Origin of the sequence: Bradyrhizobium sp. 159 (genome assembly GCF_023073795.1) — a bacterium.
Classification (GTDB): Bacteria; Pseudomonadota; Alphaproteobacteria; order Rhizobiales; family Xanthobacteraceae; genus Bradyrhizobium.
In genome coordinates this window covers 110,693-166,937 of the sequence record NZ_JADPKE010000041.1, presented here as the reverse complement: position 1 = coordinate 166,937, position 56,245 = coordinate 110,693, and the positions used below count along the sequence as shown (strand labels likewise).

51 protein-coding genes and 5 pseudogenes (2 of these 56 cut by a window edge) are annotated in these 56,245 nt (G+C 63.8%); 22 read left to right on the top strand and 34 right to left on the bottom strand.

What is annotated here, in order from left to right; genetic code table 11:
• The 3 genes from IVA96_RS09875 to IVA96_RS09865 all read left to right on the top strand — a co-directional run.
• Positions 1–626: the 3' portion of a ferredoxin--NADP reductase gene (locus IVA96_RS09875; RefSeq protein WP_247276363.1), read on the top strand. The gene continues 148 nt to the left of window position 1, outside the view; 626 of the gene's 774 nt are visible here — the last part of the coding sequence; its start codon lies off the left edge, out of view; the stop codon is at positions 624–626.
• Positions 627–1,030: 404 nt separating this feature from the next.
• Entirely contained in the window at positions 1,031–2,656 is a 1,626-nt protein-coding gene (locus tag IVA96_RS09870; protein WP_247276444.1) for an FMN-binding glutamate synthase family protein, read from the top strand.
• A gap of 100 nt (positions 2,657–2,756) precedes the next feature.
• Entirely contained in the window at positions 2,757–2,996 is a 240-nt protein-coding gene (locus tag IVA96_RS09865; RefSeq protein WP_247276445.1) for a PilZ domain-containing protein, read from the top strand.
• 72 nt (positions 2,997–3,068) lie between these two features.
• On the opposite strand, the gene IVA96_RS09860 is transcribed toward IVA96_RS09865, so the two are convergent.
• The 4 genes from IVA96_RS09860 to IVA96_RS09845 form a co-directional block, all read right to left on the bottom strand.
• The gene (locus IVA96_RS09860; RefSeq protein WP_247276364.1) at positions 3,069–4,364 is read right to left on the bottom strand and encodes a hemolysin family protein; all 1,296 of its coding nucleotides are present in this window, start codon (positions 4,362–4,364) and stop codon (positions 3,069–3,071) included.
• A 286-nt stretch (positions 4,365–4,650) separates the two neighbouring features.
• On the bottom strand, positions 4,651–6,621 hold the full coding sequence (locus IVA96_RS09855) for a carbohydrate porin (protein WP_247417063.1): 1,971 nt from the start codon (positions 6,619–6,621) through the stop codon (positions 4,651–4,653).
• A 396-nt stretch (positions 6,622–7,017) separates the two neighbouring features.
• A complete protein-coding gene (locus tag IVA96_RS09850; RefSeq protein ID WP_247416941.1) occupies positions 7,018–7,281 on the bottom strand; it encodes a hypothetical protein in 264 nt (87 codons plus the stop codon).
• Between the two features lie 140 nt (positions 7,282–7,421).
• A complete protein-coding gene (locus IVA96_RS09845) occupies positions 7,422–8,228 on the bottom strand; it encodes a creatininase family protein (protein ID WP_247416939.1) in 807 nt (268 codons plus the stop codon).
• A 165-nt stretch (positions 8,229–8,393) separates the two neighbouring features.
• On the opposite strand from IVA96_RS09845, the gene IVA96_RS09840 reads away from it, so the two are divergent.
• From IVA96_RS09840 to IVA96_RS09815, 6 genes are all read left to right on the top strand, one after another.
• Positions 8,394–9,416, top strand: coding sequence for an ABC transporter substrate-binding protein (locus IVA96_RS09840; protein WP_247416938.1), 1,023 nt, complete (start codon positions 8,394–8,396; stop codon positions 9,414–9,416).
• A 209-nt stretch (positions 9,417–9,625) separates the two neighbouring features.
• Positions 9,626–10,441 (top strand): ABC transporter ATP-binding protein, encoded by an 816-nt coding sequence (locus tag IVA96_RS09835; RefSeq protein ID WP_247276369.1) that lies wholly within the window; start codon positions 9,626–9,628, stop codon positions 10,439–10,441.
• Positions 10,438–11,256 carry an ABC transporter permease gene (locus IVA96_RS09830; RefSeq protein WP_247276370.1) on the top strand — a complete coding sequence of 273 codons (819 nt, stop codon included), beginning with the start codon at positions 10,438–10,440 and terminating at the stop codon, positions 11,254–11,256. The genes IVA96_RS09835 and IVA96_RS09830 overlap by 4 nt, the downstream gene beginning before the upstream one ends.
• Positions 11,256–12,245: a 2-hydroxyacid dehydrogenase gene (locus tag IVA96_RS09825; RefSeq protein ID WP_247276371.1), complete on the top strand. Its 990-nt coding sequence runs from the start codon at positions 11,256–11,258 to the stop codon at positions 12,243–12,245. Before IVA96_RS09830 ends, IVA96_RS09825 begins: the two co-directional genes overlap by 1 nt.
• Positions 12,245–12,937, top strand: a complete 693-nt coding sequence (locus tag IVA96_RS09820; protein WP_247276372.1) for an AprI/Inh family metalloprotease inhibitor — start codon at positions 12,245–12,247, stop codon at positions 12,935–12,937. Before IVA96_RS09825 ends, IVA96_RS09820 begins: the two co-directional genes overlap by 1 nt.
• A 94-nt stretch (positions 12,938–13,031) precedes the next feature.
• Positions 13,032–13,406 carry a hypothetical protein gene (locus IVA96_RS09815; RefSeq protein ID WP_247276373.1) on the top strand — a complete coding sequence of 125 codons (375 nt, stop codon included), beginning with the start codon at positions 13,032–13,034 and terminating at the stop codon, positions 13,404–13,406.
• 17 nt (positions 13,407–13,423) lie between these two features.
• Here IVA96_RS09815 and radC read toward each other — a convergent pair whose 3' ends face one another.
• From radC to IVA96_RS09800, 3 genes are all read right to left on the bottom strand, one after another.
• Positions 13,424–14,137, bottom strand: coding sequence for a DNA repair protein RadC (radC, locus tag IVA96_RS09810; RefSeq protein ID WP_247276374.1), 714 nt, complete (start codon positions 14,135–14,137; stop codon positions 13,424–13,426).
• Between the two features lie 89 nt (positions 14,138–14,226).
• Positions 14,227–15,045: a type I methionyl aminopeptidase gene (gene map / locus IVA96_RS09805; RefSeq protein ID WP_247276375.1), complete on the bottom strand. Its 819-nt coding sequence runs from the start codon at positions 15,043–15,045 to the stop codon at positions 14,227–14,229.
• Between the two features lie 118 nt (positions 15,046–15,163).
• A complete protein-coding gene (locus tag IVA96_RS09800) occupies positions 15,164–16,477 on the bottom strand; it encodes a mechanosensitive ion channel domain-containing protein (protein WP_247276376.1) in 1,314 nt (437 codons plus the stop codon).
• Between the two features lie 216 nt (positions 16,478–16,693).
• Between IVA96_RS09800 and IVA96_RS09795 the strand changes: the two genes are divergently transcribed.
• Both IVA96_RS09795 and IVA96_RS09790 read left to right on the top strand, forming a co-directional pair.
• Positions 16,694–18,487 (top strand): potassium/proton antiporter, encoded by a 1,794-nt coding sequence (locus IVA96_RS09795; RefSeq protein ID WP_247416934.1) that lies wholly within the window; start codon positions 16,694–16,696, stop codon positions 18,485–18,487.
• 166 nt (positions 18,488–18,653) lie between these two features.
• The gene (locus IVA96_RS09790; protein WP_247276378.1) at positions 18,654–18,914 is read left to right on the top strand and encodes a PepSY domain-containing protein; all 261 of its coding nucleotides are present in this window, start codon (positions 18,654–18,656) and stop codon (positions 18,912–18,914) included.
• A 43-nt stretch (positions 18,915–18,957) separates the two neighbouring features.
• On the opposite strand, the gene modC is transcribed toward IVA96_RS09790, so the two are convergent.
• The 7 genes from modC to IVA96_RS09755 form a co-directional block, all read right to left on the bottom strand.
• A complete protein-coding gene (modC, locus tag IVA96_RS09785) occupies positions 18,958–19,620 on the bottom strand; it encodes a molybdenum ABC transporter ATP-binding protein (protein WP_247276379.1) in 663 nt (220 codons plus the stop codon).
• A gap of 2 nt (positions 19,621–19,622) precedes the next feature.
• Positions 19,623–20,318 carry a molybdate ABC transporter permease subunit gene (gene modB, locus IVA96_RS09780; protein WP_247276380.1) on the bottom strand — a complete coding sequence of 232 codons (696 nt, stop codon included), beginning with the start codon at positions 20,316–20,318 and terminating at the stop codon, positions 19,623–19,625.
• A gap of 13 nt (positions 20,319–20,331) precedes the next feature.
• Positions 20,332–21,117: a molybdate ABC transporter substrate-binding protein gene (modA, locus tag IVA96_RS09775; protein ID WP_247276381.1), complete on the bottom strand. Its 786-nt coding sequence runs from the start codon at positions 21,115–21,117 to the stop codon at positions 20,332–20,334.
• A 191-nt stretch (positions 21,118–21,308) separates the two neighbouring features.
• Positions 21,309–21,812 (bottom strand): hypothetical protein, encoded by a 504-nt coding sequence (locus tag IVA96_RS09770; protein ID WP_247276382.1) that lies wholly within the window; start codon positions 21,810–21,812, stop codon positions 21,309–21,311.
• A 2-nt stretch (positions 21,813–21,814) separates the two neighbouring features.
• Positions 21,815–22,024: a TOBE domain-containing protein gene (locus tag IVA96_RS09765; protein WP_247276383.1), complete on the bottom strand. Its 210-nt coding sequence runs from the start codon at positions 22,022–22,024 to the stop codon at positions 21,815–21,817.
• Positions 22,025–22,198: 174 nt separating this feature from the next.
• Positions 22,199–23,143 (bottom strand): penicillin-insensitive murein endopeptidase, encoded by a 945-nt coding sequence (gene mepA / locus IVA96_RS09760; RefSeq protein ID WP_247276384.1) that lies wholly within the window; start codon positions 23,141–23,143, stop codon positions 22,199–22,201.
• Positions 23,144–23,251: 108 nt separating this feature from the next.
• The gene (locus IVA96_RS09755; RefSeq protein ID WP_247276385.1) at positions 23,252–23,956 is read right to left on the bottom strand and encodes a glutathione S-transferase family protein; all 705 of its coding nucleotides are present in this window, start codon (positions 23,954–23,956) and stop codon (positions 23,252–23,254) included.
• A 109-nt stretch (positions 23,957–24,065) separates the two neighbouring features.
• Here IVA96_RS09755 and IVA96_RS09750 point away from each other — a divergent pair, with 109 nt between their 5' ends.
• Together IVA96_RS09750 and IVA96_RS09745 are read left to right on the top strand one after the other, a co-directional pair.
• A complete protein-coding gene (locus IVA96_RS09750; protein WP_247276386.1) occupies positions 24,066–24,425 on the top strand; it encodes a helix-turn-helix domain-containing protein in 360 nt (119 codons plus the stop codon).
• Positions 24,426–24,454: 29 nt separating this feature from the next.
• A pseudogene (locus IVA96_RS09745) lies at positions 24,455–24,672 on the top strand (EAL domain-containing protein); the annotation flags it as partial.
• A 1-nt stretch (position 24,673) separates the two neighbouring features.
• Here IVA96_RS09745 and IVA96_RS09740 read toward each other — a convergent pair.
• Positions 24,674–25,821: pseudogene (locus IVA96_RS09740) on the bottom strand (acyl-CoA dehydrogenase family protein).
• 11 nt (positions 25,822–25,832) lie between these two features.
• Positions 25,833–27,053, bottom strand: coding sequence for an MFS transporter (locus IVA96_RS09735; protein ID WP_247276388.1), 1,221 nt, complete (start codon positions 27,051–27,053; stop codon positions 25,833–25,835).
• 240 nt (positions 27,054–27,293) lie between these two features.
• Between IVA96_RS09735 and IVA96_RS09730 the strand changes: the two genes are divergently transcribed.
• Positions 27,294–28,541 carry a serine hydrolase gene (locus IVA96_RS09730; protein WP_247416928.1) on the top strand — a complete coding sequence of 416 codons (1,248 nt, stop codon included), beginning with the start codon at positions 27,294–27,296 and terminating at the stop codon, positions 28,539–28,541.
• A 35-nt stretch (positions 28,542–28,576) separates the two neighbouring features.
• Positions 28,577–28,944, top strand: a pseudogene (locus IVA96_RS09725) (SRPBCC domain-containing protein); the annotation flags it as partial.
• Here IVA96_RS09725 and IVA96_RS09720 read toward each other — a convergent pair.
• The 7 genes and pseudogenes from IVA96_RS09720 to lepA form a co-directional block, all read right to left on the bottom strand.
• A pseudogene (locus tag IVA96_RS09720) lies at positions 28,889–29,101 on the bottom strand (acyl-CoA dehydrogenase); the annotation flags it as partial. The pseudogenes IVA96_RS09725 and IVA96_RS09720 sit on opposite strands and share 56 nt — an antisense overlap.
• A 148-nt stretch (positions 29,102–29,249) precedes the next feature.
• Positions 29,250–29,633: pseudogene (locus IVA96_RS09715) on the bottom strand (acyl-CoA dehydrogenase); the annotation flags it as partial.
• Between the two features lie 1,231 nt (positions 29,634–30,864).
• Positions 30,865–32,859: a protein-L-isoaspartate(D-aspartate) O-methyltransferase gene (locus IVA96_RS09710; RefSeq protein ID WP_247276391.1), complete on the bottom strand. Its 1,995-nt coding sequence runs from the start codon at positions 32,857–32,859 to the stop codon at positions 30,865–30,867.
• Between the two features lie 429 nt (positions 32,860–33,288).
• Complete coding sequence (locus IVA96_RS09705; protein WP_247276392.1) at positions 33,289–34,230, bottom strand: complex I NDUFA9 subunit family protein; 942 nt, start codon at positions 34,228–34,230, stop codon at positions 33,289–33,291.
• Positions 34,231–34,301: 71 nt separating this feature from the next.
• Complete coding sequence (locus IVA96_RS09700; RefSeq protein WP_247276393.1) at positions 34,302–34,535, bottom strand: hypothetical protein; 234 nt, start codon at positions 34,533–34,535, stop codon at positions 34,302–34,304.
• A gap of 10 nt (positions 34,536–34,545) precedes the next feature.
• Entirely contained in the window at positions 34,546–34,848 is a 303-nt protein-coding gene (locus IVA96_RS09695) for a plasmid stabilization protein (protein ID WP_247276446.1), read from the bottom strand.
• A 579-nt stretch (positions 34,849–35,427) separates the two neighbouring features.
• Positions 35,428–37,239 carry a translation elongation factor 4 gene (gene lepA / locus IVA96_RS09690; RefSeq protein WP_247276394.1) on the bottom strand — a complete coding sequence of 604 codons (1,812 nt, stop codon included), beginning with the start codon at positions 37,237–37,239 and terminating at the stop codon, positions 35,428–35,430.
• Between the two features lie 114 nt (positions 37,240–37,353).
• Between lepA and IVA96_RS09685 the strand changes: the two genes are divergently transcribed.
• Entirely contained in the window at positions 37,354–38,979 is a 1,626-nt protein-coding gene (locus IVA96_RS09685) for a glycosyltransferase family 39 protein (RefSeq protein WP_247276395.1), read from the top strand.
• Positions 38,980–39,096: 117 nt separating this feature from the next.
• Here IVA96_RS09685 and IVA96_RS09680 read toward each other — a convergent pair whose 3' ends face one another.
• The 5 genes from IVA96_RS09680 to IVA96_RS09660 form a co-directional block, all read right to left on the bottom strand.
• A complete protein-coding gene (locus IVA96_RS09680; protein ID WP_247276396.1) occupies positions 39,097–39,414 on the bottom strand; it encodes an HPr family phosphocarrier protein in 318 nt (105 codons plus the stop codon).
• Positions 39,411–39,812: a PTS sugar transporter subunit IIA gene (locus IVA96_RS09675; RefSeq protein ID WP_007597752.1), complete on the bottom strand. Its 402-nt coding sequence runs from the start codon at positions 39,810–39,812 to the stop codon at positions 39,411–39,413. Before IVA96_RS09675 ends, IVA96_RS09680 begins: the two co-directional genes overlap by 4 nt.
• A gap of 133 nt (positions 39,813–39,945) precedes the next feature.
• Positions 39,946–40,470, bottom strand: coding sequence for an HPr kinase/phosphatase C-terminal domain-containing protein (locus IVA96_RS09670; RefSeq protein WP_247276397.1), 525 nt, complete (start codon positions 40,468–40,470; stop codon positions 39,946–39,948).
• Positions 40,467–42,263 carry a sensor histidine kinase gene (locus IVA96_RS09665; protein ID WP_247276398.1) on the bottom strand — a complete coding sequence of 599 codons (1,797 nt, stop codon included), beginning with the start codon at positions 42,261–42,263 and terminating at the stop codon, positions 40,467–40,469. Before IVA96_RS09665 ends, IVA96_RS09670 begins: the two co-directional genes overlap by 4 nt.
• 116 nt (positions 42,264–42,379) lie before the next feature.
• Positions 42,380–43,081 carry a response regulator transcription factor gene (locus IVA96_RS09660; protein ID WP_008542552.1) on the bottom strand — a complete coding sequence of 234 codons (702 nt, stop codon included), beginning with the start codon at positions 43,079–43,081 and terminating at the stop codon, positions 42,380–42,382.
• A 241-nt stretch (positions 43,082–43,322) separates the two neighbouring features.
• Between IVA96_RS09660 and IVA96_RS09655 the strand changes: the two genes are divergently transcribed.
• The 3 genes from IVA96_RS09655 (at position 43,323) to IVA96_RS09640 (ending at position 46,888) form a co-directional block, all read left to right on the top strand.
• A complete protein-coding gene (locus IVA96_RS09655; RefSeq protein ID WP_247276399.1) occupies positions 43,323–44,072 on the top strand; it encodes a DUF2470 domain-containing protein in 750 nt (249 codons plus the stop codon).
• 71 nt (positions 44,073–44,143) lie between these two features.
• Entirely contained in the window at positions 44,144–44,422 is a 279-nt protein-coding gene (locus IVA96_RS09650) for a hypothetical protein (protein WP_247417067.1), read from the top strand.
• An 849-nt stretch (positions 44,423–45,271) separates the two neighbouring features.
• A complete protein-coding gene (locus IVA96_RS09640) occupies positions 45,272–46,888 on the top strand; it encodes a phosphoenolpyruvate carboxykinase (protein WP_247276400.1) in 1,617 nt (538 codons plus the stop codon).
• Between the two features lie 164 nt (positions 46,889–47,052).
• Here the strand turns inward: IVA96_RS09640 and IVA96_RS09635 are convergent, their stop codons facing one another.
• Together IVA96_RS09635 and IVA96_RS09630 are read right to left on the bottom strand one after the other, a co-directional pair.
• Positions 47,053–47,868, bottom strand: coding sequence for a thioesterase family protein (locus IVA96_RS09635; RefSeq protein ID WP_247276401.1), 816 nt, complete (start codon positions 47,866–47,868; stop codon positions 47,053–47,055).
• A 220-nt stretch (positions 47,869–48,088) separates the two neighbouring features.
• Complete coding sequence (locus tag IVA96_RS09630; protein ID WP_247276402.1) at positions 48,089–50,605, bottom strand: glycogen/starch/alpha-glucan phosphorylase; 2,517 nt, start codon at positions 50,603–50,605, stop codon at positions 48,089–48,091.
• Positions 50,606–50,817: 212 nt separating this feature from the next.
• Here IVA96_RS09630 and IVA96_RS09625 point away from each other — a divergent pair, with 212 nt between their 5' ends.
• Positions 50,818–51,042 carry a hypothetical protein gene (locus IVA96_RS09625; RefSeq protein WP_247276403.1) on the top strand — a complete coding sequence of 75 codons (225 nt, stop codon included), beginning with the start codon at positions 50,818–50,820 and terminating at the stop codon, positions 51,040–51,042.
• 194 nt (positions 51,043–51,236) lie between these two features.
• Positions 51,237–51,668: a hypothetical protein gene (locus IVA96_RS09620; protein WP_247276404.1), complete on the top strand. Its 432-nt coding sequence runs from the start codon at positions 51,237–51,239 to the stop codon at positions 51,666–51,668.
• Positions 51,669–51,690: 22 nt separating this feature from the next.
• Here IVA96_RS09620 and IVA96_RS09615 read toward each other — a convergent pair whose 3' ends face one another.
• Complete coding sequence (locus IVA96_RS09615; RefSeq protein ID WP_247276405.1) at positions 51,691–52,464, bottom strand: DUF2865 domain-containing protein; 774 nt, start codon at positions 52,462–52,464, stop codon at positions 51,691–51,693.
• A 249-nt stretch (positions 52,465–52,713) separates the two neighbouring features.
• A complete protein-coding gene (pyrE, locus tag IVA96_RS09610) occupies positions 52,714–53,277 on the bottom strand; it encodes an orotate phosphoribosyltransferase (RefSeq protein ID WP_027575142.1) in 564 nt (187 codons plus the stop codon).
• A gap of 174 nt (positions 53,278–53,451) precedes the next feature.
• Between pyrE and IVA96_RS09605 the strand changes: the two genes are divergently transcribed.
• A complete protein-coding gene (locus tag IVA96_RS09605) occupies positions 53,452–54,078 on the top strand; it encodes a glutathione S-transferase family protein (protein WP_247276406.1) in 627 nt (208 codons plus the stop codon).
• 174 nt (positions 54,079–54,252) lie between these two features.
• Here IVA96_RS09605 and IVA96_RS09600 read toward each other — a convergent pair whose 3' ends face one another.
• Entirely contained in the window at positions 54,253–54,888 is a 636-nt protein-coding gene (locus tag IVA96_RS09600; RefSeq protein ID WP_247276407.1) for a LysE family translocator, read from the bottom strand.
• Positions 54,889–55,243: 355 nt separating this feature from the next.
• Positions 55,244–56,245: the 3' portion of a DNA polymerase I gene (gene polA, locus IVA96_RS09595; RefSeq protein ID WP_247276408.1), read on the bottom strand. 2,079 nt of this gene lie beyond the right edge of the window; only the last 1,002 of its 3,081 coding nucleotides appear in the window; its start codon lies off the right edge, out of view — the gene reads right to left on this strand; its stop codon occupies positions 55,244–55,246.

Below are 56,245 nucleotides of genomic sequence, written 5' to 3'. Positions count from 1 at the left end.
TGCGCGCCTACAGCATGGCGAGCGCCAATCACGAGGAACAGCTCGAGTTTTTCTCGATCAAGGTTCAGGACGGTCCGCTGACCTCGCGCCTTCAAAAGATCAAGGAAGGCGACACCATTCTGGTCGGTCGCAAGGCGACCGGGACGCTGATCACCGACAATCTGCTTCCCGGCAAGCGGCTGATGCTGTTGTCGACCGGAACCGGCCTTGCGCCGTTCGCGAGCCTGATCAAGGATCCCGAGGTTTATGACCAGTTCGAGTCGATCGTGCTGGTCCATGGCTGCCGCCAGGTCTCCGAGCTCGCCTATGGCGAGAAGCTGGTCGCGAATTTGCGCGAGGACGAGGTGTTCGGCGAACTGCTCGCGGACAAGCTCGTCTACTACCCGACCGTGACCCGCGAGCCGTTCCGCAACCGCGGCCGCATCACCGACCTCATCAACTCCGAGCAGATCTTCAACGACATCGGTCAAAGCCCGCTCGACATCGCAACCGACCGCATCATGATGTGCGGCAGCCCGGCGATGCTCGAAGAGCTGAAGCTGATGTTCGAAGGCCGCGACTTCGTCGAAGGCTCCGGCAACAAGCCTGGCCATTTCGTGATCGAAAAGGCGTTCGTCGAGCGCTAAGCCCTCGCTCTGTGTCGTCTCGGTGTCGTTCTGGCGAAGGCCAAGACCGGTACCCACCGTGAAGTTTGGCGAAGGCTGGTCGTTGCCAGTCTTCGCAACAACCCCCGCTTAGGGGTGTTGCTGGCTTTGCCCTGGCTTTCGCCAGGAGGACAGCGGCGGGTGAGGCGCCTTTGCCCGCTTAGCCGCGTCCCTTTCCCCTTCTGCTGCACTGCAAAAGCCCGCCCATCGGGCTGATTGATTTGTCTCAGCCGAATTCGCTAGCCTGAAACAAGGGCCGCGTCATATCCGTATGACAGGCACAGGCGTATCGTATCGCCTCATGCTGGCGAGAGGATCGGATCGTGGCCGAGGACAACAAGACGCACGAAGCTCCCAAACGCCTGCCCCTGGCGGAAGAGGGGGTCATGGAAACCCTGCTGCTTCCGTTCTCCCCGCGCTTCATCGTGCTGACGATCTGCGCGGTCGTCACCGCGCTGCTGATCGCCATCGGTATCGTCGACCGCAAGATCTTCGACATCCTGCTGGTCCCGATCCTGATCTTCGGCGCGCTGACCCTGCTCGGCGTCCGCGATCTCTTGCAGAAGAGTCACGCGGTGCTGCGCAACTATCCGATCTCCGCGCACATCCGCTTCCTCCTGGAAGAAATCCGCCCCGAGATGCGGCAATATTTCTTCGAGAGCGAGAAGGACGGCATGCCGTTCTCGCGCGATACCCGCGCGGTGGTCTATCAGCGCGCCAAGATGGAGCTCGACAAGCGTCCGTTCGGCACCCAGGAGGACGTCTATCGCGAGGGTTACGAGTGGATGCATCACTCGGTCTCGCCGAAGGCGCATGCCGAGGAAAAATTCCGGGTCGTCATTGGCGGACCGGATTGCGCAAAACCCTATTCGGCCTCGGTGTTCAATATCTCGGCGATGAGCTTCGGCGCGCTCAGCCCGAACGCGGTGCGTGCGCTCAATGCCGGCGCGAAGAAGGGCGGTTTCGCGCATGACACCGGCGAGGGCGGCGTCAGCCCCTATCACCGCGAGATGGGCGGCGACATCATCTGGGAGATCGGCTCCGGCTATTTCGGCTGCCGTCATCTCGACGGCAGCTTCGACCCTGAGGCGTTCGCGCGCGTCGCCGGCGAGGACCAGATCAAGATGGTTGAGCTCAAGATCAGCCAGGGCGCCAAGCCCGGCCATGGCGGCGTGCTGCCGGCCGCAAAGGTCTCGGAAGAGATTTCCAAGATCCGCGGTGTCGCGATGGGCGAGGATTGCATTTCGCCGGCCTCGCACCGCGCCTTCTCCACGCCGGTTGGCATGATGCAGTTCATCGCCGAGATGCGCCGCCTGTCCGGCGGCAAACCGGCCGGCTTCAAGCTGTGCATCGGCCATCCCTGGGAGTTCCTGGCGATCTGCAAGGCGATGATAGAGACCGGCATCTATCCTGATTTCATCGTCGTCGACGGCAATGAGGGCGGCACCGGCGCGGCGCCGCTGGAATTCATGGATCACCTGGGTATGCCGATGCGCGAGGGCGTCAATTTCGTCCACAATGCGCTGGTCGGCATCAATGCGCGCGACCGTATCAAGATCGGCGCGTCCGGCAAGATCGCCACCGCCTTCGACATGGCGCGCGCCATGGCGATTGGCGCCGACTGGTGCAATTCGGCGCGCGGCTTCATGTTCTCGCTGGGCTGCATCCAGTCGCTGAGCTGCCACACCGACCGCTGCCCGACCGGCGTCGCGACGCAGGACCCGACGCGCGCGCGCGCGCTCTACGTGCCGCTCAAGATCGACCGCGTGCACAATTACCACCATGCGACGCTGCACTCGCTGACCGAGCTGATCGCCGCTGCCGGCCTCGAACATCCGCAGCAGCTGCGTCCGATCCACTTCAGCCAGCGGACGGCGACAACCCAGGTGCAATCCTTCGCACAGCTCTATCCGGCGCTGCGCCCGGGCGAGCTGCTCGAAGGCACGGAAGATCCTCGGTTTCGCGACGCCTGGCGGATGGCGCGCTCCGAGACGTTCCAGCCCGCGCAGTGAGCGTCGCGCCGCCCCGCAAGGACGCCGGTCCCGGCGCGTAAAATCATCGCGAGCTGGACCGCGTTTAACTCTTGGTTCAACTTTGGTGTAAATTGTGCCCATGGACGAACGGCGCGACAAGGCGAGACATCGCGTGCTGAAGGCCGGGACGATCGAGTTCGGCGGCGGCGCGATCGACTGCACCATCCGCAATCTGTCCGATACCGGCGCAGCCCTCGACGTCACCAGCCCGGTCGGCATCCCCGAACATTTCACCCTGTTCGTCCAGTCCGACGGGACGCATCGATCGTGCGCCGTGGTCTGGCGCAAGGAAAAGCGGATCGGGGTGAGGTTCGGGTGAAGGTTTTGCGTTTGGCCTGCGCCGGGACGAGTGGGTGCGGCGTCCCGCGCTGGTGCATGCAATGGCGCACCCTCACGCCGCCGCCTGTTCGCCCCTCCGGCTCGCCAGAATTTTGTCGATCCGTCGCCCGTCGAGATCGACCACCTCCATGTGCCAGCCGGCGAAATCGAAGGCGTCTCCGACGTTGGGCAGCATGCTGAACTGTTGCAGCACGAGGCCCGCCACCGTGTTGTAGCGATGCGGCGGCAGCTCGATGCCGAGCAGTTCGCCGAACTCGTCAACCGGCATCCAGCCGGAGATCAGGAGCGAGTCGTCGTCGCGCCTGATAAAGGCCGGCTCGGGCGGTCCTTCCTCGGAATGGAAGGCGCCGACGATCGACTCGAGGATATCGGCGGCTGTCACCATGCCTTCGAAGGCGCCGTATTCGTCGTAGACGAAACCGACGTGAACCGGCGCAGCTTTCAGGATGGTCAGCACGTCGCGGGCATCGGCCGAGGCCGGAATGCCCGGCGCCTCACGCACCAGCGCGCGCAGATCCGGCGTGCGCTCGTTCATATAAGCGATCAGCAGGTCCTTGGCCTGGAGCACCCCGATCGGCTTGTCGCGATCGCCGTCCGAAACGGGGAAACGCGAATGCGGGCTCTTCGCGATGATCTCGTGAATGGTCTTCACATCGTCGTTCAGGTCGATCTCGTCCACCTCGGTGCGCGGCGTCATGACCGCGCCGACTGGCCGATCGCCGAGCCGCATCACGCCGGCGATCATCTCCTTCTCGCCGGGCTCGAGCACGCCGGCGCTTTCGGCCTCGCTGACGAGGTGATGGATTTCGTCCTCCGAGACCTTTTCCTCGGCTCTGCCGCCGCGACCGAGCAGCGCGAGGATCACCTTGCCCGAGACATCGAGCAGGAAGACGAGCGGCAGCGAGATCCGCGCCAGCAGGTGCATCGCGGGCGCGACCCTGACGGCGATGCTTTCGGGGTCGCGCAGTGCCACCTGCTTCGGCACCAGTTCGCCGACGATCAGGGTGGCGTAGGTGATGAGCGTGACGACGATGCCGACGCCGACGATGTCGGCAATGCCTGGGGACATGCCGAGCTCAAGCAGCCATTGCGTCAGCCGCTGCCCGAGCGTCGCGCCGGAGAATGCGCCGGAAAGCACGCCGACCAGCGTGATGCCGATCTGCACCGTCGAGAGGAATTTGCCAGGATCGGCCGAAAGCGTCAGCGCCCGCTCGGCGCCGCGCACGCCCTTGGCGGCGAGCAACGACAGCCGCGCCGGGCGGGACGACACTACGGCGAGCTCGGACATGGACAGCAGGCCGTTGATGACGATCAGGACGACGACGATGACGAGTTCGATCGAGAGCATTGATGTTCCGAGGTAAGCGAGTGTGCTGGGCGCCCAGGCCTTGATATAGGTATTCAGCGAGACACAATCCCGCCGCATCTGGCGCCGCGGGAACCGCATGATCGATGGTTCCTGCGTGCTGGACGCGCGCAATGCGCGCTCCTCACAGGATGAGGACTGAGTGCGCGGTCGCAATTCGACAAGCACCGGCGTAGCTTAGCCTCATCCTGAGGAGCCCGCGCAGCGGGCGTCTCGAAGGACGAGGCGCGCATTCTGTCGCCAAGAAGCCTTGCGGTTGGCTCGCTACTCAGAACTCCCCGTGCAGCCGTCCCGAAAACACCGACACCGGTCCGCGGTCGGCGTTGTAGGCGGGATTGACGATGAGCTGGTAGTCGGCTGTGACGGTGAGGTTCTTGTTCAGCGCGTAGGCGTAATACGTCTCGAGGATGCGCTCCTTGCGGTAGTTGAGCGCGCCGTCGCCGATGAGCACGCCGAGGCCACCGGCGGCCAGGAAGTCACGATAATCCTGCGAGATCGCATTGACGGCGCCGCCGATGCCGATCACGTCGTCGGGCCGGCCCCATCTCGTGCCCTTGATCGAAAGGCCGGCGGACAGGCTGCGGTTGATGTCGGTGAAGGCAATCGTCTCGAACTTGCCGTCGTTCCAGCTCCAGCGGCCGAACAGTCCGAGGTCGTCGGTGATCGCCTGCTCGAGATTGACGACGTAGCCGACCTTGATGCGGCCGCGCCGGGTCTGCGCGATGTCGAGATTGAGCGCGGGATTGTCCAGCGTCTCGCGGAAGCTGCCCATGTTGGCGCTGTCGAGCCAGCCCATGGTCCTGAGCTTGCCGGGGTGGCCGAACAGCGAGAAGCGCGTCTCGAGCTCGACCACGTACTGGCCGCGCTCTCCGACCTTGGTGTCGAAATGATTCGAATTGGGCTCTGCGACCATCAGGAAATAGCCGCCGCGCAACGCCCATTGCTTCTGGTTGAGCTCGGCGGTGACGCCATAGGTGAGGCCGACCTTGTCGGCGGAATAGTCGAAGGCGCCCGGCGCCCATAGCGACCAGTTCATGAAGTCCTTGCGGGTGTCCTTGGCGTAGGCATTGCCGTCGAACACGTCGACCACCGCGAACTTGCCGGCCTGCAAGGTGAGGCGGGACACGTCGACCTTCTGCCCGAGCTGCAACTGGCCGCTCGCGAGCTCCTCTTGCTCGCCGCCGAAGCCGAAGGTCTGGCGCACGAATAGGCGCGAGGTATTGTAATGCGGATAGGGGAAGTTCGACTTCTGCGCTTCGCCGTTGGGGAAGCCGGCGGCGCCAACGGTGTCGTTCAGTCCAAACCCCTGGAGCAGCTCGGGATTGTAATAGACCTCGCCGCCGTCCCAGAGCCGTGCGTTCAGGAACAGGCTGTTGCTCCAGGTCGCTTTGGCCTGCGCCGACGGGGAGAGCGAATTCGGCCCCGTGTAGAGGGCGGGGAACGACGGATAGCCTTGCGGCAGATAGGTGCTCTGGCCGTGAATCTCCCAGCGATCCGATTCCGTGTCGGTCAGGGAGCTCTTCGGGACGTAGCTCGGCAGGCCCTCCCAATCGACCTTGCGGTTGAGGCCGAGCCTGATCTGCTGGAACTCCAGCGACGATGAGCTGTATTGGGCCCCCGTCGAGAAGGCGACGTTGGCGCCATCGAAGCGGCTGTAGAGATATTCGAGCCGCGCACTCCAATGGGGCGCGAAGCCGTATTCGATGCCGGCGCCTGCGACCCAGCCGGGCCGCGTGTTCAGGATTTTTGGGATTTCGGCACTGGAAGCCGGCGCGTCGAAATAGCGCTCGCCCATCCAGGCAAAGCCGCCGGTGACGTAGAGCAGCCACGGACCGCTGGTGTAGCCGACGCGGCCACGCAAGCTCGCGGTGTAGTCCCATTGCTGCGTGACGGTGTTGGCGGGGGTCGAAAGGAAGGAGACGATCGAGTTCGAGGTGATGTAATTGGGAAACGAAAAATCGCCTTCGATACCAACCAGCCACCCGGAATTGAGCCGGTAATTGTAGCCGGCCTGCACGCCGCCCATCATGCCGCTGAAGACGCCGCTGTCGCTGATTGCAGCCCCGTCGTTCAGCGCAAAGTGCGACGAACCTCGGCCATAGCCGGCATGCGCGCCGATATAGAGCCCCGTCCAGTCATAGACCGCTCTCAGCGCCGGGGCCTTCAGCGGCAGATCGGCCGCGGTGCCTGTGGCGGGAAAAGCCAGCACGCCCGTCGCAATCGCCGCGGCCGTCCGCAAGTACCGGTAACGGTGACCTCTCAACGTCAAAACGCACGCCCCCAAACGCGAATGTGTCCCGATGCTGCGGCATCCCTGCCGATTCGTGGCGACCCTGTCATCAGGTCTTGGTTGGCATGCGATCGGGCGAGATGATCTCGATTCGACGCGATTCCGTCCCAAGCACCTGTGCCTGTTGCGAACTTTATTGCGAGTAATTCTCAATAGCAACTGGTGTCAATTGCCGCAGGTGTTGGTTCGCACCCTCATGTGACGGGCCTGCAACAGGGTCGCGGCCCGAAAACAGATGACCCCGCCCGGGGGGACAGCCGGGCGGGGTCGGGGGCACGACACGGGGTGGATGAGGCGCCCGTGTCGGACGCAGGATCCACGTGAGATCGGCCTCAGGTACTCAAGTCAGTAGCAGGTACGAACGCGGCCGACGTACTGGCCGAAAGCGTTGTACTGGGCGACCCAGCCGCAGCGGTGATAGCCGTAGTAATAGGGATCGTTGCTGGCGGCGATTGCGGAGCCGACGACGGCGGCAGTGGCGGTGCCGGCGCCCACACCCCAGCCCCAGCCAAGCGGCTTGGCTTCGGCCTGCGAGGCGGTGGACACGATGCCGCCTGTCACGGCGAGGGCAGCGAGAGCGACAGCGGCAATCCTGGTCTTGATCGACATGTGAAACTCCATCCGGGGTTGAGGCGGTCCGTTGTGGCCCGCGTGCCCAATTGGACGGAGGCTGCGCGCGTCCGGTTCGAAGCCGGCAGATGCGGTCGCGGAGCCCTGTGCTTTCCTGAACAATTCCAGGAGCATGGGATCTAGCCGAGGGGCCCCTTGGCGAGCCTGTTCACGTCGAAGTTATCGACTTCAATCAGCAGCTTGCAAAAGGCCGTCGCGCCCTGATCGATCAGGCGTTCGCCCTTTTCTGCAACGGCCAAAGTCGCATTGCCGACTGCGCCACTGGCGTTGAGATCCTGCGCCTGCCAGGCGAACGGCGCGGGGCGCTGCGTCGACAGCCAGCGATATTGCTGCTCGATCGCGATGCTGCTCGCGGGAAAATCCGCGATCGCATCTTTGCGCACCTGATCGGGGTAGCGCGCCAGCATGATCGAGGTCTCGATCGCACCGCCATGAATGCCGTGGCGAACTTCGTCCGCCGAGAACAGTTTGTCGGCGCCCGACAGCCGCGACCACGACGTCGTCACCACGAACAGTTTCTGGTGCGCGCGAAGATCCTGCGCCACCAGCATCATCGCCGGGCTGTTGCCGCCATGGCTGGTGATGATGACGAGCTTCCTTAACCCGCGTCGGGCGACGTCTTCGCCGATGCCTGTCCATCGCTTCAGCGCAACGTCGGTCGGCAGCGTCTGCGTGCCCGGATAGTCGATATGCTCGGTGGAGATGCCGACTGGTTCAACGGGCAGGAAACTGGCCGGAACAGTTTCGGGCAGCAGCTCGCGCACGCGCGCGAGATAGGCATCCGCAATCAGCACGTCGGTTTCGAGCGGCAGATGCGGGCCATGCTGCTCGGTCGCCGCCAGCGGCAGCACCGCAATCCAACGCGAGGCCTCGGCCGGGGCAACATCGGCCCAGCGGATCTCGGTCCAGTCGCGGGACGGCATCATTGAACTTTCCTTGGAGGTTTCTTTGCCCGAATTTGTCACGTAATTTGGGGTATGAGGGGACGCGGGCCCGGACGGCTCGCGTCCCCGAACTTCATGCGGTTTTATCGCGTTGCGTTCACATGAGCCAGACGCGATTGGGCCAGCAACGATCGACGGAGTCCCTTCATGAGCCCTTCTCATCTGCGGCGAGCGTTAACGGCGGGCTTGATGGCCGCTTTGATCGGAAGCGTCCCGGTGGGGGCCGAAACGCTCGACAAGGTCACCTTCGGCACCAATTGGGTCGCCGAGGCCGAGCATGGCGGCTTCTTCCAGGCGGTCGCCGACGGCACCTACAAGCGTTACGGGCTCGACGTCACCATCGTCCCCGGCGGGCCCAACGAGAACAATCGGATGCTGCTGATCGCCGGCAAGATCGATTTCTTCATGGCCGCGAACACGCTGATGTCGTTCGATGCGGTCGCCAACGACGTTCCCGTCATCACCATCGCCGCGATCTTCCAGAAAGATCCGCAGGTGATGCTGACGCAGCCCGATGCCAAGGTCGCCAAGATTGAGGATCTCAAGCCGCTGACGCTGTTCGTCTCCAAGGAGGGCATGACCAGCTACTTCCAGTGGCTGAAGTCCGAATATGGATTCAGCGAGAAGAACGTCCGCCCCTATAATTTCAATCCTCAGCCCTTCATCGCCAACCCCAAGAGCGCCATGCAGGGCTACGTGACATCCGAGCCCTTCGCAGTCGAGAAGGCGGCCGGCTTCAAGCCCAACGTACTGCTGCTCGCCGATTACGGCTTCAATACCTATTCGACCCTGATCGAAACCCGCCGCGACGTGGTCGAGAAGAAGCCGGATCTGGTGCAGCGCTTCATCGATGCCTCCATGATCGGCTGGTACAATTACATCTACCGCGACAATTCCGCTGGAAATGCCATGATCAAGAAGCTCAATCCCGAGATGACCGATGATCTGCTCGCCTACTCCGTCGCCAAGATGAAAGAGCACGGCATCGTCGATTCCGGCGACAGCCTGAAGAACGGCATCGGCGCCATGAGCGACGAGCGCTACGCTTCCTTCTTCAACAAGATGGTGAAGGCGGGCGTGGTGAAGCCCGATCTCGACTTCCGCAAATCCTATACGCTGCGCTTCGTCAACAAGGGCGTCGGCGTCGAGCTGCGCCCGAGCAAGCCGTAACGCATGTTGAGATCTGGCGCAGGCGGCTCGGTGTCCTACACCTCTCCCGAAGGGAGAGGTCGCATCGCATCGTCAGATGCGATGCGGGTGAGGGGTTACGCTCCCTGGTGTGACCTGAGCCCCCTCACCCGGCGCTGCGCGCCGACCTCTCCCCGATGGGGAGAGGTGAAGGACGCGGCCCGACCGCGTCTCACAACAGCCTGCGGCCAATGCTAGAGAGCTCAACCTCGCCCGCCGTCGAGGCCAGCCTGACGGCGCTCGCCGTCAGCCTCCGCGGCGTGACGAAAGCCTATGACAACGGCGTCATGGCCCTCGGCCCGCTCGACCTCGCCGTGCGCAAGGGCGAGTTCATCTCGCTGCTGGGTCCGTCGGGTTGCGGCAAGTCGACGGCGCTGCGGCTGATCGCGGGGCTCAGCACGCCCTCGTCCGGAATCGTGCGGGTGGCGCGCCGCGAAGGCGTGCCGCAGCCGGGCCACGGCATCGGCTTCGTGTTCCAGGAGCCGACCCTGATGCCCTGGACCAGCGTGCGCGAGAACGTGCGGCTACCCCTGAGGCTTGGTCGCGTTCCGAAGGCCGAGGCGTGCGCGCGTGCCGAGGCGGCGCTCGCCAGCGTCGGGCTTGCCGATTTTGCCGAGGCCTTTCCGCGCGAGCTCTCCGGCGGCATGAAGATGCGGGTGTCGCTGGCGCGCGCGCTCGTCACCGATCCCGATATCCTGCTGATGGACGAGCCGTTCGCGGCGCTCGACGAGATCACGCGCTTCCGCCTCAACAATGATTTGCTCGCGCTGTGGCGCAGCCTCGGCAAGACGGTCATCTTCGTCACCCATTCGGTGTTCGAATCCGTTTACCTGTCGCAGCGCGTGGTGGTGATGACGGCGCGGCCCGGCCGCATCCAGGCCGACCTCCGCATCGAGACGGTCGAGCCGCGGGGCGAGGAGTTTCGTACTTCAGTCGCCTATTCCGATTATTGCCGCAGGGTGTCGGCGGCCTTGGCGCCGTCCTATGCGGGGCAATCGACGCTATGAACGTGCAAGCTGCGGTCACCGCAAAGCCGTCCGGCGCGCAACGTGCAATGCGCCTCGTGCCGCCCGTCCTCGTGTTCGCGGCCGGCCTTCTCGCCTGGGAACTGGTGGTCCGTATCAAGGAGATTCCGCCCTACGTGCTGCCGGCGCCCTCCGTCATCTTTCTGACGCTGATCAAGGATTGGGCGGTGCTGTCGCAGTCGCTCGCCACCACGCTTCTGACCACGCTAGAAGGTTTTGTGGCAGCGAGCATCGGCGGCATCGGGCTGGCGCTCTTGTTCAACCAGTCGAAATGGGTGGAATATTCGCTGTTCCCCTATGCCATCGTGCTCCAGGTGACGCCGGTCATCGCGATTGCGCCGCTCTTGCTGATCTATCTGGAGCAGCAGACCGCGGTGGTGGTCTGCGCCTTCATCGTCGCCTTTTTCCCGGTGCTGTCCAACACCACGCTCGGGCTGAATTCGGTCGACCGCAATCTCGCCGGCCTGTTCCAGCTCTATGGCGCATCAAAGCCGCAGACGCTGCGCTTTCTCAAGCTGCCCGCGGCGCTGCCCCACATCCTCGGCGGCTTGCGCATCGCCGGCGGCCTGTCGCTGATCGGCGCGGTCGTGGCCGAGATTGCAGCGGGAACGGCCGGTGCCGGCTCCGGGCTCGCCTACAGGATCGCCGAGTCAGGCTATCGATTGAACATACCCCGCATGTTCGCTGCGCTGCTTTTGCTGTCGCTCGCCGGGATTGTCATCTATGGGGTGCTGGCGCTAGTTTCGCACCTCGTTTTACGGCGCTGGCATGAGAGCGCGCTTGGAAAGGAAAACTGATGACCGCCGGTTCGATTTCGTCCGAAAAGATCGATCTTTTGATTTATGGACCGGTGCGGCCGATCCTCGAGAACGGGTTTTCCGACCATTTCGTCGTGCACAAGGCCGAGACGCGCGGTGACCTCGAGCGGCTGACGGCGGCGGTCCGCGACAGGATCCGCGGCGTCGCCGTGACGTATCACACCGTGCGCGCCGACAAGGATTCACTGTCGCAGCTGCCGAAGCTGGAAATGGTGGCGAGCTTCGGCGTCGGCTATGATCACATCGACGCCAAATACGCGGCCGAGCACAATATCATCGTCACCAACACGCCCGATGTCCTCACCGAGGAGGTCGCCGATGTCGCGATGGGCCTTCTGATCTCCACGCTGCGCGAGTTCATCAAGGCCGATCGCTACGTCCGCTCCGGACTGTGGCAGACGCAGAACTATCCGCTCAGCGTCGGCTCGCTGCGTGACCGCAAGGTCGGCATCGTCGGCATGGGACGGATCGGCCAGGCCATCGCGCGCCGGCTCGATGCCTCGCTGGTGCCTGTGGTCTACCATTCCCGTAACCCATCCAAGGATGTCTCCTACAAGCACTACCCTGATTTGATCGAGATGGCGAAGGCGGTGGACACGCTGATGGTGATCGTGCCCGGCGGCGCCAGCACCGACAAGATGATCAACGCCGAGGTGCTCAAGGCGCTCGGCCCGCGCGGCGTGCTCATCAACGTCGCGCGCGGCTCGGTGGTCGACGAGCCGGCGCTGGTCCAGGCACTGAAATCAGGCACCATCCTCGCCGCCGGCCTCGACGTGTTCGCGGCGGAGCCGAACGTGCCGGACGAGCTCAAGACCATGCAGAACGTGGTGCTGCTGCCGCATATCGGCTCGGCCTCGGTGGTGACGCGCAACGCGATGGACCAACTCGTCGTCGACAATCTCAAGGCCTGGTTCGCCGGCAAGGCGCCGCTGACACCGGTTGCGGAAACGCCGTTTAGGGGGCGCTGATGAGAGCTCTTCGGGGCGTTGCATTGATGATCGCGGCATGTGCTGCCGCGATCGATCCTGCGCACGCGCAGGATGCGGCGACCCTGAAGAAGCAGATGCCCGGGCAGTGGGAGCTCTCGACAACCGAGCGCAACAAGACCTGCGTCGTCACCCTCAAGGGCGACGCCAAGGGCCAGGGTTTTAAGCTGGAGCTGGAGCCGGCCTGCAAGACCGCGCTGCCCTTCACCAAGGACATCGTCGCCTGGAACGTCCGGGGCCTCGACATCGTCCGCTTGCAGGACGCCACCGGTGAAGCCGTGATCGACTTTACCGAGGTCGAGGCCGGCATCTTCGAGGGCCTGCGCCAGGGCGAGGGTGTCTACATCCTGCAGGATCTCGCCGCGGCGCGATCGATGGCCAAATCGATGGACCAGATGATCGGCGACTGGTCGATGGTGCGCGGCAACGGCCAGCCGGTGTGCGGGCTGACGCTGACCAACACCGAGGCGGGCGCGGACAATTTCCAGGTCTTCCTCAAGCCGAAATGCGACGCGGCGATCGCGCAATTCAACCCGACGCAATGGCGGCTCGAGCGCGGCCAGATCCTCCTGATGTCGAAATCAGGCGAAGCCTGGCAGTTCGAGGCCGACGACAACGCGCAGTGGCGGCGCGTCCCCGATACCGCCGATCCCTTGATCATGCTGCGTCAATAGGCAAGCCTTCCGCGCTGCCGAACGACGGGTGTGAACGCGGAACCCGCTGCAGGGCAGCCCGTTGACGAAAGAGCGATTTCGTTGGGAGATCCGCATGGCCAAGCGCATCCTCGCGATCGGCATCGAGCCCGGCAATGCGGATTATAGCGCATTCCCGCAGCTCACGCCCGAACATGTCCGCAGCTACATCGAGGCCCAGCTCCTGCGGCTGCGCGGTCTCGGCTTCGAGGTCACGAGCTGTCTGATCGATCTCGATGCGACTGCGGAGGCTGCCGTGACGGCGGCGCTGCGCGACGAGCGCTTCGACTGCATCGTGATCGGCGCCGGGCTCCGCGAGCCGAAGGAACGGCTGCTGCTGTTCGAGAAGGTGCTCAACCTCGTCCACCGCCTGGCGCCGGAAGCCGCGATCTGCTTCAACACGACGCCGGCCGACACAGTCGAAGCGGTGCAGCGCTGGGTCGAGCCATGAATTGACGTCCCGGCCTGCTAGATCAAGCGCATCCCGCGCAGGCTGGCGTGGCCGCTTCTGCCGACGATGATGTGGTCGTGCACGGAAATCCCGAGCGGCTTTGCGATGTCGATGATCGCTTTCGTCATCTGGATATCGGCTTGCGAGGGCGAGGGATCGCCCGAGGGATGGTTGTGCACCAGGATCAGCGCGGTCGCGGAGAGTTCGAGCGCGCGCTTGATCACCTCGCGGGGATAAACCGGGGTGTGGTCGATGGTGCCGGTCTGCTGCACCTCGTCGGCGATGAGCTGGTTGCGCTTGTCGAGGAAGAGCAGGCGGAATTGCTCCTTGTCGGCGAAGGCCATGCTGGTGCGGCAATAGTCGATCACCTCGTTCCAGGACGAGAGCGCGTTGCGGCTGTTGACGTCGCCTTTGGCGACGCGGTGCGCCGCTGCTGCGATCAGCTTGAGCTGGTTGATCGCGGATTCGCCGATGCCCTCGACCTCGCGCAGGCGCGCCACCGGCGCATGCACGACCTCGGCGAACGAGCCGAAAGTCTTTATCAAGGTCTTTGCGAGTGGCTTGGTGTCGCGCCGCGGCAGCGCGGCAAACAGCGCCATCTCCAGCAGCTCGTAGTCGCTGAGCGCATCCGCGCCGGCGCTGTAGAAGCGCTCGCGCAGCCGCTCGCGATGGCCGTGATAATGCGGCGCGTCCTCAGGTTTGCTCTTGTCGTGGTCGGATTTGGCGGGCATCGGCCGCCAGCATTGCCGCGGAACCGCAGCTTTGCAACCGTCAATTGCGATAGCAAGCGCCGTTCATTGTAGGCCGGCGGCCCAAAGCCTCACCCGATCTGCTTCTCGCCATGCCGCTCCGACAGCGTGAAGATCTCGACGCCCGTCGCCGTCACGCCGACCGAGTGCTCGAACTGCGCCGACAGCGAGCGGTCGCGGGTCACCGCGGTCCAGCCGTCGGAGAGGATTTTGACATGCGGCTTGCCGAGATTGATCATCGGCTCGATGGTGAAGAACATGCCGGGCTTGAGCTGGACGCCCTCGCCGGGCCGGCCGATATGGATGATGTTCGGCTCGTCGTGGAACATGCGCCCGAGGCCGTGCCCGCAGAAATCGCGCACCACGCTCATGCCCTGCGGCTCGACGAAACTCTGGATGGCGTGGCCAATGTCGCCGGTGGTGGCGCCGGGCTTCACCGCGGCGATGCCGCGCATCATCGCTTCATAGGTGACTTCGATCAGCCGCTCGGCTTTGCGCGCGATCGGGCCGACCGCATACATCCGGCTGGAATCGCCGTACCAGCCGTCGACGATGAAGGTGACGTCGATGTTGACGATGTCGCCTTCCTTCAGCGGGCGGTCGCCGGGCATGCCATGGCAGACCACGTGGTTGAGCGAGGTGCAGGTCGAGTAACGGTAGCCGCGGTACATCAGCGTCGCCGGATAGGCGTTGTGGCTGAAGGCGAAGTCGCGGACGAATTCGTCGATGCGCGAGGTCGGCACGCCGGGGCCGACGATATCGGTGAGGTCGTCGAGGCACTTGGCCACCAGCGCCCCCGCCTTGCGCATGCCGGCAAAGGCGCTCGGCCCATGCAGCTTGATCTGTCCGGTCTTGCGCAGGGAGGTCTCGGTGGCTTCGACGTAACTCATGCGGGCGCGATCTTCCAAAGGGGCTCAATGTCGGCGGAAAGGCTTGATTTCAGGCTCCAATCTAATGATTGCGGGCCTTCATGCAAGCCAAGCGTGATGTTTGCACCCGAAAGCGGGCCTAATTCGGGACTTCTACGGCCGTTTCGACCGGCAGGGCGCCGCGCACGCGGATTTCGCGGACGGGGTAGGGAACCCGGATGCCCTCGCGCTTGAAGGCGTCCCACAGCGCCAGCATCACGTCGCTCTTGACGTTATCCATACCGTCGGGGTCCGCGATCCAGAACGTCAGCGAGAACTTCATGCCGGCCTCGGCGAACTCGGTCAAAATGCTGTTCGGCGGCTTGCCCTTCTGCGCGCGCGGATGGGCGGCGGCGGTCTCGGCGGCGAGCTTGCAGACGAGGCGCGGGTCGGCGTCGTAATTGGTGCCGAAGGCGATCTTCACCAGCGTGTTCTTGTCGGTATAGGTCCAGTTCACGACTTTCTGCGTCACCAGATCCTCGTTCGGCACCAGGAATTCGCGCCCGTCGCCGGCCGCGACGGAAATATAGCGCGTCTTCATCGCGCTGATCCGCCCGGTATTGTCGCCGATGGTGACGAGGTCGCCGGGCTTCACCGACTTGTCGGCGAGCAGGATGATGCCGGAAATGAAATTGGCCACGATCTTCTGCAGGCCGATACCGATGCCGACACCGACCGCGCCGGAGAATACCGCGAGCGCCGACAGATCGATCCCGACCGCCCCGAGCGCGATCACGATCGCGACCGCAAGCAGCCCGATGCGGATGATCTTGACCAGCAGCACCTGCACCGACGGCGTCAAATCGGTGGTCGCATTGATCCGGCTCTCGGCGAAATTGCTCGCGATGTTGGTCAGCCAGAGCGCGATCAGCAGCAGCGCGCCGGCCTTGAGCGCCAAGAGCGGGGTCAGGCGCAGGCCGCCGAGCACGATCGCGAAGGAATCGAGCAGCTCGACCGTCGCATCGAGCTGGCCGAGGATGGAGAGCGCGGCGATGAACCACGCCGTGATCGACACTAGCTTGACGATGAAGGCGTTGCGCAGCACCGAAGTGAGGAGCCGGATCACCAGCCAGGCCAGTCCGAGCTTGGCCGCGACCATCAACAGATAGCTGCGGCTCGGCCAGGTCGCGTGGTACATCACCACGCGCGAAATGATCACGAGCAGGGTGAAAACCGCCGTCGAGGCGCTCGCGACCATCACCCGGACGAAGTGCCGGAGCGGCAGCGGCCAGCGCATTGCCAGCGACGTCATGTCGAGGCGGCTGCGAATGGCGGCCTCCGCGGCATAGGCCATGCCGGCGGCGGCCAGGATGAGACCGAATTGCAGGTAGAACCAGGGTGAGGAGATTTCCGCCCCGACGCTGCGCGCGGTCGTCTGCACGAACTCCATGAAGTCCTTGAGGTCCATGTCCATCGGGTCGGTCTCGTCGGGAAGCGGGCGGGAGGATTTTGATTCGAGGGCGCCGCAGAATCCCACAAAGGGCACGGCCGGACCATCGATACACCGCGAAGTGATGCGCGTTAAGGCCGCAAAATGCGGGCAGATTGCCGCGAGCGGGAGAAAATAGGTTGGCGCGCGAGTCCGCCGACGATAAGGATGCAAATCCAGCGATTTTTACCCGGAAGGTGGATGGCCTCCCTCGACTCCGTCAGCCTCGCCATATTGCTCGGCGCTGTTCTCGTCATGGCCGGCATCCTCTCGAGCCTGCTTGCGCTGCGCTTTGGCGCGCCATTGCTGCTTGTCTTCCTTGCGATCGGCATGCTCGCCGGCGATTCGGGGCCCGGGCAGCTCCAGTTCGACGACGTCCGCACCACCTATCTGGTCGGCTCGGTGGCGCTCGCCCTGATCCTGTTCGACGGCGGCCTGCGGACGCGCTTTGCCAGCATCCGCACCGTGCTCGCGCCCTCCGTGGTGCTGGCGACCATCGGCGTGCTGCTGACGGCGCTGATCACCGCGCCATTCGCGAAATACGCGCTCGATCTCAACTGGTCGGAATCGTTGCTGGTCGGCGCTGTGGTCGCCTCGACCGACGCCGCCGCGGTTTTTCTGCTGGTGCACACCCAGGGCCTGCGCCTGCGCCCGCGCGTCGGTGCGACACTGGAGGCGGAATCCGGCACCAACGATCCGTTTGCGATCTTCCTCACGCTCATGCTGGTCGAGTACATCTCGCTCGGCTCGAGCTCGCCCGGCCATGTGCTGATGGAGTTCGTCCAGGAGGCGGTGCTGGGTGCCGTCGTCGGCGTGATCGGTGGACGCCTGGTCGTCATCGCGCTCAACCAGGTGGCGCTGCCGCAGGGCCTGCATGCGCCGTTCGTGACGACCGGCGCGCTCGTCATCTTCGGCGGCTCGCAGATCATGCACGCTTCCGGTTTTCTTGCAGTCTATCTCGCCGGAATCATTATCGGCAACCGGCCGACGCGCGCGCATAATTCGGTGGTGGCCTTCCTGGACGCCGCGACCTGGCTGGCGCAGATCGTGATGTTCGTGCTGCTCGGCCTCTTGGTCTCGCCGAGCCGGCTTGGCGCCAGCGTGCTGCCGGCCGTCGGCGTCGCGCTCGTCTTGATGCTGGTCGCGCGGCCGCTTGCCGTGTTCGTGTGCCTTGCGCCGTTCCGCTTCAACTGGCGCGAGAAAGTCTTCATCGCCTGGACCGGCCTGCGCGGCGCGGTCGCGATCTTCCTGGCCTCGATCCCGATGCTGGTCGGCCTGTCCAAGGCCTATCTCTATTTCGACGTCGCTTTCGTCGTCGTCATCATCTCGCTGCTGCTGCAAGGCTGGACGCTGGCGCCCGCCGCGCGCAAGCTGCACGTGGCGCTGCCGCGCGCCGAGCGCGGCCCGCGCCGCGTCGAACTCGATCTGCCGGGCCAGCTCGAACAGCAGCTGGTCGGCTATCCGGTGCGGCCGAAGAGCTTGTATTTTCGCCGCGGACTGATTCCATCCTGGTCCAAGCCGACGCTCGTCATCCGCAACGAGAACATCCTGACGCCGGTGGAGGCCGATCCAATCGCGCCCGGCGATTACATCTACCTGCTGGCGCCGCCGGAAAAGGCGGAGGCACTCGACCGCTTCTTCGTCGACATGCAGCCGAGCTCGGCGCCCGATCCGCATCTGCTCGGCGACTTCATGGTCTCGGGCGAGCACACGCTCGCCGAGCTCGCCGAGATCTACGGCGTGAAGGTCGACAAGGAGGAAAGTAAGCTGACGCTGGCTGATTATTTCGACGTTCATCTCGATCACGCGCCAAAAGAGGGCGCCGAGCTTGCGCTGGATACGATTGTGCTGGTCGCGCGCTCGATCTCCGGCGGCCGCGTCAACGTCGTTGGCCTGCGCCTGCCGGAAGAGGACGAGACCCCGACGCCGCTGACGCGTGCGCAGGCGCTACGGCGCAAGCTCGCCGACGTCTGGGCGTCGGTGGCGGGGGTCTGATTTGGGTGTCGTCCTGGCTTTTGCCAGGACAATCACGATGAGGAACCGCCACCAAATCGCCGCAACCGCCGAAGATTTGCGCGGTTTCGTGACGTCGAAACCCGGAACACTCTGCCATGCCGCTCGTTCTAAGCCGCGTAACAGCTTGGACCGCAGGAGTATGCCAATGCGAAAGTTCATCCTTCCGATCGCAACAGCCCTCGCGCTCGGCGCTGCCGCACCGGCGATGGCCTACGATACCGGCGATCAGATCTCGATGCAGGTCGCGCTCGACGTCGCGACAGATCTTGGCGTCGTGACGGTCTCCCACACCAACTTCCTCGGCGACGAATGGGAGGTTGATGGGCGGGATCGTGCAGGCCGCTGGATGGAAGTCTACGTTGACGCGAGGACGGGTGAGGTGCGCAACGTCGAGCGAGGCTGGTAGCTCTGAATGATATGGCCGCGCAGCCGGATTTCCGGCTGCGTCTTTATGTCAGCACCTTCACCCCGCCGAACGACGTCACGCGGCCCTGCTTCAGCATCACGATCTGCGTGGCGAGCTGGCGCAGCTCGGCGGCGTCGTGGCTGACATAGACCATCGGCACGTTGGCTTCATCGCGGAGCCGCATCAGATAAGGCAGGATCTCGAGCTTGCGGCCTTCGTCGAGCGCGCCGAGCGGCTCGTCAAGCAGCAGGAGGCGTGGCTTCGACAGCAGCGCGCGGCCGAGCGCGACGCGCTGGCGCTCGCCGCCGGAGAGCTTCCCGGGGCGGCGGCCGAGCAGGGTGCCGATATCAAGCAGGTCGACGATGCGCTTGTGCTGGGCCGGATCGGGTGCGAGGCGGTTCATCTGCCGTCCATAGTCGAGATTCTGCGCGACATTGAGATGCGGAAACAGCCGCGCATCCTGGAAGACGTAGCCGACGCGGCGGCGCCAGGTCGGCACATGGATGCCGGCCGCGGTGTCGTCGACGGTTTCGCCGTCGATCACGATGCTGCCGCGGTCGGGCCGCAACAGGCCTGCAATCATGTTGACCAGCGATGTCTTGCCGGCGCCCGAGGCGCCGAACAGCCCGATGACGCGTCCCTCGCCGGTGAAGGACGCGTGCAGCGAGAATTCGCCGAGCTGTTTTTCGACATCCACACGCAGCATGGTCAATTCCCGTGCAGCCGCGCGGTGGCGCGGCGGGCGAACCACTCGGCCGCGATCAGAGCGCCGAGCGCGAGCACGATCGAGACGATGACGAGTCGTCCCGCCGCGGCGTCGCCGTCGGGGGTCTGGATCAGCGAATAGATCGCAGACGAGATCGTCTGGGTCTCACCGGGAATGTTGGAGACGAAGGTGATGGTGGCACCGAACTCGCCGATCGCCTTGGCGAAGCCGAGCACCATGCCGGCGAGCACGCCGGGCAGCGCGAGCGGCAGCGTCACCGTGAAGAACACCTTCCACGGCGCCGCGCCAAGCGTCTCGGCGGCCTGCTCGAGCCGGCGGTCGATCGCCTCGATCGACAGCCGCATCGGCCGCACGAGAAGCGGAAACGACATCACGCCGCAGGCGAGCGCAGCGCCGGTCCAGCGGAAAGCGAAGACGATGCCGAGATTGTCGGCGAGGAAACCGCCGAGGAGGCCGCGGCGGCCGAAGCTAAGCAGCAGCAGATAGCCGGTGACCACGGGCGGCAGCACCAGCGGCAGATGCACGAGTGCGTCGAGCAGCGACTTGCCCCAGAAATCGCGCCGCGCGAGCAGCCATGCCAGCGCGATGCCGAACGGCGTCGCCACCAGCGTTGCGATGACGGCGACCTTGAGCGAAAGCAGGATCGCCGTCCATTCCGCGGGTGAAATCTCGGACATCAAGCCGGAGATATCATGTGGTGGGGCTGATAAGGAACTTGAAGCCGTATTTCTCCAGAATGGTCTTGGCGACCGTCGAGCGCAGGAAGGCAAGATAGTCGCTGGTCTCGCCCTTCGCGGTCGTGGTCGCGGCGACGGGATAGATGATCGCGGGATGCGAATCGGCCGGGAAGGTGCCGACGATCTTCACGTCCGGCTCGACCTTGGCGTCGGTCGCATAGACGATGCCGAGCACGGCCTCGCCGCGCGCCACCAGCGTCAGCGCGGCGCGCACGCTCTCGGCCATGGCGAATTTCGGCTCGGCGGCCCGCCAGGCGCCCAGCTTCTCGAGCGCAGCCTTGGCGTATTTGCCGACCGGCACGGATTTCACGTCACCGGTCGCGATCCTGCCGTCGCCGGCGAGCTTGGCGAGGTCGAGGCCTTGCGCGATCGTGACGTTATCGACCTTTGAGTCCTTCGGCGCGATCAGCACGATGCTGTTGCCGAGCAGGTTGACCCGGGTGGATTCGTTGACGGCTTTCTTGGCGATGGCGTAATCCATCCAGTCGGTGTCAGCGGAGACGAACACGTCGGCCGGCGCGCCCTGCTCGATCTGCCTCGCGAGCACCGAGCTCGCAGCATAGCTGACGCTGAACTTGACGCCGGTCTTGGCGGTGTAGGTCGCGTCGATCTCGTCGAGTGCGTTCTTCATCGAGGCGGCCGCGAACACGGTGATGGTCTTGTCCTCGGCACTAGCGGGCGACAGGCTCGCGCCCGCGAGGATGCCGAAGGCGGTGACAAGTGCGGCAATACGAAACATGGATAGCGCTCCGTGCGAGCTCGCGCGCGGTGACGCGCGCAAATTTGGCGTTGGGTGGGTCTGATGCGACGGGCGGACGCGCTGTTCCACGGAGCCCCACGGCGGCTTACGGCCGGCAGGGATATCGCTGCTCAAAGATAGCAGGCACACGTCTTAGGTCAAAGGCGACCGTTTGTCTAACCAGGGGGCGCCTATTGCGCCGGCAGGATCGCGATCGAGACCGAATTGTCCTTGGCGCCGCTGACCTGGAGCACGAAGGGCTGTGCCGACAGCTGATATTTCATGCTCTTGCGGATGCCGTCGCAATCGGTCGCGCCGCTAAAGGCAACGGGCTTGAGGACATGCCCGTCCTGGACCACGTCAACCCAAGCCCCGGCCGAGAGGCTGATCGAGTAGAGCCCGGCCTTCGGCGCCTTGACGCTGGTGAAGCCCGCGAAGGTGCCGTCCTTGGGCGCGCGCTCAGGCGGCGTCGGCAATTTTGCGTCCGCGGGCGGGACCAGCCCCAGCGTGATGGCGGATGACGGCACTGCCGCCTGTTCGCTGCCCGATGCGAATTTCGCACGGTCCGGCGCGGTGAGCGCCGTGCGGTCGCGCTCGATCGGCCATTTGAACTTGTCGCAGCCGCTGGGCTCCTCAGCGACAAGAACGGGGGCCGTGCCAAGCAGCAGCAGGGCCACGAGGAAAGACGATTTCATGGTCAATCTACGGCAATCATGACATCGGAGGCCTTGATCACAACGGTGACCTTGCCGCCTGCCCTTATGCCGAGGTCGTCGACGGCTTCGTTGGTGATCGAGGACGTCACGATCGTGCCGTCGCCGATGTCGACGCGGATGTGCGAGGTCGTGGCGCCCTTTGTGACCTCGACGACATTGCCTTTGATCTGATTGCGTGCACTGATGCGCATGGAGTTCTCGCGGTGGCTGGTGCTCGGCGATAGCGCCGCGCATGCGGACGGGATGGGCTGGAGCGGGATGCGCGTCCCGGCGGGTGTCGCACGCTTACGGCAGCGCAACGCTGCACCATAGCGCATTCGTGAGGTCATGGATCAGCCGCTGACGGAGTTTTTACCGCGCGCCTGTCACGGCTTCGCATCTGGCGCGTGCAGCACCGCCTTGCATGCGGCCGGCATCTCGGCCAGCGTCATCGGCGGCTTCGGTTTCGGTGGCTCCGGCGGCGGCTTTGGGTGCAGCACCGCATCCGAGAACCAGTAAGCAAGATCGGAAGGCTTGCAGCCTTCGTCCTCGGCTTGCGACGGCTGGCCCTCGCAGTCGCCAGCGCCCGCCGGGCAGTGCATGCGGATGTGGAAGTGATAGTCGTGGCCCCACCAGGGGCGGATCTTCGACAGCCAGGCGCGGTCGCCCTTGGCCTCGCGGCACAACGCCTTCTTGATCGCGGCGTTGACGAAGATGCGCTGCACCGCCGGCTCCCGCGCCGCGTCGCGCAGCACCAGCACATGGCCAGGTGTGAACACTTTCGGATCGATATCGAGTCGGTCGGGACGCACCATCATCACCGCCGACATCTCCTCGCGTTCCTCGCGCGAGAGCCGGCGGTCCGGCATCGGCGTCAACCAGATGTCGGCATCGAGACCGATCTGGTGGCTGGCATGGCCCGACAGCGCCGGCCCGCCACGCGGCTGGGCAATGTCGCCGACCAAAATGCCAGGCCAGCCGGCGTCCTTGTGCGCCTTGGCCGCGAGCCGCTTGATCAGGGCGATCATATCGGGATGGCCGTAGTTGCGGTTGCGCGACAGCCGCATCACCTGCCAATTGTCGCCGTTGAGCGGCATCTGCATGGCGCCACCGATGCAGCCCTTGGTGTAGGAGCCGAAGACATGCGCCAATCCTTTCGACGGCAGCAGCTTGCGCGCGAACAGCTCCTTGGCAGCGAGCGTGGGATCGTTCGGATTGCCGAGCGGCGGCAGCGGCTTCGGGGTGACGCTGCCCTTGTCCTGGGCCAGCGCGGTGCCGGCGATCAGAAGCGCAGCCAGAAGCAGGAGGAGGGTGAGACGGCGGGGACTCATGCTGGGGCTTTTATAGCCCAACGCCGTCTCAAGGGCCAAGAATTAGACTTTCAGCCCGCCGTAACCTGTATCTTCGGATGCCGCCGCGACGACCTTCGGCGCGGCATTCTATCTTCCGAACCGCTCGATGACCTTCGCGAGTTCAACGTCGCCCGCGCGCGCCCCGTTTCCACGGTTGGTCCCCCCTTTCTCCAGATCGGACGCATAAATGACGGCGGGATCGGCTTCCAGCCGCTGGCGCAGAGTCGCCATCTTCGGCCACCGTTCCTTGTCGGCAACTTTATGAAATTCGAGCCAGCGGGCTACGCCGATGAACGCGGCATCGGCCAAGGTCGGGCGGTCGCCGACCAGGAAGGTGCTTCCCTCAATCATCTGCTCGAGCTTGTCGTGGCGCTCAATCACTCGCTCGCGACCCCAGGTCCGCAACGCCGACTGCACCGCCGGGTCGGGCGACTTCATTTCCATCGCAAACCACAACGGGCTGAATGCGGCCGTGAAGCCGGTATTTAGGAATGCCATCAACTGGTGCATCCGGTCGGCCTCACGCGAGAGCGGGTCGAAGCTGATGCGCCGCTCCGGGTCTCGGGCCTCGAGCCAGGCGGCGATCGCCATGCTCTCCGTCAGCACGTGTCCCTCCGCGGTGATCAATACCGGCGTCTCGTGTCGGGCGTTTATGCGGGCGTAGGAAGGCTCGCGCATCTCGCCGAGCATATCGACGCGACACAGCCGGTAGGGTTTCCCCAGCCATTTGAGCGCGGCGACGAGCCCAATAGAGCTTCCCAACGGGAAGCCGTACAATAAGATCGGTTCCATGGCCTTTGTTCTCCGTGACTTCTGATGATCACGCTGCGCAGCGCAGTCAGACCCTACTCGGCCGTGCCGCCGAGTAAATTACGCACTTTTTGGTAACCACGAGCCCTCAATGAAAGATCTCGTTTCCCGCTGTCCCATCGAGGAAGTGATGCAGGTGCTCAGCGGCCGCTGGCCCACGCTTCTGATTTACTATCTGAAGGAGGGCACTAAGCGATTCAGCGATCTGCGCCGGGACAACCCTACCATTTCGCACAAGATGCTGGCCCTGGAGCTTCGCAAGCTTGAGGACGCCGGCATTGTCCAGCGCGCGGAATTCGAGGGATATCCGTTGCGCGTCGAATATGATCTGACCCCATCCGGCCACGCACTCGTGCCGCTGATAGATGCGCTGGGTGAGTGGTGGGCAGCGACCGACAGCGCTCGCGCGGAATTGGCGGATCGCAGCGAGATGGCGGATCGTCACGATTAGAGGAAGCCAGCTTAGGGATTGGACAGTACGAAGCGCCAGCGATCATCCGCTCCATGGTCAGCCTCGGCAAGGTCTCGGGGTCGCCATCACCGCCGAAGGCGTCGAGACCGAAGCCGAGCTCTGCTGTCTCCGCACCGAGGGCTGCGATGAGGGTCAGGGCTTTCTGTTCAGCAAGGCAAGGCCGAATGCGGAGATCATCAGCCTCCTCGCCGCACAGCGCGGCATTGATGCGGACGACGAGGACGCTATCAATGCCCCGCCAGAATCGCCTTTCCGACATCCTCATAATGCGTATCGCGCGCCTGGATCTGCTGCGCGATGGCATGCATGTCGCGAAACCGTCGCTCAAACGGATTGCTGCGGAACACAGCCGTCGCACCGGCCATGTGATAGGCGGCGTCGACCACCTTCGCCGATTGGTGGATGGTCCAGGTCGCGGCGAGGCGAACCGCGCTGCGATGCGTCGGACTGAATTCGCCGGTCGCGCTGAGATCGCGCCACATCGCGTGCGCGGTGGCGTAGAGATAGGCGCGGGCGGCGCGAAGATCGCCCTCGGTGCGGCCGATCAGTCCCTGGACCGCCCCGTTATCGCGCATGGCGCTGACCGCGAGTGACTGGTGTTTTCCACGCGCCAACGCGATGGCCGCATCCAGCGTGGCGCGCGCCACGCCGAGCGAGACTGCCGCAAAGCCGAGGCTGAAGGTCGAGCCGGTGCCGATTCTGTAGAGAGGACCCTGTTCGCGCAGCGCGGACGGCACGTCGCGGAACGCCGTGAAACGCTCGGGGATGAAGAGATCGGTGACCTCGTAGGAGTCGGTGCCGGTGCCGGCGAGCCCGATCGCCTGCCAGACGTCGTGCAGCACGGCGCTCGCGACCGGAAACAGAATGGTGCGCACCTCCGGCGAGCTATCGGCATTTTTCCGCGGCGTGCCGTCGGCATTAACGATACGGACATGCGCCCCCAGCCAGCTCGCCTGCCGCGAGCCGGAGGCAAAGTCCCAGCGCGCCGTGACGCGATAGCCGCCGTCCACGATGCGCGCCTCATGCCCGATCGCGCCCCAGGCAAGGATGCCGGGCGGCGTATTGAAGATCTCCTGCGCAGTATCATGATCGAGCCAGGCGGCGATCATCGCGCAGACGCCGCACTGGCCGAGACACCAGGCGGTCGAGGCGTCCGCCGTCGCGATCTCCTCCAGCATTTGCATGAAGATATCAATCGGGGCTTCAGTGCCGCCGAGGCTTTGCGCAGCGCGCGGTAGAGCCCGTTCTCGATCAGTGCGGCGACCACGGCAGGCGTCAGCCGCCGCGACTGCTCGATCTCGTCGGCTTCACGCGCGATGAGCGGCGCGATCGCCCGGGCACGTTCGACGAGATCGAAGGCCTGCGATCTGTTCATGCGCGACCTCGTCAGGCCGCAGCGCGGCCAAAGTCGAGCGATGGCCGGCGTCTGGTCGGAAAGCTCAGTGCCACCGCGACCGCTGCGAGCCCGATCGTGAACGAGCCGGCGTGCAGCCACGTGTAGCGCTGGAAATTGTCGAACACGAGCCCGCCGGCCCATGGCCCCAGTGCCATGCCGAGGCTGGCAAAGGCCGACACCGCGCCGAACACCGTGCCCATGATGCGTGCGCCAAAGAATTCGCGGACCAGCACCGCATAGAGCGGCATCACGCCGCCATAGGCGAGGCCGAACACGACCGAGAGCGCGTAGAACTCGCCGAGCTGCGCCACCGCGAGATAGGTCGCGATGCACATGGCTTGCACGAGCAGCCCGCCGACCAGCACGGGCTTTGCGCCGCTGCGATCGGCCAGCGCGCCCAGCAGCAGGCGGCCGCCGAGGCCTGAGACGCCGGCCACGCTGTAGACCGTCACGGCCGTCAGCGGGGCGATACCGCAGACCATCGCATAGGACACCATGTGGAAGATCGGACCGGAATGCGCGGCGCAACAGGCGAAATGGGCAGCGGCGAGCGCGACGAACTGCGGGGTGCGCAGCGCCTGCGCCGCGGTCAGCTCGACCTCCGGCGCCGCGTCCGCCGTTGCAGGGGCCGCCACTGCGGGTGCCGGACGCACCAGGAAGCAGGCGGGGATCAGCAGCGCCCAGGCGGCGATGCCGATCACCAGCATCGCGGTGCGCCAGTCATAGGCCGCGATCAGCCAGCTCGCGGTCGGCGCGATTGTCACTGGCGAGACGCCCATGCCGGCTGAGACCAGCGCCACCGCGAGGCTGCGGTTCTTCTCGATCCAGGCGCTCGCGAGCGCCATCATCGGCGCGTAGAAGCTGCCGGCGGCAATGCCGATCAGTACGCCGAAGCAAAGCTGGAATTGCCACAGGCTTGCTGCCTGACTCGCGCTCACGAGGCCGAGCCCCAGCAGCAGGCTTCCGGCAAGCACCACGATGCGGGTGCCGAACCGGTCCGACAGCGTGCCCCAGAGGAACGCGGCCACCCCCATGCAGAGAAAATCCAGCGTCGCGGCCGCCGACACGCCGGCGCGCGACCAGCCCATCGCTTGCGAGATCGGCTGCAAAAACACCGCCAGCGACAGCATCGTGCCGAATCCGACACAGGTCATCAGCGCACCCGCGGCGACAACGACCCAGCCATAGTCGAAGCTTGACGGCTTGCTCATGCGTTTCCTTAGCGCTTTTGATTTTGTTGATGGTGCGCGCAGGGGATGGTGGCCTATCTGCCGGGCGAGAGCAAGGCGGGTTGCCACCGCGGGCGACACGGCCCGTCCGCAATGATATCATATCTCACGTCACCGGCCTGCGATGTTGTTCTCACAAGCGCACACACATCAACGTGCGAGGAGGCAAATCCAATGAAATGGGGAGCGCTGTGCAGGCCGCGTGGGCGCCGCAGGCTTGCCTTGCCCGTCATTTTCGCCGCCGCAGTCTGGGCACCTTCAGCATGCGCAGAGGACATCCGAAGCGCCGAGCCGGGGCCGGTCTTTTCAGACAGCGGTCCCGATGCCGATCTTTACGGCGCGGCTGACGGCTATCCGGTCGGCACGCGGGGAGGCGTCCCTCAGCTCGACAAGCTCGTCGGGGTCTACAGCCATTTCGGCGAGATCTATCCCTCGCGCGCGGTCGTTCGCGCCACGGCGCCCTGGCAATTCAAACGCGCGCCGGAGCCGTCGATCGCCTACAGTTTTGGCACCGAACGTCTGAGCATCGCGGACTACCTCAAGCGCAACCCGGTGACGGGACTCCTGATCGCCAGGGACGACACCATCCTGTACGAGCACTATCAATATGCGCGGACCGACCACGACCGCTTTGTCTCGCAGTCCATGGCCAAGACGCTGGTGGCTATGCTGGTCGGGATCGCGGTCTCGGAGGGACGAATCAAATCGATCGACGACCTCGTCTCGACCTACGTTCCCGGCCTTGCAGGCACGGAATATGGAAACACATCGATACGCGCCTTGTTGACCATGTCTTCGGGCGTCCAGTTCTCGGAAATCTATGATGGGAACGACGACGTCGCCCGGCTTGGACGGGCCCTGTTCGTCGATGAGCCGAAAGATCCCGCGGCCATCGTTGCGCAATTCAACACCCGAACCGCACCGCCGGGCACCAGATGGCACTATGCCAGCGTAGAAACCGAAATCCTCGGCCTAGTCCTGCGCTCGGCCACGGCCATGCCGGTTGCCGACTATCTCCACGACCGGATCTGGGACTCCATCGGCGCCGAAGCGGATGCGTCGTGGGCGATCGACGGGAGCGGACAGGAGATTGCCTTTTGCTGCTTCAACGCAACCTTGCGCGACTATGCGCGGCTGGCGCGGTTGCTCGCACATGACGGCGCCTGGGAAGGTCGCCAATTGATCCCCCGGCAGTGGCTGCTGGATGCCACGACCGTCAGACCAGCCGATGGCCATCTCGCGCCCCGCGTGGCCACACCTTATTTCGGCTACGGCTACCAGGTGTGGCTGCTCCCTGGCGAGCAGCGCAGATTTGCCCTGCTCGGCATCCGCGGTCAGGTCATCCTGGTCGACCCGGCCTCCAAGCTCGTCATGGTGCACACGGCCGTTCGCCAAAGGCCATCCGAGCCGGCAGCCCTCAGGGAGCCGCTCGCATTGTGGTCCGCCGTGCTTCAGCAGCTCGGGCAATGATGATCCGACAGCTTTGAAACCCCATGAGGGCGCGTTTGCTCGCCTTCAGCGCTGCAGCGTCCGACGACTGGCATACGACCAAGGCGACGGTGACCTGCGGGAAGGCGGCGCCTTCTCGTCCCGGATGGAAGCCAAGGACGGCGGCATGGGCTTCGACTTCGCCGGCACCTACACCAAGATCGTCGAGCACAAGCGGATCGAACACGCGTTCGGCGATCGAACAGCCGAGGTCGAGTTCGTGCCCGGCCCAAATGGCACTGTCGTCCGCGTCGTCTTCGATAGCGAAGCGACTCACTCGGTCGAGCAGCAGCAAGGCGGCTGGCAGGCGATCCTCAATAATTTCGCGCGCTACCCGAGCTGCTCGCCTGCCACGAGCCCGAGGCAAGATCCCAGCGTGCCGTGACGCGATAACTGCCCTCGACCGCGCGCGCCTCATGCGCGATCGCGCCCCAGGCTAGGATGCCGGGCGGCGTATTGAAGATCTCCTGCGCAATGTCGTGATCGAGCGAGGCCGCGATCATCGCGCAGACGCTGCACTGGCCGAGACACCAGGCGCTCGTCCCGCTGTAGGGACGTCAGTAAATTTGGTCGACTGGGAGCCCAAGAGCCATTGCACCCGTATATCGCTTGGGCGCCGGGCTGCAGGGGATGATAGCGTGCGGCCTGTATGTCGCGGAAGCGCCGTTCTAGACCGGCCGCGCGATAGAACCCCGCGCCGCCAGCGAGCTCCATTGCTAACTCCACCGCTGCAATTGCATGCCGCGCTACGAGATGGCGGCCGATCACCACCTGGTTCACTGTTTCGGCCGACGGCTTATTCAGGCGCACAGCTGCAAGCATGGTTTGCCGTGCCATCCGTGCGCCAGCAAGCTCGGTATCCATGCGGCCAGCCAGCTGTATAACGTTATGATCGAGCTCTTTGCGCCGCGCGAGCAAGAGAGCAATATCCCGTGCGCTCTCGGCAACGCCCACATAGACCGAGTAAATCAGTGGCAGTGCGATGGTTGCGATCGTCTGGAATAAGGGATCCCACTCACCAGCCTTGCGACGCGCCGATACGGCACTTTCAGGCACTACGTAGCCATCAATCATCACGTCATTCGAACCGGTCGAGCGCATACCCAAAACTCGCCAAGTGTCCAAGATCTTCACCTGGGGTGAGCTCATCGGCACACCAAAGTGAAGCACCATTGGCGGCTCACACTCCTGTTGCAGCACCGCGCCCGTCATCATGAGAGTCCCGGCTGGCGAGCCCGAGGAGAAAACCTTTCGAGCGGTGATCTTATAGCCGCCGTCCACCTTCTCGGCTTTGCCGGAGCCGCCGACCCAATCCGAACCGCCGCTTGAGAGTAGGAAAATGCGTTCCTGGGCGATACGTGTCAGTAGGTTCTCCACCGCCGTCACTTTCTGATGCCGCCAGCGCCAAGCGGTGATGGCGACCTGGTGGGTGTGCATGGAGAATGCAAGCGCTGTGGATCCGCAGTGATACGCCAGGACACGGAGCATCTCGGCCAGCTCATCGACCTCCGCCCCACGGCCCCCGAGCTCGGTGGGACGCCGGCTTCGACCAATCCCGACGATTTCAAGTCCTCATAGTTTTCGGCTACAAAGCAATCTTCGTCCGTCGCCTGCTCGGCCCGTCGTTGAAACACGGGCCCGAGTTCCCGCGCAACGTCGATCGAACTGCGCGGGCTCGCTGATTGGATATCGTGACCTTGATTGAGGCTCATGGCGGTCCTCCTCCGAGAAGATAGGAGAACCGTAATCCTCTAGGGCCGGACCTTTCCAGTTCAAAATCCGTACTAGCGGTAGCCCAGCTGGGACGGGCTCGATGCCTTCACGTCGGCCTGAGCCCCTTCGCAGAAGTCGAACGACACGTGCGGTGACGCGGCGGAGGGAGCTGTTCTTATGCCGCTAATTGACTCGTGGCGGATGATTATGCGTCAACACAGCTTTCCTGATGCATGAGCCGATACCCGCTATTCAGCAGGCGTCGCCATTTTGCGCGAATGCGAGTTCGCGACATGCTCCGCAACAGTCCGCTTTCTCGCGGCAATCCGAAATCGCAACCAACCGCCCCCATCGGCGCATTTGACCCTGAGCGGAAATGGAACCGCCCCTGTATCGTCATCTCTCCCTGCCACAAGCGGTGAGCATCGTGGCCCGGCCTGCACGAAGATCTTGGCGACATTCAATGACAAGAATGCGTTCATCACTTATCGCCTCACGACCAGCCTTCCATGAAGGCTGCATGGCAGTAGTGGACGCCGGTGTAAGCTTCACATCAGATTCACCTAACGTTCTTGGCCTGGCCACGCTGCAATCAGAGTCCGAACGGATAGGTGTCTGGGACAGCGCTGCGACGATGCTCAGGACCCAAATGTGTCACCGCATGTGTCTCGTCAAACCACACCAGCGCGTTAAACTGTTGAGGCAGTGAGGCCTCGGCATAATGGCTTTGCAGCTCGGTGTCCGGTCGATAGATCACGCCGATAAAGCGTTCCAGGCGCGGTTCGAGCAAGCGACGACGAAGGGCCTCCTCGCGGCGGAATTCGATCAAGCCGCGCGTCGCACCGGCATCGTGAAACAGCCGCTCATAGCTGTCTGGTCGAGACGGCCGAACCTGCATCACTTCCATTTCGGCGTCCCAATCTGAGGCCGCTGCCACCGTGCCGGTATGCGTGCTTAATCCGATCAGCGACGCCGCTTCATCGAATTTCTCCCGACAGAGCTGACCAATGTTGAGCTCGTTGCGGACCGCGCCCATGCTGGTAAAACGCGCATTTCCGATATGGGAATTGTGCGCCCAGACCACGGCCTTGGATTGGGGACCATGTGCGTCAAGTACATGGCTTAGCGTCTCGAACATATGCGTATCCCGTAGATTCCAGGACTCCGCGCCGCCGTAATACATGATCCGGTAGTAGCGCTCCGCTGACGCGATCAAGCGGGCGTTCTGCGCGGCATCGAGGAAGCTGTCTGGATCGTCCGCCGCATAGTCGAGCTGCTTCTTCAGAATATCCTGGCACTGCCGAACCACCTCCGCCTCGCATTTCCGGTAGCGCTCGGTCAGGACGGCGCGGCCATAGGTCGAAGGCTCGCGCTGCCACGGCGTCAGGCAGCCGTAGCGTTCGCGCGCCACCGCTGCCGATTGAGGATCGACCTTGTCGAGGTAAGTGAGAACGGCCGCGATCGAGTCGCGCATGTTGTAAATGTCGAGCCCGAAGAACCCGGCTCGATCGGTTGCCGGCATTCGTTCATTGCGACTGCGCATCCAGTCAACGAAGGAGGCGACATCCGTATTTCGCCACATCCAGGTCGGAAAGCGTTCGAACGGGGTCTGGCTTGACGCTCCGCGGTGCGTTCGACCGCGAACGTACCGGTCGATCGCTGCGGCGTCGGGCCAATCCGCCTCGACGGCGACGATCGTAAATCCGTGTTTTTCGATCAGGCGGCGCGTAATCGCTGCGCGTGCCTGGTAGAACTCCGACGTACCGTGACTGGCTTCGCCCAGCAAGACGATGCGCGATTGTCCGAAGCGATCGAACAGCACACCGAATGCAGGATCATCGAAGGCAGGCAACGGTTCGATAGTAGCACGGATCATGTCTGTCAGCGATTGCAACCGCGTGTGACCGGGGATGTGGTTGCTGGCCGAGCGCGTGCCATCCTCGGCCCATCCTTGCTCGCCGATCAACGGCACGAAGCGGACGGCCCCGAAGGTCTCCTCATCGTAATCAGTCTGGCTCCGGCGCGTAATCCGGAGCAGCGATTGTTCGTGCCCGAAATTGCCGACGGGAATGACGAGACGGCCGCCGACGGCCAACTGGCGCTTAAGCGCGTCAGGCACCGAGGGGCCGCCGGCAGCGACCAGGATCGCGTCGAATGGCGCCTCATCGGCCAGGCCGCGGGTGCCGTCGCCGGTATGGACAATGCAATTCGCACATCCGAGCGCAATCAGCCGCTGCGCTGCGATTCTGGCCAGGGCGCCATGTCGCTCGATCGTGTGAACCGTTTTAGCAAGCCGAGAAGCAATTGCGGCAGCATAGCCTGAGCCGGTACCGACCTCGAGCACCTTGTCCGTCGGCTTCAATTCGGCAGCCTCGGTCATCAGCGCGACAATGTAGGGCTGCGAGATGGTCTGGTTGTTTGCGATCGGCAGTGCGCCGTCCTCGTAGGCAAATTCCTCAAAACCGGCTTCCACAAACCGCTCCCGCGGGACCTGTCGCATAGCCTCCAACACGCGACGATCACGGATACCACGGCGCGCGAGTTGAACGTCGACCATACGGTCGCGAAGATCTGAAAATTCGCTCATGCGACCCGTCCATCAAGAATGCCCAGTGCATAAAGCCAATGGGAACGGACGTGACGAGTTCCTTTCCATGGACTGAATCGCGCCGGAACCAAGGCCGGAACCAAGGAGAGAGTTTACCGGTTCCGATCACCCGCAAAGTGAAACGAAATCATACGCATGCGTTGTTCAGTATGGTTCGTGAAGGTCCAGCGCGGACGCCTCCTCCTCACAAGGAGCCTTATCCGACGGAGCGAGCGAGGGGCGGAGAGATCATTCTCCGGACATCGGCAAGGAGAGCAATCTTCCTGATCGGGCTGCTCGGGGCCGTCGTGCTCGCGGTGCTGATCCTGGTTATTGCGCACTGATCGCGCTGGGTTTTGAGGTTGTTGAAGAAGCCATCAGTGGACCGCGATCCATACTCCTGGCTGCCATCATCAAATGGCATCAGGTTCAAAAGTTGGTTCGCCCGATACTTTCCCGTAACATTGTTGGTACAACTTGTTCGACTGATTGCGGCGGGATTCCAAGCTCGGAAAATCCTGGCATTCCCACCGACGCTATGTTGTCGAGCTTCATCAACTCCACCTGATTCCGGGTGATGGGTGGCCTTGGAAGCAGCTCCGAAATCCATCCCGCTGCATGCCAAGCAGCAAACGGCACTGGAACGAGCATGGGGCTGCGGCCGGCTGCGTGCGCAACCTTTTTGAGAAGCTCTTCGTATGTGTAGATGCGAGGACCAGCGCATTCATATGTGATTGCGCTTGTTTCGGCTCTCAGAAGCGCTCTTGTGATCGCGTCGGCCACATCGTCAACATAGGCCGGCTGCAATCTCGTCAACCCGCGGCCGAACATCGGATAGATCGGATATCGGCGGAGTAGCTTGAGGATGACGGTGAGAAACGCGTCATCCGGGCCGAACATTACCGCCGGGCGAACCAGCGTAGCCTGAGAAAATACTGCGCGGACCGCGAGTTCGCCTTCGCCACGCTTGCGAATATAGAGGGACGGCGAAGTGGCGTCAGAGCCGATTCCGGAAACGTGGATGAGCCGCTTGACGCCAGCTCGACGTGCCTGGGCCGCCAGTCGCCGGGCTGATTCCACATGTACGGAATGAAAAGTCTCCTGTCCGTGTTCGACATAGAGGCTGACCGTGTTGATGGCGCCGTATGCGCCATCAACAGCAGCGGCTATCGAACCCTCGTCGCGTAGATCGACGTTCACAGATTGGAGGCGTGGGTCGTCGTGACCAAAAAGCTGTCTGCCCCGTTCGGGATGTCTTGATGCAATCCGAACGAAAAACTCAGGTGCCCGGAGCAGGTGTTGAACAACGCGGCGGCCGAGAAACCCCGTTCCACCGAACACCGTAACAAGGCGATTATGTGCGGGCGCCATGGCGCAACTCGTACTGAGATCGTCTCAAGCAAGGCATGGCCAGCGGAGACCGCAGGCTCGTCGGTCGTCCATTACACACGATCGCGGAGGTCGGTCACGCCTTCCTTCTGGGCGCAGTGGTCGCAGCAATAGTAGGTGCCGCTCTTTTCCAGGCCGTGCCCCACGATGCGCGTTCCGCAATGCTTGCACGTTGGCGCCAAGGCATGAATTGCGCACTCGAAGCTGTCGAACGTGTGCGCCTGGCCGTTCATCACCACCTGAAAAGCCTTGTCATAATCATTGCCGCAGGTTTCGCATGTCGACATTGTGCCTCCTTCACGCCGCGCGGCGTTTGCGAGTTTGAGCAGCCTTCTTGGCTGACCTGGTACGTTCATCGGCCGGTCGGCTGGCTGGTGCTTTTCCGCCAAGTCTGCCGCCCTTGCGTGACGGCGAGGTGTCTGCTTCGGTCCCTCTGCCGGACCCGCTCTTCTTGCCGCCATGGATTTCTTTGTTGACGGTCGCCCAGGCCCGCCGTTCAGCTTCAGTGTCGGGTACACCTCGGGATTCGTAGCCTTCCTCGATGTGTTCGGCCTGTCGCTTCTGCTTATCGATGTAGCTGCGTTTGTCTCCGCGTGGCATCACGGCCTCCCTCTTCAGGTACGCCTCCCTCGCGCCACGAACGGCGAAGTTCACTAATTGTTCCTATTCGACCTGACTTACCGCAGACCGTGTAGGAGCCAGTGTGCACCGCCCGCTGAGACACTCAGTTAGCATCCAGGGCGTAGAGAGGCGGGATCAAGTTGATTGGTCGAACCGTCAACTTGCGCCATGCCTTTCGGAAGTCCGAGGATGTTCGCGGGTCTTTGCCAATGCAGTTTGCCGACCGCGGCGAATTGTTTCGCCGGCATTCCCGCAGGGGGCCCGGAAGCCGACGGAAAGCCATCACCGCTGTGGCGTTCGGATCCCGAGATCGAAGGCTAATCGGTCGGCGTCGAGATGTTGCGTGCTGATGGGCGCCGGCCTCACGCCCGTTGCGATGATGCCATCATGCCCCTGTTTTGCCCGACGGGTCAAATGGATTTCGTAAAATCGAAAAACGCAATACAAACAAGACTCCGGCTACTGTGCATGGGGTTGTTTTTCGATATTTTGTTCTTCGGGTCCCAAACGTCCCGGACCGGCCAATCTCGTCACGCTTGAAACAGGCCTAAGCCCCGCTCAGCTATCCACCTTCAGCGCGGCAATGAAAGCTTCCTGCGGGATGTCGACCTTGCCGAACTGCCGCATCTTCTTCTTGCCTTCCTTCTGCTTCTCAAGAAGCTTGCGCTTACGCGTGATGTCGCCGCCGTAGCATTTTGCGGTGACGTCCTTGCGCAGGGCGCGCACCGTCTCGCGCGCGATCACCTTGCCGCCGATCGCGGCCTGGATCGGGATCTGGAACATGTGCGGCGGGATCAGCTCCTTCATCTTCTCGACCATGGCGCGGCCGCGCCCTTCCGCGCGGGTGCGATGCACCAGCATCGAGAGCGCGTCGACCGGCTCGGCATTGACCAGGATCTGCATCTTGACGAGGTCGGCCGGCTTGTAATCGGTGAGGTGATAGTCGAACGAGGCGTAGCCCTTGGAGACCGACTTCAGGCGGTCGTAGAAATCGAACACGACCTCGTTGAGCGGCAGGTCGTACTTCACCATCGCGCGGGAGCCGACATAGGTGAGCTCCTTCTGCGCGCCGCGGCGGTCCTGGCACAGCTTCAGCACGCTGCCGAGATATTCGTCGGGCGTGAGGATCGTCGCCTCGATCCAGGGCTCGTCGATCTCGGCGATCTTGACCACGTCGGGCATGTCGACGGGATTGTGGATCTCGATCTCCTGGCCGTCGGTGAGCTTCATCTTGTAGATGACGCTCGGCGCGGTCGCGATCAAATTGAGATCGAACTCACGCGACAGCCGCTCCTGGATGATCTCGAGGTGCAGCAGCCCGAGGAAGCCGCAGCGGAAGCCGAAGCCGAGTGCAGCCGAGGTCTCCATCTCGAAGGAGAAGCTGGCATCGTTCAGCCGCAGCTTGCCCATGGCCCCGCGCAGCGTTTCGAAGTCGTCGGCATCGACAGGGAACAGGCCGCAGAACACCACCGGGATCGCCGGCTTGAAGCCGGGCAGCATCTCCGTCACCGGCTTCCGATCGTCGGTAATGGTATCGCCGACGCGGGTGTCGGCCACTTCCTTGATCGCGGCGGTGATGAAGCCGATCTCGCCGGGACCGAGCTCGTCGACCTGCTGCATCTTCGGCGTGAAGAAGCCGACGCGCTCGACGTCGTAGGCAGCACCGGTGCCCATCATGCGCACGCGGCTGCCCTTCTTCATGACGCCGTCGACGACGCGGATCAGCACGACGACACCGAGATAGACGTCATACCAGCTGTCGACCAGCAGCGCCTTCAAGGTCGCCTCGCGATCGCCCTTCGGCGGCGGCAGGCGGGTGACGATCGCTTCCAGCACATCGGGGACGCCTAAGCCGGTCTTGGCCGAGATCATCACCGCGTCGGAGGCGTCGATGCCGATGACGTCCTCGATCTGCTGCTTGATCTTCTCGGGCTCGGCGGCGGGAAGGTCGACCTTGTTCAGGACCGGGACGATCTCGTGGTTGTTGTCGAGCGCTTGGTACACGTTGGCGAGCGTCTGCGCTTCGACGCCCTGGCTCGCGTCGACCACCAGCAGGGAACCCTCGCAGGCCGCCAGCGACCGCGAGACCTCGTAGGCGAAGTCGACATGGCCGGGCGTGTCCATCAGGTTGAAGATGTAATCCTTGCCGTCCTTGGCGCGGTATTGGAGCCGCACCGTCTGCGCCTTGATGGTGATGCCGCGCTCGCGCTCGATGTCCATGGAATCGAGCACCTGCTCCTTGCCCGCCATCTCGCGGTCGGACAGGCCGCCGGTCATCTGGATCAGGCGGTCGGCCAGCGTCGATTTGCCATGGTCGATATGGGCGACGATGGAGAAATTGCGGATGTTGGAAATGGGGACGGTCGTCATGGGCGCGGGATACCACTCACATCCCTGTGCGGCAACCATATTGCTGTATTTTCAGGGCCTTTGTTCACGCCAAGCTGATTCCACGATCGCCCAAAACACGCTAGGCAACCGCTCATGTCGACGACTTCGATCCCCTCTGCCAAAGCGCGCGCGAAGACCCGAGTGAGCTATGCCCGCTTCCGGGCCTGGTTGGTTGCCTGCGCGATCCGCCCCGAGGCCCGCCTCTGGTTGGTGATCCAGCTCGCCATCCTGCATGCAGTGCTCTGGACCTTCATCCTGATCAATCTCAAGGCGGCGCAGGACGTTCACATGGACGTCGCAGAAGCTTATGCTTGGGGCCAAAAATTCCTGTGGGGTTACGGCAAGCATCCGCCACTGTCGGGCTGGGTCGCCGGCCTCTGGTTCAAGCTGTTTCCGGCGGCGGATTGGGCTACCTATGCGCTTGCGATGGCGACCGTCAGTATCGGCATGGTGGTCTGCTGGATGGTTGCCTTGCGCGTGGTCGACGCGCGGCGCGCGTTCCTGGTCGTGGTGATGATCGCTCTCTATCCGATCTTCAATTTCAAAGGCTTCAAGTACAATCCGGATCTGCTCCAGCTCGTCACGCTGCCGCTGCTCGTGCTCGCTTACCTCAACGCCTTCGCGAAGCGGAGCTGGCAATCCGGAATCCTTCTCGGGCTTGCCGGCGCGCTGGCGCTGATGACCAAATATTGGGTGCTGACCATGATCGGCGCCATCGGCCTTGCCGCGCTGATCCATCCCGAGCGGCTGCGCTTCCTGTCGTCGCCGGCGCCATGGGTCGCGATCGCGACGATGGCGGTGGCGATGATCCCGCACTTCGTTTGGCTGGCGAATGCGCATTTCGTGCCGCTGACCTATGCCGGCGACACCTACAGCCTCCAGGACTCGAGCCAGGTGCATCAGCTCGTCGCGGGCTACGTCTTGCATAATTTGGCGCTGCTGGCCCTGCCGGTCGCGCTGGCCGCCCTCGCCATGGCGCTGGCGCCGCCGTGGCTCACGCTGCTGGTGCGGGCGCCGTCGCGCATCGTCACGCGGGCCTGGGCGCGCGGGGTCAATCCGGGCGTCAACCTCTCGCAGGCGCTGAACATCTGGATCATCCAGATCATCGTGGCGTTCGGTCCGCCGCTCGGCGCGCTGGCCTTCAGCATCTACATGAAGACCGATTGGGGCATCTCGCTGTTCTTCCTGGTGCCCTTGGCGCTGGTCGCGATCCCCGCATTGCGGGTGCAGAGCTCTGTGCTGTTCAACATCGCCGCGATCTGGCTCGTGCTCAGCGCAGCCACGCTCGCTGCCTCGCCGTGGATCGCCGCGCGCGAGATGGCGGCCAATGCCGGCAATACCGCAACCTATGGCGCGCGTTCGGAGCTCGCGCGCGAGCTGACGCAGGCCTGGCACGCGCGCTTTGCCTCGCGCTGGGCGGTCGTTGCCGGGACGATGGAGACGATTCAGCCGATGGTGTTCTACAGCCCCGATCACCCCAGCCCGTTCACGCCGAACGAAGCCTGGGCGTCCGGGCTGACCTCGCTCGACGATGTCAAGACATACGGCTTCATCGGCGTGTTCGATCCGACCGACGAACGCCTGCCCGCGTTCGAGAAATGGATGTCGGGGATCGCGCCGAATGCCGAGCGCATGGTGATGACGACGCGCCGCTTCACCCACGGCAAGGCCGGCCCGGCGATGAGCTGGAATATCTACATCGCCCCGCCGGCGAAGTGATCGGGATATCGTAGGGTGACAAAGCGAAGCGTGCCCACCAATTTCAGCACACGATGAGAGAGATGGTGGGCACGGCGCGTCGCGCCTTTGCCCACCCTACGGCGTCGAGCGCTTGGCTCAAATCCCTTCCTCGTTGAACTTGCTCTCGACCAGTTCGGTGATCGCCGCGAGCGCCGCTTCGGCTTCCTCGCCGGCCGCGGCGACCGTGATGGTCGTGCCGGGACCCGCGGCAAGCATCATCAGGCCCATGATCGAAGTGCCGCCGACGGTCTCACCGCCGCGCGTCACCCACACTTGCGCGTTGAAGCGCTCGACCGCCTGGACGAATTTCGCCGAGGCGCGGGCGTGCAGACCGCGCTTGTTGATGATCAGGAGCTCCTTGGAGATCGCGCCTGCGGGCACGCCCGCTGCGGCTTGCGGCGCGTCGTCGCTCATTTGCCGGCGAGCACGCGGCTGGCAATGGTGACGTATTTGCGGCCCGCTTCCTGGGCCATCGCGATCGCGTCGGGCAGCGGACGCTCCTCGCGCACCTTAGCGAGCTTCACCAGCATGGGTAAGTTGATGCCCGCGAGCACTTCGACCTTCGGCCGGCTCATGCAGGATATTGCGAGGTTCGACGGCGTGCCGCCGAACATGTCGGTGAGGATCGCAACGCCGTCGCCGGAATCGACGCGGTTAACCGCCTCGATAATGTCGCTTCGGCAGAGATCGGAATCATCTTCGGCACCGATCGTGATCGCTTCGATTTGCTTTTGTGGGCCCATGACATGCTCAAGCGCTGCCTTGAATTCGTCGGCAAGGCGCCCGTGGGTCACAAGTACTAGACCAATCATCGGAAAACTCCTCGCGGGCGCTTTTGGTGCACCGCACGAACGCGCCACTTTGACCATCCAGAGCCCCCGCGCAAGAGGGGATGTTGCGTATCTCCCTGAACCTAGACGGATGGATGAGGGAAGCTGCGCCGGTCTACTCGGTCGCGATAGTGGGGTTCATATGGTTACCATTTCCCTTCAAACAATCGCCTGAGGGGTTAACGGAAGATGAACTCTTGGTAGTGGTCAAGGCCGCGACAACCAGCGGGAGGGGCGAATAGCCGCGCTCGACCGGGATGCGCGGTATTTCGACACCAGAAATGCTGGCTTTCAGCGATTCTGTCGCAGGCAGACGCTCGGCATCGGCTGCGTCCAGATCGACCACGAGGCCGACGATCGCATGCTCCACGAAGTCGCAGCGGCGAATTCCCAAGCCCCGGATCTCGATCAGGCCAGCCAAGACCGGAGCGGGGCGGACTTCAATTTCATGGCCGACTGTCGCCAGATGGACACGGTCATCTCCGACCAGAACGGCCCTTTCGATCAGGCCTGACCGGCCCGCCATGATCAAATCGAAGGCAAGGCGCGACTTGCCGGAACCGGAGGGACCGCGGATCAGCACGGCAAAAGTCCCGACCTTGACGGCGGAGGCGTGCACGCTGGGGCCGCCGTCGCTCATAGCGCCGGCAGCCTCACCACGAAGCGCGCGCCGGCGACGGTCGGCGCGCCTTCGGCATCCAGCGGGCCTGCGCGGTTCTCGGCCCAGATCCGCCCGCCATGGGCATCGACGATCTGCTTGGAAATCGACAACCCGAGGCCGGAGTTCTGGCCAAAGCCCTGGTGCGGACGATCGGTATAGAAGCGCTCGAAGATGCGCTCCAGCGCGTCGTCGCGGATGCCGGGCCCGTCGTCGTCGATCACGATCTCGATCTCTCCGCGCACGCGGCGGCAGGTGAGGCGCACCTTGCTGCCGGCTTCCGAGAAGGATTGCGCGTTGGACAACAGGTTGGAGACCACTTGTCCGAGCCGCGAATCGTGGCCGGTCACGGAGAACGTGTCGGTCGGGCCGCGGCCCTCGAAGCGGGTCTCGACCGCGACGTCGTGGCCGAGCTTGGTCTCGTTGGCGACCGACACCAGTGTCGTCAGCAGGCGACGCACGTCAACCGGGATCGCATCCTGACGCTGCAATTCGGCATCGAGGCGGCTGGCGTCGGAGATATCCGAGATCAGACGGTCGAGCCGCTTGACGTCGTGCTCGATCACCTCGAGCAGGCGTGCGCGGCTGGTCTCGTTGCGCGCCAGCGGCAGCGTCTCGACCGCCGAGCGCAGCGAGGTCAGCGGGTTCTTCAGCTCATGGGCGACATCGGCGGCGAACATCTCGATCGCCTCGATGCGGCTGTAGAGCGCGCTGGTCATGTCCCGCAGCGCGCCCGAGAGGTGGCCGATCTCGTCGCGGCGGCGGGTGAAATCGGGAATCTCGATGCGGGCTTTGATACGGCGGCGGACGCGCTCGGCGCTGTCGGCGAGCCGGCGCACCGGACCTGCGATCGTGCTGGCAAGCAGCAGCGACAGCATGATCATGACCGCTGCGGCAACGCCGCCGACCTTCAGAATGGCGAGGCGCTCGGCAGTGACCATCTGGTCGATGTCGTCGCCCTGGGTCGACAGCATCAAAGCGCCGTGGATTGCGCGCGAGCGCAGCACGGGGACCGCGACCGAGACGATCACCTCGCCGCGTGCGTTGACCCGCACCATCGAGCGCTTCTGGCCTTGGAGCGCATCGCCCACCTCCGCGTAGCCATTGCCATTCTCGGGCCCGAGCTCACGGTAGAGCGGCAGGTCGCCGCGGTTCAGCCAGGTTCGCACCGCGACCATGCCGCGCTCGACGATGCCGGGCTTCTCGGCCGGTGGCGGCAGGTTGTAGCGCAGCACGTTTTCGAGGTTGCGGCTGTCGACCAGCAGGCTGCCGTTCGGATCGTAAATGCGCGCGCGCGTCTTGGTCGGCGAGATCAGCGTGCGCAGCACCGGCGCCACGCGCTCCGGATTGATCGGGAAATCCAGCGGCGAATATTCGTCCGAGCCGCCATAGGTCTCGCCCGGCTTGAGATCGAGCAACCGGTCGGGGTCGATGGTGATGGCGTTGGTCTGCACGGTCGCAGAGGCCGCGATCGCGCCGGCGATGATCTCGGCCTGGACCAGCAGGCTCTGCGCGCGCGCGTCGATCAGGCCGGCCCGGAATTGCGACAGATACAGGATGCTGGCGACCAGCGCGACCAGGCCGGCGAGGTTGAGCGAGACGATGCGGCGCGTCAGGCTCGAGAAGGACAGCGCGAAGAAGAACTGACCGGCGCGCTTCAGCCAGTTCAGCGGCCGCCAGCCCTGCGGCTTGTCTTCGCCAACGTGCTCCGGAACGCCGTCGGATGCGATATCCTCGGCGCTCTGGTTTGGATCAGGCTGCGTTCGGTCAAGCAATGCTTACGCCCGCGTTAGGACAGCTCGTTGAGAAGGTCCCCGCATCCTAGAGCCATCCCGGTTCCGATGGAATCAGAACCAGCGATGCTCTCCTCTTTCGTGAAACTGCGCGAGTCTCAGGCTTCCTTGAAGCGGTAGCCGACGCCGTAGAGCGTTTCGATCATCTCGAACTCGTTGTCGACCACCTTGAATTTCTTGCGCAGCCGCTTGATGTGGCTGTCGATGGTGCGGTCGTCGACATAGACCTGGTCGTCATAGGCGGCATCCATCAGCGCGTTGCGGCTCTTCACCACGCCGGGCCGGGTCGCCAATGCCTGGAGGATCAGGAATTCGGTGACGGTCAGCGTCACCGGCTCGTTTTTCCAGGTGCAGGTATGCCGTTCCGGATCCATGCGCAAAAGGCCGCGATCGAGCGCCTTGGCGTCGTTCTCCTTGGGCGCGACGGTCGGGTCCTTCGGCGCCGAGCGGCGCAGGACCGCCTTGACGCGCTCGACCAAAAGGCGCTGCGAGAACGGTTTGCGGATGAAGTCGTCGGCGCCCATCTTGAGGCCGAACAGCTCGTCGATCTCCTCGTCCTTGGACGTCAGGAAGATCACCGGCAGGTCGGACTTCTGCCTGAGACGGCGCAACGTCTCCATGCCGTCCATGCGCGGCATCTTGATATCGAGGATGGCGAGATCGGGCTGGGTGGTGCGGAAACCGTCAAGTGCGGAAGCGCCGTCGGTGTAGGTCATGATGCGGTAGCCTTCGGCTTCCAGCGCGATCGAGACGGATGTGAGAATGTTGCGGTCGTCGTCGACCAAAGCGATTGTGGGCATGAGCCTCTGCTTTCTGCTTTCCGTTTTGGGTCGTGGCTTGAAACGGCGAGCAATCAGTGATGCGCCGCATACATGGGTGCCGAAGTCGGCATTCGAACCTTGTCACCGAGCAATGCAAGCTGGGCTGAAGTGTGACCAAGTTCCACGAAACGCGGCAGATTCGCCGCATCTCGACCCATAACCTGGCCCCCGTTTACCCGAGAAAAGGCCTCTATTGCAACCACCCGACCCGAGAAAGCCGATGCAACCGACCCCGGATTTCGATCCCGCAAAACTCGCCAAATCGCTGCTGCGACGGTCGCGGCAGGGGGCGCTGGCGACCCTGATGGCCGGCAGCGGCGATCCCTATTGTTCCCTGGTCAATCTGGCGAGCCACCCCGATGGCTCACCGATCCTGCTGATCTCGCGCCTCGCCGTGCACACCAGGAACATCCTGGCGGACAGCAGGGTCTCGCTGATGTTGGACGAGCGCGCGGCCGGCGATCCCCTAGAGGGGGCCCGGATTATGCTGTCCGGCCGGGCCGAGCAGGCTGACGCCGACAAGGACTTGCTTCTGCGGCGGTATCTCAATGCCCATCCGTCGGCGGAAGGCTTTGTTTCGTTTAAGGATTTCTCCTTCTTTCGGATCCCGCCCACGGGAGCCCATCTGGTCGCCGGCTTCGGCCGGATCGTCGACCTCAAGCCGGAGCAGTTCCTCACGGACCTCACCGGCGCCGAGGATCTGCTGGCGGCGGAACAGGGCGCCGTCGAGCACATGAATGCCGACCATCGCGACGCCATGAACCTCTATGCCACGAGGCTGCTCGGCGCGGCCGAGGGCGGCTGGCGCTGCACCGGCTGCGATCCGGAGGGCCTCGACATGCAAATGGATCAGACCGCGCTGCGGCTGGAGTTCCCGGAGCGGGTGACGGATGGCACGGCACTGCGCAAGATGCTGGTCCGCCTCGCCGGTGACGCGCGCAAGAAGCTGGACCAAGGCGCAACACGTTGATCGTCGCGGCTCATCGCTGCGATCCAAGACCGTAATCGGTCCGACGGTGCAGCGAGAGTGGTGATGGCAAGATGAAATCGGCCGGCGCTGATCGCAGGGCTCGCGCTCGCGGCGAGCGCATTGCTCGCCACGCCAGAAAGGAAGTCTTGCCGCGGCGGGCGCGTGATCAACCCGCTCATGGGGGCCTGCAAGTATTCGGAAGCGCGCTTCCGCTCGCGCAGGCGATGGTTGCGACCCTGGAGAAAAGCGATATCGGCCGCGAACTCGCCGCGGCGCTCAAGATGCTGTTGTCCGCGGTCACGCGCGGCTGGCAAAGGCGCTGTGGCAATTGCCGAATACCGCCGAGTTGAACGCGGTGGCGAGCGATGTCGGCAAGGGATGCCGACATCCATCTCGGTTGCGACGCCGGCGAAACGACGCTCAAGCGTGCAGCGCTTGCTCAATATGGCATCATCAACTTTGCCACCCACGGCCTCTTCGCGGCGACATCAAAGGACTCGGTGAGCCCTCGCTTGCACTCTCGATCCCGATCAGCCATCGGAGCTCGACGGCCTTCTCACTGCGAGCGAAGTCACCCAGCTCAAGCTCAATGCGGACCGGATTGTGCTGTCGACCTGCAACACATCGCGGGCGACAAGCCGAGGCCGTGGCCCGGTCGGGATTGGCGCGCTCGTTCTTCTATGCCGGTGCCTGCGCGCTTCTTGTGTCGCATTGAGCGGTGGATTCGGAAGCTGCCACGCGTTTGACCACGTCGACGTTCGAGCTGCCCAAGACGAACTGAAGATCGGTCGCGGCAAAGCCTTGCGCGTGCGATGCTGACTTATCTCGCCGCCGCCTCGTCTCGTCACCGCAATGCCTATCCCGCGATGTGGGAGCGGTTCGCACGCATCTGCAAAGCCGAGTTACGATGGGAAGCCAACTCGAGCATTGTGCGTCGCAATAACCGGAAGTAACGCGCAAACGCGCGTTTGGTTGCGCGATCATTCGGACTTTTTGATGCGCTTGCTCAGAGCTGACATGCGCGACGTTTGGCGCGGTCTTTGAATAAACCAAATCCTACGGGATCAGCTTGGCAACGCCAGCGTTCATCAGTATTAGGTCGTTCCAGCCGAGGCCAAACGGGCCTATTATTCACGGTGACCGCGATGGTGCCAAAGCTTGGTCGCGCTGAGTGTCGCGGGTTCTAGGAGGACTTTTTCGTGCAAGAGACGGGCGTGCGCAACGGTGCCTTCGGCGCCGACAAATTCGGTTTAAAGAATCTCAAGCAGGTTCACTGGAACCTCGGTGCGCCGCAACTCTATCAGTACTCGCTCTCCGCGGGCGAGGCGGTGCTGTCAGCGGACGGTGCACTCTGCGCCGATACTGGCGAGTTCACCGGCCGCAGCCCGAAGGACAAGTTCACGGTGCGTGACGCCACCACCGACAAGAAGATGTGGTGGGCCGGCAACCAGTCGATCACCGCAGAGCAGTTCGAGACGCTCTACCAGGATTTCCTCAAGCACGCCGAAGGCAAGAGGCTGTTCGCGCAGGATCTCTATGGCGGCGCCGATCCGGCCTACCGGATCAAGACGCGCGTCTTCACTGAGCTCGCCTGGCACTCGCTGTTCATCCGCACACTTCTGATCCGCCCCGAGGCGATCGAGCTGTCGACCTTCGTGCCTGAGCTCACCATCATCGACATGCCGAGCTTCCGCGCCGATCCTAAACGTCACGGCTGCCGCTCGGAGAACGTCGTCGCAATCGATTTCGCCCGCAAGATTGTCCTGATCGGCGGGTCTTATTATGCCGGCGAGATGAAGAAGTCGGTCTTCACCACGCTGAACTACTATCTGCCCGAGCGCGGCGTGATGCCGATGCACTGCTCGGCCAATGTCGGCGCCAAGGGCGATACCGCGATCTTCTTCGGCCTGTCCGGCACTGGCAAGACGACGCTGTCGGCCGATCCCAACCGCACCCTGATCGGCGACGACGAGCACGGCTGGGGCCCGAACGGGGTGTTCAATTTCGAAGGCGGCTGCTATGCCAAGTGCATCAAGCTGTCGAAGGAAGCCGAGCCCGAGATCTACGCGGCGTCGACGCGCTTCGGCGCAGTGCTCGAGAACTGCGTGCTCGACGAGGACACCCGCATCGTCGATTTCGACGACGGCTCCAAGACCGAGAACACGCGTTCTGCATACCCGCTCGACTTCATCCCGAACGCCTCGCACACCGGCCGCGCGCCGCAGCCGAAGAATGTGGTGATGCTCGCCGCCGACGCGTTCGGCGTGCTGCCGCCGATCGCCAAGCTTTCGCCGGCGCAGGCGATGTACCACTTCCTGTCCGGCTACACTGCAAAGGTCGCCGGCACCGAGCGCGGTCTCGGCAACGAGCCGCAGCCGGAATTCTCGACCTGCTTCGGCTCGCCCTTTCTGCCGCTCGATCCATCCGTCTACGGCAACATGCTGCGCGAGCTGATTGCCCAGCACAATGTCGATTGCTGGCTGGTCAACACCGGCTGGACCGGCGGCAAATATGGCGTCGGCTCGCGCATGCCGATCAAGGTGACGCGCGCGCTGCTGACCGCCGCACTCGACGGATCGCTTCGCAACGTCGAATTCCGCACCGACAAATATTTCGGCTTTGCGGTCCCGACCGCGCTGCCGGGCGTGCCGGCCGAGATCCTCAATCCGGTCAACACCTGGAAGGACAAGGACGAGTTCGACAAGACCGCCCGCGCGCTGGTCGGCATGTTCCAGAAGAACTTCGCCAAGTTCGAAGCTCAGGTCGACGCCGAAGTGCGCGCAGCCGCGCCCGACCTGAAGCTCGCGGCGGAGTAGGGCTCGCGCCTTGTAATGCAAAGGGCGGCCGCGAGGCCGCCCTTTTTGTTTACGCGATATCTCTCCAGCGTCATTGGCAGCGCAGCGAAGCAATCCAGACTGTCTCCGCGGAGAGATTCCTGGATTGCTTCGCTGCGCTCGCAATGACGAGTTTGCGGAAGCAGCTACGCTTTGAAATACGCGATCTGCGTCGTGGTCGCGAGCAGCCGCCCGTTCGGCGACCACAGCTCGCCGTTCTGGTCGCCATAGCTCTTGTGGAAAATCTTGGCGTCAGCGGTGGCAAGCACACGCGTGATGTCTTCGGCGGCTAGCTCTTCGGCATCGGTGTGGAAATAGGTCGTCAGCGATACCGTACCGAACGGCACCAGCTCGCGCCGTGCGTGGAAGATGCGGCCGAAGAAGGCGTCCGACATCGACATCAGCGACAGCATATCGAGCTTGCGCGGCGTGCGGTCGCTGATCCAGATTTTCGAATAGGTGCTGGCGGGCTCGGTCTGTGGCGGGCCGATCCGCATCTCGCCCTCTACGAAGCGGAATTCATACTGGTTGGCCCAGGAGGCCGAGATCTTCGGAAACGGCAGCGTCTGTTCGAACGGCTTTGCGTCCGGCACCTTCGCCACCCTATGCTCCCAGGACGGTCGCCGCTCGGCGAACACGGCGGTGGCGAGCGTTGCCACCCCGCCGCCGCCTTGGCTGAGCTCGACGCTCCAATGCTGGCTGGAGCGATTGGCCTTCACCAGCCGCAGGTCGAGATCGAACGGACCCTTGGCGATCGGCGCGCAGTAATTGACGGTGAGCGCGAGCGGATCGCCGGCGCGGTCCGGATGGTCGATCAGCGCGCGCAAAATCGTCGCGGCAGTGACGCCGCCGAACGGACCGACAAAGGCCCAATAATCGTCGCTGGTGTGCCCCTGCCAACTGGAGTCGCCGGCGCTGACGCGGGTGGCGTCATCGAAGGGGTGCGGGAGCTTGGCGTGCATTGCTGGTCCTCGGTGTCTCACCAACGTCATTGCGAGCGCAGCGAAGCAATCCAGACTATCTCTGCGGAGGGATTCTGGATTGCTTCGCTGCGCTCGCAATGACGGCGCTTGAGGTAGCGGCCTCGATATCGACGCCTTGGAGATGATGACGACCATATCATCATCCGCGGCGCCCGATGCAATAACCTCGCAGGTAACGCCGATTTCACCCCGCGGAAAATCAGCCTGCGACATCGCGCAGATTTGGCAGCAGCGGCGTGGTCGGATTGACCGGCACGTTCCAGATCTCCTCGGCATATTCGCGGATGGTACGGTCCGACGAGAACCACGCCATGCGCGCGACGTTGAGGATCGAGGCGCGCGTCCAGGCCGGTGCCACCTGCCAGCGCGCATCGACCGCGCGCTGCGCCTCATAATAGGAATCGAAATCGGCACTGACCATGTAATGGTCGAGATAGCGCAACGCGTGCGCGATGGATTCGAAACGGCCGGGATCGCCGGGCGAGAACTCGCCGGTCGCGATCGCATTGATGGCGCGCTGGAGCTTCGGCGAGTTGCGGATGACGTCGGACGCATCCAGGCCCTGCTTGCGGCGGATCATCACGTCGCCGGCCTCCAAGCCGAAGATTGCGATGTTCTCAGCTCCGACATGGTCGCGGATCTCGATATTGGCGCCGTCGAGCGTGCCGATGGTGATAGCGCCGTTCAGCGCCAGCTTCATGTTACCGGTGCCGGAGGCCTCCATGCCGGCGGTCGAGATCTGCTCGGACAGATCGGCCGCGGGAATGATCACTTCCGCGAGGCTGACATTGTAGTCGGGCAGGAAGGCGACCTTGAGCTTGCCGCTGATGGCGGGATCGTTATTGACGGCCTCTGCGACGTCGTTGATCAGCTTGATGATCAGCTTGGCATAGCGGTAGCTCGCCGCCGCCTTGCCGGCAAAGATCTTCACCCGCGGCACCCAATTGCCGTTGGGATCGTCCTTGATCGACTGGTACAGCGCGACCGTCTCGATGACATTGAGGAGCTGGCGCTTGTATTCGTGGATGCGCTTGATCTGCACGTCGAACAGCGCGCCGGGATCGACCTTGATGCCGAGCCGCTCGCCGATCAGCCGCGCCAGCGCCGCCTTGTTGGCGTGCTTGACGGCGCGGAATTTCTTCTGGAATTCGACGTCGCTGGCGCGAGCTTCGATCAGGCTGAGCTGGGTGGGATCGTCGAGCACTGCTTCGCCGCAGGTCTCGCGCAACAAATCGGTCAGCTTCGGGTTCGCCAGCATCAGCCAGCGGCGGAAGGTGATGCCGTTGGTCTTGTTGGTGATGCGGCCGGGATAGAGATGGTTGAGATCGTGGAACACGGTCTCGCGCATCAGGTCGGAATGCATCGCCGAGACGCCGTTGATGCGGTGCGAGCCGACGAAGGCGAGCTGGCCCATGCGCACGCGGCGGCCGCTCTTCTCGTCGATCAGCGAGACCGAAGCGCGGAAGTCGATGTCGCCGGGGCAGCGTGCTTCCGCGAGCGCCAGATGCTGCACGTTGATGCGGTAGATGATCTCCAGATGCCGCGGCAAGAGTCGCTCGAACAGCTCGACCGGCCAGGTCTCCAGCGCCTCGGGCAGCAGTGTATGATTGGTGTAGGAGAGCGTGGCAACGGTGATCTTCCAGGCCTCGTCCCAGCGGAAATTATGCAGGTCGACGAGGATCCGCATCAGCTCGGTGACCGCAAGGCTCGGATGCGTGTCGTTGAGCTGGACCGCGACCTTGCTGGCGAGGCTGCGGAGCTGGCCGTCGGAGGCGAGGTGCCGTTTCACCAGATCCTGGAGCGAGGCGGAGACGAAGAAATATTCCTGGCGCAGCCGCAGCTCGCGGCCCGCCGGGCTCTCATCGTTCGGATAGAGGAATTTGCAGATCGCCTCCGCGCGCGCCTGCTCGGCGCTGGCGCTGACATAGTCGCCCTTGTTGAAGGCATCGAGCCTGAGAGGATCGGGCGAGCGTGCCGACCACAGGCGGAGCGCGTTGACGTGCTGGCCGCGCCAGCCGACGATCGGCGTATCGTAGGCGATCGCCTGCACGGTCTCGCCCGGATGCCAGATGGCGCGGTCGCGGCCCTTATCGTCGACATGCTCGACGGCGCCGCCGAAATTGATGTCGTAGATCACCTCCGGCCGCTGCAATTCCCAGGGATTGCCGAAGCTCAGCCATTCGTCCGGATATTCCTGCTGCCAGCCTTGATTGATGATCTGGCGAAACAGGCCGTAATCGTAGCGGATGCCGTAGCCGATCGCAGGGATCGACAGCGTCGCCATGCTCTCCATGAAGCAAGCGGCGAGCCGACCGAGGCCGCCATTGCCGAGCGCCGCATCCGGTTCGCATTTGCGCAGCTCGGGCAAGGAGACACCAAGGTCGCCGAGCGCGACCTCGAAGATCTTCAGGAGCCCCATATTGTTGAGCGCGTCGGTGAAGAGGCGGCCGATCAGGAATTCGAGCGAGAGATAATAAACGCGCTTGCGCCCGGCGTCGTAGCTCAGCTTCTCCGCGCTCAGCCAGCGATGCACGATGCGGTCGCGCAGCGCGAGCGCTGCGGCCTGATACCAATCGTGCCGGGTCGCCATGCCTGCGTCCTTGCCGATGGCAAGGCGCAGCTTGGCCAGGATCGCGCCCTTGATCTCAGCCAGCGCGAGCTCGTCGATGGGCTGGCCGGGAGCGGGAAAATTCGGCTGGAACGATTGATCTTGCAAGGCCTTCACTTCCTGGTCGACTGAACACTCACCCTACGCGTCCTGCTTCCGTGCCGGAACCGTCACTGGTGCGGCCGTGCACTGCGCTGGCGTAAATTTATGCAAGGAACGGGCCGGCTTGGGAACCCGGACGAGCACGGAGAAAGACGGATCTGCTGTTAGAATGCAGGCCAATTCAGCCATCACTGTGGAGGAGACCGTTGAGACCTCTGATGAGACTGCTGATCGAAATCGCCACTGCGACCCTGCTCGTCGTCTGCATCACCGCCGCCTCCGCCGCCGGCAGAACGGGCCGCAGCGCCGATGGCCTCAGTTGCGCCGTCTCGCTTCCGCAAAACGCAACGCCAGCAGCACGCTGCGCCGCCATCAAGCGCCAATGCGGCGGCAAGTTTTATGCGAGCGCGTGCGGAGACAAGTTGATGTCGGCGGCGAGGTGAGGCGAGTGATCGTACCGCAGAATCCGCGTTCGTTTGGCGAACGCTTTCACGCGGTTGTTTCTCGACGAAGGCCGGGAGGACTTTGTGGACGCATCAGAACAAATTAAGAACACTTTAGCAAGTCTTTGATATCATCGTGATTCGGCATCGTGCCGACACAATATCTAGCGTCCGTCAGACTTTGCGAGGACTACATGTCCACCATTGCCTTCGATCAATTTGCCCTCACCCGGATCGCCGATTTCGCGCGCTCGCTGTCGCTTCTGCATCGGGCGGCGCGGCGCCAGAGGATCGATGACGACCAGTTCGACCGCGAGTTCAATGCGGTGTGCCAGTCGATCTGGGGCTACACCATCGACGATATCAGCGACGAGCTGTTTTCGACCGACGACCATCTGTTCCTCGACACGCTGGACGAAGCGCATGCGCGCATCTTCGCGGCCGAGCAGGGTTATGACCTCGTCGACGATCAGGGCATGCTGACCGATTGGTGGGGCTTTTGCTGGATGATCCTGGCCGAGAAGCGCGGCCTCCTCACGCCGGAAAACCGCGCCGCTGCGCGCACCGCGATCGAGGAGAAATATCTGGCGGCGCCGAATGTGATCGGGGTGATCATCGGGAGGTGACGGCTCAGTTGCCGTCATTCCACTAATCCAACCCCGCCCGCTTCGCCGGTTTTTGCGTCTTCGGCACCGTGACGTCAGGCAGCGCCTCGCGCACGATCTCTGCAGCCGGGGCATCCGCCGCGACGGTCTCGGCCCGCACCGGTGCCACCTTCATCTCGCCGAGCCGCGCGCGGACCTGTGCGGTGAGGCCGGGATAGGAGGCAACCGGGGTGAAGTCCGCAGCCTGATCGTTGCCGACACGGATGCCGGTATAGGCAACGAGGCCGTCGGCCGTGGCAATCACGTCCCCGGCTTTCAGCGATGAATCCAGCGCGAGATCGACCGGGGCGAGGCCGACCGGCTCGCGGCCGTTGCAGGTGCAGTCGGCGCGCAGCGCCTTGCGATAGGCGAACGCGTTCTCACTTTCGGTGTAGCGCTCGCCGGTCTGCGACGCGGCACCCTCGATCGAGGAGCCGAAATAAACCTTCGTCGCACTGGCAGGACAGAACGCCTGACACATCTGGGCAGGCGAGGCGAGTCCGCGCATCAGCGGGAAATATTTACCATCGCAGCTGCGCACGCAGAAGGCCGGGCCGGAGCCGCCGGCCGCCGCCGAACGGGTTGGCGGCACGTATTGCGGAGTTGCGGCATTCTGCTGGCCGGTGAAGGGATCGGCGTAGGAGCCCGCCTGCTGCGGCACCTCGCGCTGCGGGCGCTGTTGCCGCATGCCGCCGAAGAAGAAATCGAACAGCCCTTCGGCCGCAACCGGGGACGGCGCCGCGAGCAGCGGAGCGCCAAGGCTGGCGGCTACAAGCATCGCGCGACGCCGCCGGCGCGCATGGGACGAGATTGTACGCAACGCGCTGCTCCACCCGACGCTACTGAATCAGCCGAGACCAGCGAGGTCTTGGCACATGATTCACCATAAAGCGGGATGGTAAATGAGCAGTTGAGCGGAGGCGGTTTCAAGTCGAGGCCCTGACCTCTTTGAGGCCGGGCACAGCTTCCGACAAATCGTTGCTTCCGGGCCACGCCCGGACATGACGGCCAGGGCTGTTTCGCGGCCTCAAGCCTTCAAGAACTCGGATGCCTTGTACAGCGAGCGGAACGGCAGGCCGGCTGCACCGAACGTGTCGGTGGCGCCTTCCTCGCGGTCGACCATGGTCAGCACCAGCACCACATTGGCGCCGGTCTCGCGCACGGATTCCACCGCCTTCATCGCCGAGCCGCCGGTGGTGGTGACGTCCTCGACGATCACGACGCGCTTGCCGGCCAGGGTCTCGCCCTTGGGCAGGCCCTCGATCGCGAGCTTGGCGCCGTGCTCCTTCGGTTTCTTGCGCACGAAGAATGCCGCGATCGGATGGCCTTTGATCCAGGAGATCTGCGCCAGCGCCCCGGCGAGCGGCACCGCGCCCATCTCGAGCCCCCCGATGAAATCGAGCTGGTCGTCCTTCAGCGCCTCGTAGGTGAGCTCGGCGAGCAGCGTCGCGCCCTCGGGGTCGAGCATGGTCGGCTTCAAGTTGAAGTAGAAATCGCTCTTGCGGCCCGACGCGAGCGTCACCTCGCCGCGGCCGAAGGAACGCCGGCGGATGATTTCGAACAGGCGGGCGCGGGAGGCTGATTTCGACACGGCGGTCCCTCGGAAGCATTTTTGGAGGAGGCGGAATTTATCCGCGACCGCCGCCACATTCCAGAGGGGGCGTCCCCCGTCAACAGAGATCGGCTATCCCGGTCCGCCGGTTGTGGGGGTGCAACCTTCTGGAGTAGGTGAGGGCCGAACCTGTCAGCGGCAAGGAAGCAAGGCATGACCATCGAACTGCACACCTGGAACACGCCGAACGGCCGCAAGATCTCGGTCGCGCTGGAGGAGATGGGGCTGCCTTACAAGGTGATCCCGGTGAACATCACCAAGGGCGAGCAGATGGCCACGGAGTTCCTGAAGCTCTCCCCCAATAACAAGATCCCCGCGATCGTCGACCCCGAGGGTCCCGACGGCAAGCCCGTCAGCATCTTCGAATCCGGCGCCATCCTGCTCTATCTCGGCGAAAAGACCGGCAAATTCCTGCCGAAATCGCTTGGCGGGCGCATCCCCGTCTATGAATGGCTGATGTGGCAGATGGGCGGTTTCGGCCCGATGCCCGGACAGGTGCACCATTTCATCGCGCTCGAAAACGAGCAGGACCGCGCCTATGGCCTCAAGCGCTTCATGGCGGAGACGCGCCGGCTCTATGGCGTGCTCGACCGCCGGCTGGTGGGCCGCGACTTCGTCGCCGGCGACCTCTCGGTTGCCGATTTTGCCATCCTGGGCTGGGCCTGGCGCCATCCTCGCCACAAGGTGGACCTCGCCGACTTCCCCAACGTCAAGCGCTGGTACGACGCGCTGATGGCACGGCCCGCCGTGAAGCGCGGGATGGAGGCGAAGCTGGATTGATCTTTCTCTTACCCTCCCCTCGAAGGGGAGGTCGATCGCGCGTAGCGCGAGCGGGGTGGGTGAAGGTCCCTCCGCATCGAACCGTCCTCGTGGGGAGAGATCACCCACCCCGTCTCACATTTCGCTGCGCTCAATGTGAGCCGACCCTCCCCCTCCAGGAGAGGGTCAGAAATCTCACACCTTCTTCGCCTCGACCGCCATCCGCACAGCGAGCCCGGCCAGCACCGTGCCCATCAGCCAGCGCTGCACCAGCATCCAGCTCGGCCGAGTTGCGAGGAACAGCGCAATCGATCCGGCCGCGAGCGCGATCATCGCATTCACGCTCACGCTGATTGCGATCTGGATCGCCCCTAACACCACCGACTGCGCCAGCACGCTGCCGGCGGTGGGATCGATGAACTGCGGCAGCAGCGCCAGATACAGCATCGCGATCTTCGGGTTGAGCAGGTTGGTGACGAAGCCCATCGCGAACAATTTGCGCGGGCTGTCGATCGCGAGCTTCCTGACCTGGAACGGCGAGCGTCCGCCCGGCTTCACCGCCTGCCAGGCGAGCCACAGCAGATAGCCGGCGCCGGCGAAGCGCAGCGCGTCATAGGCGAAGGGAATCGCGAGCAGCAGCGCCGTGATGCCGAAAGCCGCGCACAGCATGTAGAACACGAAACCCAGCGCCACGCCGCCGAGTGAGATAATGCCCGCCGTCGGCCCTTGCGTGATCGAGCGCGAGATCAGGTAGATCATGTTCGGCCCGGGCGTGAGCACGAGACCAAGGCAAACGAGGGCAAAGCCGAGCAGGGCGGGTGTGTGGGGCATGGGGCGACCGGTGCGAAGGACGGCACGGTTCTAATATGCGCGCCGACGCGAGGCCATTGCGCAATTGCTCGGAGGACAATCGAGGCGGGGCGCGCTCTCTTTGCTCCCTCTTCCAGCAAGGGGCAGGACTGTCACAGACTCTGCGTTTGCCGCCATCCTTCGAGACGCCCGCCTTTGGCGGGCCCTCAGGATGAGGAGCAACTGTGCGACAGCAGTTTCAACGCGTACCGACGCTGCTTAGCCTCATCCCGAGGAGACCGCGCGGCGGTCGTCTCAAAGGACGAGGCGTGCGCTCAGCCGCCTCCAAAGTGATATGCGATCGCTCTGCCGCCAACAAGGAGAGGTTGGGAAGAGCTCAATGCGCCTCGTCCCAGTTCGTCGCTGCCCGCGCATCGACATGCAGCGGCACTGATAGCAGCACCGCCGGGAAGGGCGCGTCCTGCATCACGTGCTGCACCACCGGCAGCGTCGCCTCGACCTCGTCGTCCGGCACCTCGAAGATCAGTTCGTCGTGCACCTGGAGCAGCATCTGCGCCGAGAGCTTCTTCTCTGCCAGCGCGTCCTCCACCCGCGTCATGGCGCGGCGAATGATGTCAGCAGCGGTGCCCTGGAGCCGCGCGTTGATCGCGGCGCGCTCGTTGAAGGCGCGCACCGAGGCATTGGAGGCCTTGATATCCGGATAGTGGCATTTGCGGCCGAACAGCGTGGTGACGTAGCCGTGGCTGCGGCAGAAGTCGCGCGTCTCGTCCATATAGGCGCGGATGCCGGGGAAGCGCTCGAAGTATTTCTTAATGTAGGCGGCCGCTTCCTCGCGCGCGATGCCGAGCTGGTTGGCGAGGCCGAACGCGGAGATGCCGTAGATGATGCCGAAATTGATCGCTTTGGCTCGGCGGCGGATTTCGCTTGGCATGCCCTTGATCGGCACGCCGAACATTTCCGACGCCGTCATGGCGTGAATGTCGAGCTCGTCGCGGAACGCCTGCTTCAGCACGGGAATGTCGGCGATCTCGGCCAGCAGCCGCAGCTCGATCTGCGAATAGTCGGCGGAGACCAGCTTGTGTCCGGGCGTCGCGACGAAGGCCCGGCGGATCTTGCGGCCGTCCTCGGTGCGCACCGGGATGTTCTGCAAGTTCGGCTCGTTCGAAGACAACCGGCCGGTCGTAGTCGCGGCCAGCGCGTAGGTGGTGTGGACGCGGTGGGTCTGCGGATTGACGTAGGTCGGCAGCGCATCGGTGTAGGTCGATTTCAGTTTCGAGACCTGGCGCCACTCCAGGATCTTCTTCGGGAAGTCGTGGCCCTGCTCGGCGAGCTCGTCGAGCACCTGGGCGGTTGTCGACCACGCGCCGGTCTTTGTCTT

Bases quoted from the DNA above. Each gene is read 5' to 3' on its own strand.
- IVA96_RS09870 (WP_247276444.1), top strand. From the start codon at position 1,031: ATGGAAACCCTGCTGCTTCCGTTCTCCCCGCGCTTCATCGTGCTGACG.
- IVA96_RS09865 (WP_247276445.1), top strand. From the start codon at position 2,757: ATGGACGAACGGCGCGACAAGGCGAGACATCGCGTGCTGAAGGCCGGG.
- IVA96_RS09860 (WP_247276364.1), bottom strand. From the start codon at position 4,364: ATGCTCTCGATCGAACTCGTCATCGTCGTCGTCCTGATCGTCATCAAC.
- IVA96_RS09850 (WP_247416941.1), bottom strand. From the start codon at position 7,281: ATGTCGATCAAGACCAGGATTGCCGCTGTCGCTCTCGCTGCCCTCGCC.
- IVA96_RS09845 (WP_247416939.1), bottom strand. From the start codon at position 8,228: ATGATGCCGTCCCGCGACTGGACCGAGATCCGCTGGGCCGATGTTGCC.
- IVA96_RS09840 (WP_247416938.1), top strand. From the start codon at position 8,394: ATGAGCCCTTCTCATCTGCGGCGAGCGTTAACGGCGGGCTTGATGGCC.
- IVA96_RS09835 (WP_247276369.1), top strand. From the start codon at position 9,626: ATGCTAGAGAGCTCAACCTCGCCCGCCGTCGAGGCCAGCCTGACGGCG.
- IVA96_RS09830 (WP_247276370.1), top strand. From the start codon at position 10,438: ATGAACGTGCAAGCTGCGGTCACCGCAAAGCCGTCCGGCGCGCAACGT.
- IVA96_RS09825 (WP_247276371.1), top strand. From the start codon at position 11,256: ATGACCGCCGGTTCGATTTCGTCCGAAAAGATCGATCTTTTGATTTAT.
- IVA96_RS09820 (WP_247276372.1), top strand. From the start codon at position 12,245: ATGAGAGCTCTTCGGGGCGTTGCATTGATGATCGCGGCATGTGCTGCC.
- IVA96_RS09815 (WP_247276373.1), top strand. From the start codon at position 13,032: ATGGCCAAGCGCATCCTCGCGATCGGCATCGAGCCCGGCAATGCGGAT.
- radC (WP_247276374.1), bottom strand. From the start codon at position 14,137: ATGCCCGCCAAATCCGACCACGACAAGAGCAAACCTGAGGACGCGCCG.
- map (WP_247276375.1), bottom strand. From the start codon at position 15,045: ATGAGTTACGTCGAAGCCACCGAGACCTCCCTGCGCAAGACCGGACAG.
- IVA96_RS09800 (WP_247276376.1), bottom strand. From the start codon at position 16,477: ATGGACATGGACCTCAAGGACTTCATGGAGTTCGTGCAGACGACCGCG.
- IVA96_RS09795 (WP_247416934.1), top strand. From the start codon at position 16,694: ATGGCCTCCCTCGACTCCGTCAGCCTCGCCATATTGCTCGGCGCTGTT.
- IVA96_RS09790 (WP_247276378.1), top strand. From the start codon at position 18,654: ATGCGAAAGTTCATCCTTCCGATCGCAACAGCCCTCGCGCTCGGCGCT.
- modC (WP_247276379.1), bottom strand. From the start codon at position 19,620: ATGCTGCGTGTGGATGTCGAAAAACAGCTCGGCGAATTCTCGCTGCAC.
- modB (WP_247276380.1), bottom strand. From the start codon at position 20,318: ATGTCCGAGATTTCACCCGCGGAATGGACGGCGATCCTGCTTTCGCTC.
- modA (WP_247276381.1), bottom strand. From the start codon at position 21,117: ATGTTTCGTATTGCCGCACTTGTCACCGCCTTCGGCATCCTCGCGGGC.
- IVA96_RS09770 (WP_247276382.1), bottom strand. From the start codon at position 21,812: ATGAAATCGTCTTTCCTCGTGGCCCTGCTGCTGCTTGGCACGGCCCCC.
- IVA96_RS09765 (WP_247276383.1), bottom strand. From the start codon at position 22,024: ATGCGCATCAGTGCACGCAATCAGATCAAAGGCAATGTCGTCGAGGTC.
- mepA (WP_247276384.1), bottom strand. From the start codon at position 23,143: ATGAGTCCCCGCCGTCTCACCCTCCTCCTGCTTCTGGCTGCGCTTCTG.
- IVA96_RS09755 (WP_247276385.1), bottom strand. From the start codon at position 23,956: ATGGAACCGATCTTATTGTACGGCTTCCCGTTGGGAAGCTCTATTGGG.
- IVA96_RS09750 (WP_247276386.1), top strand. From the start codon at position 24,066: ATGAAAGATCTCGTTTCCCGCTGTCCCATCGAGGAAGTGATGCAGGTG.
- IVA96_RS09735 (WP_247276388.1), bottom strand. From the start codon at position 27,053: ATGAGCAAGCCGTCAAGCTTCGACTATGGCTGGGTCGTTGTCGCCGCG.
- IVA96_RS09710 (WP_247276391.1), bottom strand. From the start codon at position 32,859: ATGAGCGAATTTTCAGATCTTCGCGACCGTATGGTCGACGTTCAACTC.
- IVA96_RS09705 (WP_247276392.1), bottom strand. From the start codon at position 34,230: ATGGCGCCCGCACATAATCGCCTTGTTACGGTGTTCGGTGGAACGGGG.
- IVA96_RS09700 (WP_247276393.1), bottom strand. From the start codon at position 34,535: ATGTCGACATGCGAAACCTGCGGCAATGATTATGACAAGGCTTTTCAG.
- IVA96_RS09695 (WP_247276446.1), bottom strand. From the start codon at position 34,848: ATGCCACGCGGAGACAAACGCAGCTACATCGATAAGCAGAAGCGACAG.
- lepA (WP_247276394.1), bottom strand. From the start codon at position 37,239: ATGACGACCGTCCCCATTTCCAACATCCGCAATTTCTCCATCGTCGCC.
- IVA96_RS09685 (WP_247276395.1), top strand. From the start codon at position 37,354: ATGTCGACGACTTCGATCCCCTCTGCCAAAGCGCGCGCGAAGACCCGA.
- IVA96_RS09680 (WP_247276396.1), bottom strand. From the start codon at position 39,414: ATGAGCGACGACGCGCCGCAAGCCGCAGCGGGCGTGCCCGCAGGCGCG.
- IVA96_RS09675 (WP_007597752.1), bottom strand. From the start codon at position 39,812: ATGATTGGTCTAGTACTTGTGACCCACGGGCGCCTTGCCGACGAATTC.
- IVA96_RS09670 (WP_247276397.1), bottom strand. From the start codon at position 40,470: ATGAGCGACGGCGGCCCCAGCGTGCACGCCTCCGCCGTCAAGGTCGGG.
- IVA96_RS09660 (WP_008542552.1), bottom strand. From the start codon at position 43,081: ATGCCCACAATCGCTTTGGTCGACGACGACCGCAACATTCTCACATCC.
- IVA96_RS09655 (WP_247276399.1), top strand. From the start codon at position 43,323: ATGCAACCGACCCCGGATTTCGATCCCGCAAAACTCGCCAAATCGCTG.
- IVA96_RS09650 (WP_247417067.1), top strand. From the start codon at position 44,144: ATGAAATCGGCCGGCGCTGATCGCAGGGCTCGCGCTCGCGGCGAGCGC.
- IVA96_RS09635 (WP_247276401.1), bottom strand. From the start codon at position 47,868: ATGCACGCCAAGCTCCCGCACCCCTTCGATGACGCCACCCGCGTCAGC.
- IVA96_RS09625 (WP_247276403.1), top strand. From the start codon at position 50,818: ATGAGACTGCTGATCGAAATCGCCACTGCGACCCTGCTCGTCGTCTGC.
- IVA96_RS09620 (WP_247276404.1), top strand. From the start codon at position 51,237: ATGTCCACCATTGCCTTCGATCAATTTGCCCTCACCCGGATCGCCGAT.
- IVA96_RS09615 (WP_247276405.1), bottom strand. From the start codon at position 52,464: ATGCTTGTAGCCGCCAGCCTTGGCGCTCCGCTGCTCGCGGCGCCGTCC.
- IVA96_RS09605 (WP_247276406.1), top strand. From the start codon at position 53,452: ATGACCATCGAACTGCACACCTGGAACACGCCGAACGGCCGCAAGATC.
- IVA96_RS09600 (WP_247276407.1), bottom strand. From the start codon at position 54,888: ATGCCCCACACACCCGCCCTGCTCGGCTTTGCCCTCGTTTGCCTTGGT.